The 54,231-nt window shown below is 67.0% G+C and carries 58 protein-coding genes (1 of these 58 cut by a window edge); 30 read left to right on the top strand and 28 right to left on the bottom strand.

Annotation, left to right across the window (positions count from 1 at the left end):
- Positions 1-298 precede the first annotated feature (298 nt).
- The 3 genes from ACFPOB_RS17440 (at position 299) to ACFPOB_RS17450 (ending at position 2,193) form a co-directional block, all read left to right on the top strand.
- Positions 299-1,123 carry a zinc-ribbon domain-containing protein gene (locus ACFPOB_RS17440; RefSeq protein WP_377799676.1) on the top strand — a complete coding sequence of 275 codons (825 nt, stop codon included), beginning with the start codon at positions 299-301 and terminating at the stop codon, positions 1,121-1,123.
- Between the two features lie 130 nt (positions 1,124-1,253).
- Positions 1,254-1,814, top strand: a complete 561-nt coding sequence (gene hpt, locus ACFPOB_RS17445; protein ID WP_377799677.1) for a hypoxanthine phosphoribosyltransferase — start codon at positions 1,254-1,256, stop codon at positions 1,812-1,814.
- A 4-nt stretch (positions 1,815-1,818) separates the two neighbouring features.
- A complete protein-coding gene (locus ACFPOB_RS17450) occupies positions 1,819-2,193 on the top strand; it encodes a response regulator (protein WP_091836358.1) in 375 nt (124 codons plus the stop codon).
- A 12-nt stretch (positions 2,194-2,205) separates the two neighbouring features.
- Here the strand turns inward: ACFPOB_RS17450 and ACFPOB_RS17455 are convergent, their stop codons facing one another.
- On the bottom strand, positions 2,206-2,715 hold the full coding sequence (locus tag ACFPOB_RS17455; protein ID WP_377799678.1) for a TspO/MBR family protein: 510 nt from the start codon (positions 2,713-2,715) through the stop codon (positions 2,206-2,208).
- Positions 2,716-2,819: 104 nt separating this feature from the next.
- Here ACFPOB_RS17455 and ACFPOB_RS17460 point away from each other — a divergent pair, with 104 nt between their 5' ends.
- Both ACFPOB_RS17460 and acs read left to right on the top strand, forming a co-directional pair.
- Positions 2,820-3,974, top strand: a complete 1,155-nt coding sequence (locus ACFPOB_RS17460; protein WP_377799679.1) for a trans-sulfuration enzyme family protein — start codon at positions 2,820-2,822, stop codon at positions 3,972-3,974.
- 273 nt (positions 3,975-4,247) lie between these two features.
- A complete protein-coding gene (gene acs, locus ACFPOB_RS17465) occupies positions 4,248-6,200 on the top strand; it encodes an acetate--CoA ligase (protein WP_377799680.1) in 1,953 nt (650 codons plus the stop codon).
- Between the two features lie 13 nt (positions 6,201-6,213).
- Here the strand turns inward: acs and ACFPOB_RS17470 are convergent, their stop codons facing one another.
- Both ACFPOB_RS17470 and ACFPOB_RS17475 read right to left on the bottom strand, forming a co-directional pair.
- Positions 6,214-8,013, bottom strand: coding sequence for a GGDEF domain-containing protein (locus ACFPOB_RS17470; protein WP_377799681.1), 1,800 nt, complete (start codon positions 8,011-8,013; stop codon positions 6,214-6,216).
- A 96-nt stretch (positions 8,014-8,109) separates the two neighbouring features.
- A complete protein-coding gene (locus ACFPOB_RS17475; protein WP_091836320.1) occupies positions 8,110-8,565 on the bottom strand; it encodes a Fur family transcriptional regulator in 456 nt (151 codons plus the stop codon).
- A gap of 130 nt (positions 8,566-8,695) precedes the next feature.
- Between ACFPOB_RS17475 and ACFPOB_RS17480 the strand changes: the two genes are divergently transcribed.
- From ACFPOB_RS17480 to ACFPOB_RS17500, 5 genes are all read left to right on the top strand, one after another.
- Positions 8,696-9,616, top strand: a complete 921-nt coding sequence (locus ACFPOB_RS17480) for a metal ABC transporter substrate-binding protein (RefSeq protein ID WP_377799682.1) — start codon at positions 8,696-8,698, stop codon at positions 9,614-9,616.
- Positions 9,613-10,521, top strand: a complete 909-nt coding sequence (locus tag ACFPOB_RS17485) for a manganese/iron ABC transporter ATP-binding protein (protein ID WP_377799683.1) — start codon at positions 9,613-9,615, stop codon at positions 10,519-10,521. Before ACFPOB_RS17480 ends, ACFPOB_RS17485 begins: the two co-directional genes overlap by 4 nt.
- Positions 10,521-11,372: a metal ABC transporter permease gene (locus tag ACFPOB_RS17490; protein ID WP_377799684.1), complete on the top strand. Its 852-nt coding sequence runs from the start codon at positions 10,521-10,523 to the stop codon at positions 11,370-11,372. Before ACFPOB_RS17485 ends, ACFPOB_RS17490 begins: the two co-directional genes overlap by 1 nt.
- Entirely contained in the window at positions 11,369-12,217 is an 849-nt protein-coding gene (locus tag ACFPOB_RS17495) for a metal ABC transporter permease (protein ID WP_377799685.1), read from the top strand. Before ACFPOB_RS17490 ends, ACFPOB_RS17495 begins: the two co-directional genes overlap by 4 nt.
- A gap of 115 nt (positions 12,218-12,332) precedes the next feature.
- Positions 12,333-12,584 (top strand): hypothetical protein, encoded by a 252-nt coding sequence (locus tag ACFPOB_RS17500; RefSeq protein ID WP_377799686.1) that lies wholly within the window; start codon positions 12,333-12,335, stop codon positions 12,582-12,584.
- A gap of 22 nt (positions 12,585-12,606) precedes the next feature.
- Here the strand turns inward: ACFPOB_RS17500 and ACFPOB_RS17505 are convergent, their stop codons facing one another.
- Together ACFPOB_RS17505 and ACFPOB_RS17510 are read right to left on the bottom strand one after the other, a co-directional pair.
- Positions 12,607-13,413 carry a transglutaminase-like domain-containing protein gene (locus tag ACFPOB_RS17505; protein ID WP_377799687.1) on the bottom strand — a complete coding sequence of 269 codons (807 nt, stop codon included), beginning with the start codon at positions 13,411-13,413 and terminating at the stop codon, positions 12,607-12,609.
- Between the two features lie 88 nt (positions 13,414-13,501).
- On the bottom strand, positions 13,502-14,254 hold the full coding sequence (locus ACFPOB_RS17510) for an enoyl-CoA hydratase-related protein (protein ID WP_377799688.1): 753 nt from the start codon (positions 14,252-14,254) through the stop codon (positions 13,502-13,504).
- 174 nt (positions 14,255-14,428) lie between these two features.
- Here ACFPOB_RS17510 and ACFPOB_RS17515 point away from each other — a divergent pair, with 174 nt between their 5' ends.
- Both ACFPOB_RS17515 and ACFPOB_RS17520 read left to right on the top strand, forming a co-directional pair.
- Complete coding sequence (locus ACFPOB_RS17515; RefSeq protein ID WP_377799689.1) at positions 14,429-16,504, top strand: 3-hydroxyacyl-CoA dehydrogenase NAD-binding domain-containing protein; 2,076 nt, start codon at positions 14,429-14,431, stop codon at positions 16,502-16,504.
- 54 nt (positions 16,505-16,558) lie between these two features.
- Entirely contained in the window at positions 16,559-17,743 is a 1,185-nt protein-coding gene (locus ACFPOB_RS17520) for an acetyl-CoA C-acyltransferase (protein ID WP_377799690.1), read from the top strand.
- A gap of 109 nt (positions 17,744-17,852) precedes the next feature.
- On the opposite strand, the gene ACFPOB_RS17525 is transcribed toward ACFPOB_RS17520, so the two are convergent.
- Entirely contained in the window at positions 17,853-18,329 is a 477-nt protein-coding gene (locus ACFPOB_RS17525; protein ID WP_377799691.1) for an Lrp/AsnC family transcriptional regulator, read from the bottom strand.
- A gap of 186 nt (positions 18,330-18,515) precedes the next feature.
- Here ACFPOB_RS17525 and ACFPOB_RS17530 point away from each other — a divergent pair, with 186 nt between their 5' ends.
- Positions 18,516-19,037: a cysteine dioxygenase gene (locus tag ACFPOB_RS17530; RefSeq protein ID WP_377799692.1), complete on the top strand. Its 522-nt coding sequence runs from the start codon at positions 18,516-18,518 to the stop codon at positions 19,035-19,037.
- A 12-nt stretch (positions 19,038-19,049) separates the two neighbouring features.
- Here ACFPOB_RS17530 and ACFPOB_RS17535 read toward each other — a convergent pair whose 3' ends face one another.
- Together ACFPOB_RS17535 and ACFPOB_RS17540 are read right to left on the bottom strand one after the other, a co-directional pair.
- Positions 19,050-19,733, bottom strand: coding sequence for a nitroreductase (locus ACFPOB_RS17535; protein ID WP_377799693.1), 684 nt, complete (start codon positions 19,731-19,733; stop codon positions 19,050-19,052).
- Complete coding sequence (locus ACFPOB_RS17540; RefSeq protein ID WP_377799694.1) at positions 19,730-21,445, bottom strand: lysine--tRNA ligase; 1,716 nt, start codon at positions 21,443-21,445, stop codon at positions 19,730-19,732. Before ACFPOB_RS17540 ends, ACFPOB_RS17535 begins: the two co-directional genes overlap by 4 nt.
- A 225-nt stretch (positions 21,446-21,670) precedes the next feature.
- Between ACFPOB_RS17540 and ACFPOB_RS17545 the strand changes: the two genes are divergently transcribed.
- The 5 genes from ACFPOB_RS17545 to ACFPOB_RS17565 all read left to right on the top strand — a co-directional run bounded on the left by ACFPOB_RS17545 (position 21,671) and on the right by ACFPOB_RS17565 (position 26,614).
- Positions 21,671-22,726: an ABC transporter substrate-binding protein gene (locus ACFPOB_RS17545; protein WP_377799695.1), complete on the top strand. Its 1,056-nt coding sequence runs from the start codon at positions 21,671-21,673 to the stop codon at positions 22,724-22,726.
- A 99-nt stretch (positions 22,727-22,825) separates the two neighbouring features.
- A complete protein-coding gene (locus ACFPOB_RS17550) occupies positions 22,826-23,626 on the top strand; it encodes an ABC transporter ATP-binding protein (protein ID WP_377799696.1) in 801 nt (266 codons plus the stop codon).
- A 24-nt stretch (positions 23,627-23,650) separates the two neighbouring features.
- Positions 23,651-24,427, top strand: a complete 777-nt coding sequence (locus ACFPOB_RS17555; protein WP_092162754.1) for an ABC transporter permease — start codon at positions 23,651-23,653, stop codon at positions 24,425-24,427.
- Between the two features lie 202 nt (positions 24,428-24,629).
- A complete protein-coding gene (locus ACFPOB_RS17560; protein WP_377799697.1) occupies positions 24,630-26,027 on the top strand; it encodes an aminotransferase-like domain-containing protein in 1,398 nt (465 codons plus the stop codon).
- Between the two features lie 143 nt (positions 26,028-26,170).
- Positions 26,171-26,614 carry a DUF983 domain-containing protein gene (locus tag ACFPOB_RS17565; protein WP_377799698.1) on the top strand — a complete coding sequence of 148 codons (444 nt, stop codon included), beginning with the start codon at positions 26,171-26,173 and terminating at the stop codon, positions 26,612-26,614.
- On the opposite strand, the gene ACFPOB_RS17570 is transcribed toward ACFPOB_RS17565, so the two are convergent.
- From ACFPOB_RS17570 to uxaC, 9 genes are all read right to left on the bottom strand, one after another.
- Positions 26,569-27,429 (bottom strand): transporter substrate-binding domain-containing protein, encoded by an 861-nt coding sequence (locus ACFPOB_RS17570; RefSeq protein ID WP_377799699.1) that lies wholly within the window; start codon positions 27,427-27,429, stop codon positions 26,569-26,571. The two genes, ACFPOB_RS17565 and ACFPOB_RS17570, sit on opposite strands and share 46 nt — an antisense overlap.
- A 190-nt stretch (positions 27,430-27,619) precedes the next feature.
- Complete coding sequence (locus ACFPOB_RS17575; RefSeq protein WP_377799700.1) at positions 27,620-29,089, bottom strand: mannitol dehydrogenase family protein; 1,470 nt, start codon at positions 29,087-29,089, stop codon at positions 27,620-27,622.
- Positions 29,086-30,366 carry a TRAP transporter large permease gene (locus ACFPOB_RS17580; protein ID WP_377799701.1) on the bottom strand — a complete coding sequence of 427 codons (1,281 nt, stop codon included), beginning with the start codon at positions 30,364-30,366 and terminating at the stop codon, positions 29,086-29,088. Before ACFPOB_RS17580 ends, ACFPOB_RS17575 begins: the two co-directional genes overlap by 4 nt.
- A gap of 2 nt (positions 30,367-30,368) precedes the next feature.
- Positions 30,369-30,902: a TRAP transporter small permease gene (locus ACFPOB_RS17585; RefSeq protein WP_377799702.1), complete on the bottom strand. Its 534-nt coding sequence runs from the start codon at positions 30,900-30,902 to the stop codon at positions 30,369-30,371.
- A 173-nt stretch (positions 30,903-31,075) separates the two neighbouring features.
- Entirely contained in the window at positions 31,076-32,059 is a 984-nt protein-coding gene (locus tag ACFPOB_RS17590) for a TRAP transporter substrate-binding protein (protein WP_377799703.1), read from the bottom strand.
- Between the two features lie 95 nt (positions 32,060-32,154).
- Positions 32,155-32,496 (bottom strand): cupin domain-containing protein, encoded by a 342-nt coding sequence (locus ACFPOB_RS17595; protein WP_377799704.1) that lies wholly within the window; start codon positions 32,494-32,496, stop codon positions 32,155-32,157.
- Positions 32,493-33,257, bottom strand: a complete 765-nt coding sequence (gene kduD, locus ACFPOB_RS17600) for a 2-dehydro-3-deoxy-D-gluconate 5-dehydrogenase KduD (protein ID WP_377799705.1) — start codon at positions 33,255-33,257, stop codon at positions 32,493-32,495. The genes ACFPOB_RS17595 and kduD overlap by 4 nt, the downstream gene beginning before the upstream one ends.
- On the bottom strand, positions 33,257-34,108 hold the full coding sequence (gene kduI, locus ACFPOB_RS17605) for a 5-dehydro-4-deoxy-D-glucuronate isomerase (RefSeq protein WP_377799706.1): 852 nt from the start codon (positions 34,106-34,108) through the stop codon (positions 33,257-33,259). The genes kduD and kduI overlap by 1 nt, the downstream gene beginning before the upstream one ends.
- Positions 34,105-35,508, bottom strand: a complete 1,404-nt coding sequence (gene uxaC / locus ACFPOB_RS17610; protein WP_377799707.1) for a glucuronate isomerase — start codon at positions 35,506-35,508, stop codon at positions 34,105-34,107. Before uxaC ends, kduI begins: the two co-directional genes overlap by 4 nt.
- Before the next feature lie 159 nt (positions 35,509-35,667).
- On the opposite strand from uxaC, the gene ACFPOB_RS17615 reads away from it, so the two are divergent.
- The 5 genes from ACFPOB_RS17615 (at position 35,668) to ACFPOB_RS17635 (ending at position 41,466) form a co-directional block, all read left to right on the top strand.
- Positions 35,668-36,405 (top strand): GntR family transcriptional regulator, encoded by a 738-nt coding sequence (locus ACFPOB_RS17615; protein WP_377799708.1) that lies wholly within the window; start codon positions 35,668-35,670, stop codon positions 36,403-36,405.
- A 204-nt stretch (positions 36,406-36,609) separates the two neighbouring features.
- On the top strand, positions 36,610-38,100 hold the full coding sequence (locus ACFPOB_RS17620) for an ABC transporter substrate-binding protein (protein WP_377799709.1): 1,491 nt from the start codon (positions 36,610-36,612) through the stop codon (positions 38,098-38,100).
- 142 nt (positions 38,101-38,242) lie between these two features.
- Positions 38,243-39,190, top strand: a complete 948-nt coding sequence (locus ACFPOB_RS17625) for an ABC transporter permease (protein WP_377799710.1) — start codon at positions 38,243-38,245, stop codon at positions 39,188-39,190.
- A complete protein-coding gene (locus tag ACFPOB_RS17630) occupies positions 39,187-40,044 on the top strand; it encodes an ABC transporter permease (RefSeq protein ID WP_377799711.1) in 858 nt (285 codons plus the stop codon). The genes ACFPOB_RS17625 and ACFPOB_RS17630 overlap by 4 nt, the downstream gene beginning before the upstream one ends.
- Before the next feature lie 27 nt (positions 40,045-40,071).
- Entirely contained in the window at positions 40,072-41,466 is a 1,395-nt protein-coding gene (locus tag ACFPOB_RS17635) for an amidase (protein WP_377799712.1), read from the top strand.
- Between the two features lie 146 nt (positions 41,467-41,612).
- Here ACFPOB_RS17635 and ACFPOB_RS17640 read toward each other — a convergent pair whose 3' ends face one another.
- Genes ACFPOB_RS17640 through ACFPOB_RS17655 form a run of 4 tightly spaced genes read right to left on the bottom strand, consistent with a single transcriptional unit; the run spans position 41,613 to position 43,265 of the window.
- Entirely contained in the window at positions 41,613-42,026 is a 414-nt protein-coding gene (locus tag ACFPOB_RS17640; protein ID WP_377799713.1) for a DUF1801 domain-containing protein, read from the bottom strand.
- A 22-nt stretch (positions 42,027-42,048) separates the two neighbouring features.
- Positions 42,049-42,501 (bottom strand): DUF1801 domain-containing protein, encoded by a 453-nt coding sequence (locus ACFPOB_RS17645; protein WP_377799714.1) that lies wholly within the window; start codon positions 42,499-42,501, stop codon positions 42,049-42,051.
- Positions 42,502-42,516: 15 nt separating this feature from the next.
- Positions 42,517-42,945, bottom strand: coding sequence for an SRPBCC family protein (locus ACFPOB_RS17650; protein ID WP_377799715.1), 429 nt, complete (start codon positions 42,943-42,945; stop codon positions 42,517-42,519).
- The gene (locus tag ACFPOB_RS17655; protein ID WP_377799716.1) at positions 42,942-43,265 is read right to left on the bottom strand and encodes an ArsR/SmtB family transcription factor; all 324 of its coding nucleotides are present in this window, start codon (positions 43,263-43,265) and stop codon (positions 42,942-42,944) included. The genes ACFPOB_RS17650 and ACFPOB_RS17655 overlap by 4 nt, the downstream gene beginning before the upstream one ends.
- Before the next feature lie 200 nt (positions 43,266-43,465).
- Here ACFPOB_RS17655 and ACFPOB_RS17660 point away from each other — a divergent pair, with 200 nt between their 5' ends.
- Positions 43,466-44,266 (top strand): SDR family NAD(P)-dependent oxidoreductase, encoded by an 801-nt coding sequence (locus ACFPOB_RS17660; protein ID WP_377799717.1) that lies wholly within the window; start codon positions 43,466-43,468, stop codon positions 44,264-44,266.
- 20 nt (positions 44,267-44,286) lie between these two features.
- Here ACFPOB_RS17660 and ACFPOB_RS17665 read toward each other — a convergent pair whose 3' ends face one another.
- Together ACFPOB_RS17665 and ACFPOB_RS17670 are read right to left on the bottom strand one after the other, a co-directional pair.
- The gene (locus ACFPOB_RS17665) at positions 44,287-44,868 is read right to left on the bottom strand and encodes a DUF4337 domain-containing protein (RefSeq protein WP_377799718.1); all 582 of its coding nucleotides are present in this window, start codon (positions 44,866-44,868) and stop codon (positions 44,287-44,289) included.
- A gap of 80 nt (positions 44,869-44,948) precedes the next feature.
- Positions 44,949-45,875 carry a tyrosine recombinase XerC gene (locus tag ACFPOB_RS17670; protein WP_377799719.1) on the bottom strand — a complete coding sequence of 309 codons (927 nt, stop codon included), beginning with the start codon at positions 45,873-45,875 and terminating at the stop codon, positions 44,949-44,951.
- A 95-nt stretch (positions 45,876-45,970) separates the two neighbouring features.
- On the opposite strand from ACFPOB_RS17670, the gene ACFPOB_RS17675 reads away from it, so the two are divergent.
- A complete protein-coding gene (locus ACFPOB_RS17675; RefSeq protein ID WP_377799720.1) occupies positions 45,971-47,017 on the top strand; it encodes an MBL fold metallo-hydrolase in 1,047 nt (348 codons plus the stop codon).
- 50 nt (positions 47,018-47,067) lie between these two features.
- On the opposite strand, the gene rnk is transcribed toward ACFPOB_RS17675, so the two are convergent.
- On the bottom strand, positions 47,068-47,487 hold the full coding sequence (rnk, locus tag ACFPOB_RS17680) for a nucleoside diphosphate kinase regulator (protein WP_377799721.1): 420 nt from the start codon (positions 47,485-47,487) through the stop codon (positions 47,068-47,070).
- 477 nt (positions 47,488-47,964) lie between these two features.
- Complete coding sequence (locus ACFPOB_RS17685) at positions 47,965-48,111, bottom strand: hypothetical protein (RefSeq protein ID WP_377799722.1); 147 nt, start codon at positions 48,109-48,111, stop codon at positions 47,965-47,967.
- 242 nt (positions 48,112-48,353) lie between these two features.
- On the opposite strand from ACFPOB_RS17685, the gene ACFPOB_RS17690 reads away from it, so the two are divergent.
- Both ACFPOB_RS17690 and cynS read left to right on the top strand, forming a co-directional pair.
- Entirely contained in the window at positions 48,354-49,295 is a 942-nt protein-coding gene (locus ACFPOB_RS17690) for a pentapeptide repeat-containing protein (RefSeq protein WP_377799723.1), read from the top strand.
- Between the two features lie 99 nt (positions 49,296-49,394).
- A complete protein-coding gene (gene cynS, locus ACFPOB_RS17695) occupies positions 49,395-49,883 on the top strand; it encodes a cyanase (protein ID WP_377799724.1) in 489 nt (162 codons plus the stop codon).
- Between the two features lie 6 nt (positions 49,884-49,889).
- On the opposite strand, the gene ACFPOB_RS17700 is transcribed toward cynS, so the two are convergent.
- Both ACFPOB_RS17700 and ACFPOB_RS17705 read right to left on the bottom strand, forming a co-directional pair.
- Positions 49,890-50,507, bottom strand: a complete 618-nt coding sequence (locus ACFPOB_RS17700) for a glutathione S-transferase family protein (RefSeq protein ID WP_377799725.1) — start codon at positions 50,505-50,507, stop codon at positions 49,890-49,892.
- A gap of 151 nt (positions 50,508-50,658) precedes the next feature.
- Positions 50,659-51,294 (bottom strand): class I SAM-dependent methyltransferase, encoded by a 636-nt coding sequence (locus tag ACFPOB_RS17705; RefSeq protein WP_377799726.1) that lies wholly within the window; start codon positions 51,292-51,294, stop codon positions 50,659-50,661.
- A 134-nt stretch (positions 51,295-51,428) separates the two neighbouring features.
- On the opposite strand from ACFPOB_RS17705, the gene ACFPOB_RS17710 reads away from it, so the two are divergent.
- On the top strand, positions 51,429-51,983 hold the full coding sequence (locus ACFPOB_RS17710; protein ID WP_377799727.1) for a L,D-transpeptidase: 555 nt from the start codon (positions 51,429-51,431) through the stop codon (positions 51,981-51,983).
- A 9-nt stretch (positions 51,984-51,992) separates the two neighbouring features.
- Here ACFPOB_RS17710 and ACFPOB_RS17715 read toward each other — a convergent pair whose 3' ends face one another.
- A complete protein-coding gene (locus tag ACFPOB_RS17715) occupies positions 51,993-53,288 on the bottom strand; it encodes a DUF3422 family protein (protein WP_377799728.1) in 1,296 nt (431 codons plus the stop codon).
- A 147-nt stretch (positions 53,289-53,435) separates the two neighbouring features.
- Here ACFPOB_RS17715 and ACFPOB_RS17720 point away from each other — a divergent pair, with 147 nt between their 5' ends.
- The gene (locus ACFPOB_RS17720) at positions 53,436-54,062 is read left to right on the top strand and encodes a hypothetical protein (protein WP_377799729.1); all 627 of its coding nucleotides are present in this window, start codon (positions 53,436-53,438) and stop codon (positions 54,060-54,062) included.
- A gap of 111 nt (positions 54,063-54,173) precedes the next feature.
- A protein-coding gene (locus ACFPOB_RS17725) for a hypothetical protein (protein ID WP_377799730.1) crosses the window boundary here: on the top strand, positions 54,174-54,231 show its start. It continues 443 nt past the right edge of the window; the window shows 58 of its 501 coding nt (coding positions 1-58); its start codon is at positions 54,174-54,176; its stop codon lies off the right edge, out of view.

The following is a 54,231-nucleotide window of genomic DNA, read 5'->3' on the forward strand; positions in this document are numbered from 1 at the left end:
CAAGCCGACATTCTCGAACCGAACCAACGCTGTTCCTCTCGCTGAACTTTCCGAATCGTAGCGGACGGGCGCCGAGCCGACACGACCTTACACCGAGACCAAGCCCCGGCAGGAAGGGCCGGCAGGTTTTCCTCAGCCCTGCTCGGTTCAGGCTTTACGTGACGTTAACCATAAATCGACCCTATGGGAGGCGGAGCAGCTGACCGCACCCGCTTGCGCTTGCGCGCAGCGGTGGGAGGATCAGGCTCCGGACCGACATCCTGCGGGGATGCAGCGCGGAGCGAGCATTTTTAAGGCCATGCAGATCGTCTGCCCCAACTGCGCCAGCCGGTATGAGATCGCCGAGGCCAAGATCGGGGCCGGCGGTCGCAAGGTGCGCTGCGCCAGCTGCCAGACCACCTGGCAGATTCAGGCGCCGCGAGAGGTGCAGCCGACCGAAGAGGTCCTGCAATCCGATCTCGATGCCGCGATGCCGGATCTTCCTGGCGCTCCCAGCCCCGAGGAGACCGCCGCGGAGTTGGCCGAAGAGCTGCGCCGAGCCGCCGAGATCGACGCCGACATCTCGGCGCTCGCATCGGAGCGGGCCGAGCCGGCGCAGCTGGATGCAACGCCGCCATCACGGCTTTCGAAGCGGAAGCGCAACTGGCCGGGCGTCGGCAAGCCGGCTGGGAGCCTGCGATCCGCGGCTGCCGGCCTCTTCGTCGTCGCCGGGCTCGCCGCGCTCGGGCTTGGGCTCTGGCAGCGCGAGCGCGTCGTTCGGGTGATGCCGCAATTCGCCGGCCTCTTTGCGAGCATCGGCTTGCCGGTGAATGTGCGCGGACTCGCCTTCAGTGCCGTCGAGAGCGAGCTGGTCCAGGATCCGCAGGGGCGTTTCCTTGTGGTTTCCGGCGACGTCACCAACATCGCCAAGAGCACGACGAAGGTGCCGCCGATTACCGTGATGGTGCAAGGCGAGGACGGCAAGGTGCTCTACAGCTGGACGACGGAGCCGCCGCGCCCGTCGCTTGAGCCTGCGGAGCTGGTGCATTTCCGCGCTCGCCTCGCTTCGCCGCCGCAGGATGGCCGCTCGGTCCAGTTGCGTTTCGGCGGGGGCAGCCCCGACGGCATAGCCAGCCTCTACTGATTTCCCACACCCCTGAAGGCCGGCCGCTTCAATTGTCGGCACATGAACGCTATGATTCAGGCCTGAAGAGTTTAGCCCGCGATCACGGGGCTGCGCGGGCACGGGCCCGCGCCGAAAGGAACGGTCGTCGATGTCCCAGCCCCAGCGTATCCGCGTTCTCTACGACGAGGCGGCGATCGCCACGCGCAATGCCGAAATGGCCGCCGAGATCGCCACCACCGCCGGCGAAAACCTGCTCGTCGTCGCGGTGCTGAAGGGTAGCTTCATGTTCGTCGCCGACCTGATCCGCGCCATGCATCGCGCCGGCATGTCCCCGCAGGTCGAATTTGTCCATCTCTCGAGCTATCGCGCCGCCACTGTGTCCTCCGGCCAGGTCGAGATCCTGCGGGACGTGCAGAGCGACGTCCATGGCCGGCACGTCCTGCTCGTCGACGACATCCTCGAATCCGGCCGTACGCTCGCCTTCGCCAAGGACCTGCTGGCCGCGCGTGGCGCCGCCCGCGTCTCCACCGCCGTGTTGCTGGAGAAACCGGGCAAGCGCGCCGTCAACATCAAGGCCGATTATGTCGGCTTCGAATGCCCGGACTTCTTCGTCGTCGGTTACGGCATGGACGTCGCCCATTCCTATCGCCAACTGCCCTATGTCGGCGTGATCGAGACCGCCGACCAGGCCGGTCTGCCGGGGATCTGAGGATATGTCGCGCATTCTCGTGGTCGATGACGAGGAAAGCCTGCGCTCGCTGGTCGCGCGCGGCCTCGCCATGGACGGGCATGACTGCCTGACAGCCGGCGACGGCGCTGAGGCGCTCGACATCCTGATGGCCGAGCAGGGCCATTTCGACCTGCTGCTCACCGATATCCGCATGCCCTTGATGGACGGGATTGCATTGGCGCTCGCGGCCAAGCAGCACTTCCCCGACCTCACCATCATGCTGATGACCGGCTATGCCGAGCAGCGCGAACGGGCCAAGAGCCTGGAGACGATCGTCTCGGAGGTGATGACCAAGCCCTTCACCATCGCTGAATTGCGCGAGACGGTGCTGCGGGTGATCGAGCGCTCGATCGGCTGAGCGATCGCGAGGCTAGCGATTCAGCCACCAGATCGAAGCGTTGAGCAGGCTCGCGAACGAGACCCAGGCGAGATAGGGCACGAACAGTGCCACGGACAGCCTGTCACCGAGCGTTGCAAAGCGCCGCATCGTCCAGATCATCGCCGCCAGCAGCAGCGCGATCACGGCGAGCCCGCCTGCCGGGCTGTTCAGGCCGAAGAACACGCAGGACCAGAGCATGTTGAGCGCGAGCTGGACGTGATAGACGAGCAGCGTTTGCGCTCTGCCTGCGGTTCCGGTCGGCAGCCGCCAGATGCGGAAGGCGGCCAGCGCCATCAGCGCAAACAGCGTCGTCCAGACCGGCGCGAACAGCCAGTTCGGCGGGTTGAAGGGCGGCTTGGCGAGGCCGGCATACCAGCCTGGAATCTGCGGCACGGTCACGGCACTGCCGATCAGCGATGCCGCCACCACCGGCAGGATTGCGAGGGCCGCAGCAAGCCACACATTCGGCTGACGGCCGGTGCTGTCTGTCGCTATGCTCATGCGGCGAGGATGGAGCTTCCCTGCGCGCCACACAAGACGCGCCTCTTGCAGCGCAGCAATTCAGGTGAGATGAATCGTCTCACATAGTAGAAATCGGATCGACCATGACCAAGCGCCCACTGCACCCTCGTTCGCTCGCCGCCCAGGCAATGGGCAAGATCGACCCGCTGACCAAGGCGGTGGTGCCGCCGATCCACGTCTCCACCACCTATATCCGCGACGAGGACAACGCCTATTCCTCCGGCTTCATCTATGGCCGCCCGGACAATGAGACGGTGCACGAGGCGCAGGCCGTGCTCGCCATGCTGGAGGAGGCCAAGGCCGGCGCCCTGCTGTTCGGCTCCGGCATGGCTGCGGCGACCGCCGTGTTCCAGGCGCTCTCGCCGGGCGATCATGTCGTCGCCTCCAAGGTGATGTATTGGGCGCTGCGCGCCTGGCTGCTGACCGAGGCGACGCGCTGGGGCCTGAAGATCGACTTCGTCGAGACCGACGACCTCGCCAAGCTGAAGGAAGCGGTAAAGCCCGGCGTCACCAAGCTGGTTTGGGCCGAGACGCCGTCCAACCCGCTCTGGACCATCACCGATATCGCCGCCGCTGCCGAGATCGCTCATGTGGCCGGCGCGAAGCTCGCGGTCGATTCGACCTGCGCCTCGCCGGTGCACACGCGCCCGCTGACGCTGGGCGCCGACATCGTCATGCATGCCGCGACCAAGGTGCTGAACGGCCATTCCGACGTCGTCGCCGGGGCGCTCTGCGCCCGCGAGGACGATGAGTTCTGGAACTGGGTCAAGACCATTCGCAAGGGACAGGGCGGTATCCTCGGCCCGTTCGAGGCCTATCTCCTGATGCGCGGCATGCGCACGCTCCATGTCCGGCAGGAGCGCCAGTCGGCCTCGGCCATGGCGCTGGCGCAAAAGCTGTCGTCCCATCCGCTGGTCTCGCGCGTGCTCTATCCCGGCCTGCCGCAACATCCCGGCCATGACATCGCCGCCAGGCAGATGGAGGGCGGCTTCGGCTTCATGCTCTCGATTCAGGTCACTGGCGGCGAGGCTGCGGCGGTTGCGACAGCAGCTCATGTCGAGCTGTACAAGAGGGCCACCTCGCTCGGCGGCGTCGAAAGCCTGATCGAGCACCGCGCCTCGATCGAGGGCGCCGGCTCGCCTTGCCCGCCCGACCTGCTGCGCCTCTCGACCGGCATCGAGGATATCGAGGACCTCTACGCCGATCTTGATCTGGCGCTGAAGGCCGGGCATCGCTGAGACCAAGGCACGAGGCTATCCCCGCGCTGCCATTCCGGCCTCCCGTTTCGCCGTGGCGGGATGGATCGCCGGCCTGTCATGGGCCGCTGCGATCATCGCCATCCTCGCCAAAAGTCTGTGACACCAAAGTGCGAGCCCGCGGCGCTTGTCGGGCCGGGCTTGCTGCCTATGATGCGACGAACTCGAACAAGGCCGGTCGGATCGTCGTGGCGCGTTGCCGCGAGCCGACAGAACCGGTCCCGACGACGGCCCAAGTCTGGGGAGACGCCTGTTATGACCGAGATGATCTACGACGTGCCAGCGTCCTGGGCCAAGAAGGCCTGGCTGAACGACGCCAAGTACAAGAAGATGTATTCGGCCTCGATCAAGGACCCGGACAAGTTCTGGGGCGAGCACGGCAAGCGGATCGATTGGTTCAAGCCCTACAGCAAAGTCCGGAACGTCAGCTACAAGCCGGGCAAGGTCTCGATCAAATGGTTCGAGGACGGCACCACCAATGTCGCTTTCAACTGCATCGACCGGCACCTTGCGACGCGGGCCAAGCAGACGGCGATCATCTGGGAGGGCGATGATCCCAGCGAGTCGAAGAAGATCAGCTACGGCCAGCTCTATACCGAGGTCTGCAAGTTCGCGAACGTGCTGAAGGCCAAGGGCGTCAAGAAGGGCGACCGGGTCACGATCTACCTGCCGATGATCCCGGAAGCGGCCTATGCGATGCTGGCCTGCGCCCGGATCGGGGCGATGCATTCGGTCGTGTTCGGCGGCTTCTCGCCGGATTCGCTGGCGAGCCGCATCGAGGATTCCGACTCAAAGGTCGTGATCACCGCCGATGAAAGCCTGCGCGGCGGCCGCTCCGTGCCGCTCAAGAAGAATGTCGATGCCGCCGACGACAAGGTGAAGGGCGGCATCGGCACGGTGATCGTGGTCAAGCGCACCGGCGGCAACGTCACCATGCAGGATGGCCGTGACGTCTGGTACCATGACGAGGCCGCGAAGGTCTCGGGGCATTGCCCACCGGTCGAGGTCAAGGCCGAGGATCCGCTGTTCCTGCTCTACACCTCGGGCTCGACCGGCAAGCCGAAAGGCGTGCTGCACACCAGCGGCGGCTATCTCGTCTACGCGGCGATGACGCATCAATACGTCTTCGACTACCATGACGGCGACATCTACTGGTGCACCGCCGATGTCGGCTGGGTCACCGGCCACAGCTACATCCTCTACGGGCCGCTCGCCAACGGCGCCACGACGCTGATGTTCGAGGGTATCCCGACCTATCCGACGATCTCGCGCTTCTGGGACGTGGTCGACAAGCACAAGGTCAACATCTTCTATACCGCCCCGACCGCGATCCGCTCGCTGATGGGCGCCGGCGAGGAGCCGGTGAAGAAGACCAAGCGCAAATCGCTGCGCCTGCTCGGCTCGGTCGGCGAGCCGATCAACCCGGAAGCCTGGGAATGGTATCACCGCGTCGTCGGCGAGCGCCGCTGCCCGATCGTCGACACCTGGTGGCAGACCGAGACCGGCGGCATCCTGATCACGCCGCTGCCGGGCGCGACGAAGCTCAAGCCCGGCTCGGCGACACGGCCCTTCTTCGGCGTCAAGCCCGAGCTGGTCGATGCCGAAGGCAAGGTGTTGGAGGGCGCGGCCGAGGGCAACCTCGTCATCGCCGAGAGCTGGCCCGGCCAGATGCGCACGGTCTATGGCGACCACAAGCGCTTCGAGGAGACCTATTTCGCCACCTATCCGAACAAGTACTTCACCGGCGACGGCTGCCGGCGCGACGCCGACGGCTATTACTGGATCACCGGCCGCGTCGACGACGTGATCAACGTCTCCGGCCACCGGATGGGCACAGCCGAGGTCGAATCGGCGCTGGTGGCGCATCCCAAGGTCTCGGAAGCGGCCGTGGTCGGCTACCCCCACGACATCAAGGGGCAGGGCATCTACGCCTATGTCACGCTGATGGCCGGCGAGAAGCCCTCGGCCGACCTGAAGAAGGAGCTGGTCTCCTATGTCCGCAACGAGATCGGCCCGATCGCCTCTCCGGACCTGATCCAGTTCGCGCCCGGCCTGCCCAAGACCCGCTCCGGCAAGATCATGCGCCGCATCCTGCGCAAGATCGCCGAGGACGAGTATGGCGCGCTCGGCGATACCTCGACGCTCGCCGATCCGGCCGTCGTCGACGATCTGATCGCCAACCGACAGAACAAGCGAAAGGCGGGCTGAGGCTCGCGCGGCCTCAGGCTGCCCTGACCCGATCGGCCACGACCTGACCGGCGAGCCTGTGCTCGCCGGCGACGCCGACCCGGTTCCGGCCCTCGGCCTTGGCCATGTAGAGCGCCTGATCGGCTGCTTCGATCAATGTCTTCCAGCCAGGGCCATCGCGTCGGCCGGTCGCGACGCCGAAGCTGGCAGTGACGAGCACTTCGGTGCCGTCGTCGAGCGCGATCGCCTGCTCGGCGATCGCCGCGCGCAGCGTTTCCGCGATCCGCGCCAGCGTGCGCAGGGAGGTGCTCGGCAGGACAATGGCGAACTCCTCGCCGCCATAGCGCATGACGAGGTCGTTCTTGCGAACCATTTCCACCACCAGCCCCGCCGTGGCCCGCAGGACCTGATCGCCGGCGATGTGGCCATAGGTGTCGTTGATCAGCTTGAAGCGATCGATATCCATCAGGATCAGGCCGGTTTCGACGGGCAGGTCGGCGAAGCCGGAGTCGTCCTGGCCGAGACGATCGAACGTGCGGCGGTTCAGCAGGCCGGTCAGCGCATCGGTTTCGGCCTGCACCTTTAGGCGCTCGGTGAGGCGCAGGCGCTCGCGCAGCTTGAGGCGCAGCGATTCAAGGGCCGCGAACAGCTCATGAATCTCGCCGCCATGCCTGCTGACGCGCGTCGGCTGGTCGAGATTGCGTTCCTCGGCGAGTGCCACGATGTGGTTGCGGGCCTGCAGCAGCGGGCGGAAGATGCGCCGGCGCGCCAGCACGAGCAGCAGCAGATTGGTGAGGACGATCAGAACGGTGAAGGCCACGACGAGCTGAAGCCAATGGACGCTGTTCGCCCGGGTGGCCCGTGCATGCGCCAGCATATCGTCGAGGAAGCCGTCACGCAGGCGTTCCAGCGGTGCCATCGTCGGAACGTACTGCAATGTCATCTGTTCGGTGGTGACAGAATAGTGGCCCGTCTTTCCCTCGGCGCTCAGCCGCGCGATGAGATCGAGCCCGTCGCGGAAGTAGCGGATTCTCGCCTCGCCGACGGCGGCGACCAGCTCGGGCGCGTCGGCGTGCAGGGCAAGCTGGTGTTCCAGCGATTGCCAGATCTGCAGGACGCGCCCATGGGTCAGGATGAGCTCGTCGTAAGCCGTCGCGGAGAGCGGCTGGCGCGCAGCGATCGAGGGGGCGAGGAAGGAGCCCATCCGGCCGGCATATTCGCGCAGGTCGCCGAGCATCTGCCCGGCCAAAGCGTGCCCGGCGAGTGTGCGGTCGTGCTCGATCAGCTCGGCCATGGCGCCGGTCACCACCGGCCGCATCGTCTCGACAACGTCGAACATGCCGGTGATGACGCTGCGGATCTCGGTGGTGTCGCGCTCGGCCAGTGGCCGTGCGCTCAGCTGATCCGCTGCGCGTCTTGCGGCGGCGAGGCTGGCGCGGACGTTGTCTAGCTTGTCGCGATCGACGAGACGCCGGGTGATCTCATCACCGTCATCGGGTGTAATCTCGGCCAGGGCCTGATCGCTCACTGTGCGGAATTCGGCGAGCTTGCGCGCGGCAGGGCCGTCCGCCGCCGACTCCTCGCCGAGCACGCTGTTCATCGGGCCGCGCTCGGCGGAGAGCCGGTTCGCTGCTGTCAACACTTTCCTGTAGAGCGTCAGCGCCTCGAGATTGCGGCTGGCACGGGCATAATCGCTGCCGAGAATGGTGATCAGGCCGAGCGCCAGTGCAAGCGAGAGCGCGAGCAGGACCATGCAACCCAGAACAAGCTTGGTATCGAGGCTGGCGCCCGAGTGCGGGCGAATGGCGGCTGGCAATTCGAAACGATTACTCAAAGCTAATGCACGCTTCCGACAGGCAAGTTGCCGTTGCGTGAGCTATCGAAGCTGGCGATTGAGATTCAGTTAACTCATTGCCGCCAAAAGCCGGCTTCAGCCTTCGCCGGGTTTGCGGCGACCCTTCCGGCCGAGCTTCCTGCCATAGAGTTCGAGCTTGTGGCGGACGATCTCGTAGCCAAGTTCGGCCGCGATCTTCGCCTGGAGCGCCTCGATTTCGGGCGAGGAGAATTCGACGACCTGGCCGGTCTCGACATCGATCAGATGGTCATGGTGCTGCTGGTCGGCGTGCTCGTAGCGCGAGACGCCGTCCTCGAAGGCATGGCGCTCAATCGCGCCCTGTGTCTCCAGCAGTTTCATCGTGCGATAGACGGTCGAAAGCGACAGCGTCGGGTCGTGCAAGAAGGCGCGCGTGAAGATGCCCTTCGCATCGGGATGGTCATCGGCCTCGGCCAGGACCCGCAGGATCAGCCGGCGCTGCTGCGTCATCCGCAGGCCCGCCTTGCGGAGCTGGTGCTCGAATTCCGTTACGCGCTGGTCGATTCCTTTCATGCACGAGAGTTAGCAACCCTGAGAGGCATTTGCAAAAATGGCTTGTCGCAATTCGTTTGCAATTGCGTTGACAAATGCAAGTAGGTTGCAATAGCGTTCCATTGTTCCCAGTCCTGCTATCGGAGAGACCATGTTCACGCGCCGCCGTTTCCTTGGCTTTGCCGCCGCCACGACGCTCGCGTTCGGCCTCGCCGCGTCCGCTGGGGGGGCTCTGGCACAGGCTGCGCCGGGCAAGCCGCTGCGTGTCGTCACCACCTTCACGGTGATACAGGACATCGCCCAGAACGTCGCCGGCACAGCCGCGATCGTCGAGTCGATCACCAAGCCGGGCGCTGAGATCCACGATTACCAGCCGACGCCGCTCGATGTGGTGAAGGCGCAATCGGCCGATCTCGTGCTCTGGAACGGCATGAACCTCGAGCGCTGGTTCGAGAAGTTCTTCGACAATGTGAAGAACGTCCGAAGCGCGGTGGTGACGGACGGCATCGCGCCGATGGGCATCAAGGACGGACCCTATGAGGGCAAGCCCAACCCGCATGCCTGGATGTCCACGGCAAGCGCGCTGATCTATGTCGAGAACATCCGCAAGGCGCTGGCCGAGGCCGATCCGGCCAATGCCGCGACCTATGCCAAGAACGCTGCCGACTATTCCGCGCAGATCAAAGCGATAGACGCGCCCCTGCGCGCCCGCCTCGACAAGGTGCCGGCCGAGAAGCGCTGGCTCGTTTCCAGCGAGGGCGCCTTCAGCTACCTCGCCCGCGACTATGGCTGGCGCGAAGCCTATCTCTGGCCGATCAACGCCGACGAACAGGGCACGCCGCAGCAGGTGCGCCGCCTGATCGACCTCGTCCGCAAGAACAAGATCCCGGCCGTATTCAGCGAGAGCACGATCTCGGACAAGGCCGCCAAGCAGGTCGCGCGCGAGACCGGGGCAAAGTACGGCGGCGTGCTCTATGTCGACTCGCTCTCCGATGCGCGCGGCGTGGTGCCGACCTATCTCAAGCTGCTGGAAGTCACCGTCGACACGATCGCGAAAGGGTTCGGCCAGTGAACCGACAGGCCGCAGACATACGCCCGAGGCAGGGGCCGACGCCGTCGATCGTGGTCAGCGGCGTCACCGTCCGCTACGCCAATGGCGTCACCGCGGTCAACAATGCCTCCTTCGCGCTCGGCCCCGGCACGATTTGTGCGCTGGTCGGCGTCAACGGCTCCGGCAAGTCGACGATCTTCAAGACGCTGATGGGCTTCCTGAAACCGGCGCAGGGGCTGGTCAGCATCGCCGGCATGGAGGTGCGCCAGGCGCTGAAGCGCGGGCTCGTCGCCTATGTGCCGCAGGCGGAGGAAGTCGACTGGACCTTCCCGGTGCTGGTCGACGACGTCGTGATGATGGGGCGCTATGGCCATATGGGCTTCATGCGCCTGCCGCGAAAGGCGGATCGCGAGGCGGCCGAGCAGGCGCTCGAACGCGTCAACATGCTGGAGTTCCGCCGCCGCCAGATCGGCGAGCTCTCCGGCGGCCAGCGCAAACGCGTTTTCCTCGCCCGCGCCCTGGCGCAGGGCGGGCAGGTGATCCTGCTCGACGAGCCCTTCACCGGCGTCGACGTCAAGACCGAGGACCAGATCGTCCAGCTGATGCGGGAGCTGCGGGCCGAAGGCCGGCTGATGCTGGTCTCGACCCATAATCTCGGCTCGATCCCGGATTTCTGCGACCAGGTCGTGATCGTCAACAAGACCGTGCTCGCCGCCGGACCGACAGAGACGACCTTCACCCAGGACAATCTGCAGCGGGCCTTCGGCGGCGCGCTCCGGCATTTCCGCCTGGAGGGCGCGAGCCTGCATGCCGACGCCGACCAGCGCCGCGTCACCGTGATCACCGACGACGAGCGCCCGCTGGTCTTCTATGGCGACCGCGACCAGGAGAAGCCCGCCGCCGGCAGGAAGGACGGGCAACCGTGATGGAACTCTTGCTCGAACCCTTCGGCTATCAGTACATGGTCAAGGCGATCTGGGTCTCGGCTCTGGTCGGCGGCGTCTGTGCCTTCCTGTCCTGTTATCTGATGCTGAAGGGCTGGTCGCTGATGGGCGACGCGCTGGCGCATGCGATCGTGCCCGGCGTCGCGCTCGCCTATCTCCTCAAGGTTCCCTATGCCGCCGGCGCCTTTTTCTCCGGCCTGCTGGCGGCCCTCGCCATGGCGCTGGTCAGGGTGCGCACGCAATTGCGCGAGGATGCCGTGATCGGCATCGTCTTCACCACATTCTTTGCCGTCGGGCTGATGATCGTCTCGATCAACCCGACCTCGGTCAACGTCCAGTCGATCGTGCTCGGCAACATCCTCGGCATTTCCGACGAGGACGTGATCCAGGTCGCGATCATCGCGTTTGTGTCGCTCGCCATCCTGTTGCTGCGCTGGAAGGATCTGATGCTGGTCTTCTTCGACGAGAACCAGGCGCGCGCCGTCGGCCTCTCGCCGACGCGGCTGAAGATCCTCTTCTTCGTGTTGCTCTCGGCCTGCACCGTCGCGGCGCTGCAGACGGTCGGCGCCTGCCTCGTCATCGCCATGGTGGTGACCCCCGGCGCGACGGCCTATCTCCTGACCGACCGTTTCGGCCGGCTGATCGCAATCGCGGTGACGATGGGCGTCGTGACCTCGGCGGTTGGCGCCTATGCCAGCTACTTCCTCGACGGCTCGACCGGCGGCCTCATCGTCGTGTTCCAGACGCTCCTCTTCCTCGCCGCCTTCCTGTTCGCGCCCAAGCATGGCCGCCTCGGGGCGCGCCGCGCCGCCAGCGTCGGAGGCCCGGCATGAGCCTGATCCAACCCTGGCTGCTCGCGCCCTTCGCGCACGAGTTCATGCTGCGCGGCCTTGCGGTCGCGGTGATGGTCGGGCTTGTCTGCGCCGTGCTGTCCTGTTTCCTCGTGCTGAAGGGCTGGTCGCTGATGGGCGATGCGGTCTCGCATGCGGTGCTGCCCGGCATCGTGCTGGCCCATATCGCTAGCCTGCCGCTCGCCATCGGTGCCTTCGCGGCGGGCCTCGCCTGCGCCTTCGGCATCGGCTACCTCAAGGAGAACAGCCGGGTGAAGGAGGACACGGTGATGGGCATCGTCTTCTCCGGCATGTTCGCACTCGGCCTCGTGCTGTTCGTCAAGGTCGACAGCGACCAGCACCTCATGCACATCCTGTTCGGCAACATGCTCGGCGTGACCTGGGGCGACATCGCCGAGACGGCGCTGATCGCTTTGCCGGTCGCCGGCTTCATGCTCGTCAAACGACGCGACTTCCTGCTGCACGCCTTCGATCCGGCGCATGCGCGGGCGATCGGCCTGCCGGTGAGGGCGCTGCATTTCGGCCTGCTCGCCATGCTGGCGCTGACCATCGTCGCCGCGCTGAAGGCGGTCGGCATCATCCTCGTCGTGGCGATGCTGATAGCGCCCGGTGCGATCGGCTACCTGACCACGCGCCGCTTTGACCTGATGCTGCTGGCTGCGGTTGCGGCGGCGGTGACGTCGAGCGTTCTTGGCACGATCGTGAGCTTCCATCTCGATGTCGCGACTGGGCCCTGCATCGTCGTGGTGCAGGCGATGCTCTTCCTGGCCGCGCTGACGCGCAGCCTCCTGAGGACGCGGAGGCTGTCCGCGGTGCGGCCAGCCTGAGCCCTGCCGCGAAAAATCGGACCTGTTGGGAATAAGGCCCCTCGCCACGCGTTCTTGCCAAATCCGCCAAACTGTCCCGCTGCGATGGGACATGGCCGATATGGAGGAGATGAGGATGAGCGAGACCGACCAGAAGCGACGAACGCTGCTGCGGCTGGCGCTGTTCGCCTTGCCGATGGCGATCGCCGGCTCGGCTCTGACCGCGACCGCGGCGCGGGCCGACGACGATGACGACGACGATGATCGCCGGCGCCGTCACCGGTATCGCCGCCGCTACTATGATGATGGCTATCGGCGGCGGTGGCGCGATGACGACTACCATTCCCGGCGTCGCAGGCGCCGGCGCGACGACGATGACGACGATTGATCGTCGCGGCTGAGCCGTCAGCTCAAGCCGCCCGAACCGGCTCGCTGTCCTCGCTGCGGCTGACCTCGACCCATTGGTTGAGGCACTGGCACAGGCTGCCGCTGGTCAGGAAGGCGATGTCGGCGGCGTCGCGCCCGGCCGCGATGCGGACCATGCCCTCGATCGGCGCCAGCCGGGTCGGGTCGACCAGCCACCAACGCCCGTCGAGGAAGACCTCGAACACGGCGTGGAAATCCGGCGGATCTAGATCGGCGGCATAGGCGCTGACAGCCCGCGCCGGCAGGTTCAGGGCTCGGCAAAGCGCGATGCCGAGATGGCTGAAGTCACGGCAGACGCCGGCTCGGTCGATGAAGGTCTGCTCGGCCGTGGTCTGCGCATTGCTGACGCCGTGCACGTAGTCGACATGCTCCTGCAGCCAGTCGACGACAGCGAGAACCTTGGCGCCGCCGGCCTCGATGTCACTGAACTCGCGCTGGGCGAAGCGCATCAGATTGTCGGAGGGGCAGAAGCGGCTCGGCAGCAGATAAGGCAGTACTTCGGCCGGCAACTCGGCCCAGGCATGCTGGCGGGCATCGGCATGAAGCTGGCGGCGCGCGCCGTTGTCGATCGTGCCCTGATACTGGATCGAGACCTGGCCCGACAACGACGCCCGAAAGCGGCGCATGCCGGTCTCGGAATCCAGGTCTCGGATCAGCTCGGCGGGTTGGTCGATCAGCAACTGCTCCGAGAGGATGGTCTGATCCGGGGACCGTGCCGGCTCGATCGCGACGATCACCGGCGTTTCATGGTCGAAGCGATAGACGAGGGTGGCGACGACCTTCAGCTTCACATCCAGCTCCTTGCGGGCGTTGACGCGCGTCAACGTGGTGGGGTGCAGAATGTTCCGCGATTCCCGCGACAGCAGCGCGACGGTGTCGTCAGCGCTTGGTCAGGAACGCCATGAAAGCGGCCTGTGCCTCCGCCGATTTCAGTCGTTCGCCGAAATGGCGCGCCTCGGTCCCGATTGTCTCGGCCACGGCGGCGGCGCTGCCGCGCTTGAGCAGGGACTTGGTCAGCGCGACCGATTGCGGCGGCAGGGCCGCCAGCGCCTTGGCCTTGTCGAGCGCCGCAGCGAGCGCGCCACCTTCCTCGGTGACGGCGTTGATCAGACCGGCCTCCTGCGCGATCTCGGGTCCGAAAGGCTCGCCCAGCATCAGCAATTCGGCAGCGCGCTTGCTACCGGCGATCAGCGGCAGGAGATAGCTCGACCCGCCTTCCGGGCAGAGGCCGAGGCTGACGAAGGGCATGCGGAAGCTGGCGCCGCGCCCGGCAAAAGCGAGATCGCAGTGTAGCAGCATGGTGGTGCCGATGCCGACGGCGAAGCCTTCTGCCGCCGCGATGAGCGGCTTCTTCGCCGTCGAGATCGCGGTCAGGAAGTCGATGGCGATCTCGGCGCCGACGCCTGTGGCCGCGGCCGCTGCGAAGTCCTTGATGTCGTTGCCGCTGGTGAAGCAGCCGCCGGCGCCGGTGAGCACGACGGCGCGCACCGAGGCGTCGGCGTCAGCGGCGGCAAGCGCGTCGATCAGACCCTGATAGGTGGCGCGATCGAGCGCGTTGCGCCGATCGGGCCGGTTCATGGTGATCTGCCTGACGCCCTCGGCCGGGGTCTCGCTCAGAACGGTCTTCGTCATGCAAACCTTCTCATCGTCTCTCCCGCTCGAGGCGGCGGGAGACGATGGGGGAGGGGATTGCGCCGGTCAAGGAAGCCCGGCAGGTTCTGCGTCGTTGCAGTGCAACCGGCATTATTTTAAGTTTCAAATAATCAGGGCGTGATGGCCGCGCCGAGAAGACAGGGTGGAGACCGCATGCCTACAGTCGCATTGACCCGTCACGGAGATGTGGCGGTCGCGAGCCTCGACAATCCGCCGGTCAACGCCCTGAGCGCCGCGCTGCGTGCCGACCTGTTGCAGGCGCTCGCTCAGGCTATGGCCGATGCCGATGTCGTTGCGCTGGTCATTGCCGCCAAGGGCAGGGCCTTCATCGCCGGCGCCGACATCAGCGAATTCGGCAAGCCTCCGGCGCCGCCGATCCTGCCCGACCTGCTGGCCGCGATCGAGAACGCGCCCAAACCGGTCGTCGCGGCGATCGAGGGCGTCGCACTCGGCGGCGGGCTCGAGGTCGCGCTCGCGTGTCATGGCCGCGTCGCCAGCCAGGCCGCGAAGCTCGGCCTGCCGGAGATCAAGCTCGGGCTGATCCCGGGCGCCGGCGGCACGCAGCGCCTGCCGCGCCTGATCGGGGCCGCCGCCGCCTTCCCGATGATGCTCTCGGGCGAGCCGATCCCGGCGCAGAAGGCCCTGGCGCTCGGGCTGGTCGATAAGCTCGTCGAGAGCGATGCCGTCGGGGCAGCGATCGCACTGGCGCAGGAGCTGGCGGGCAAGGGCGCGCCCACGAGGACCGGCGAGCGCAGCGACAAGCTGACGCCGGCCGAGCAAGAGGCTTTCGAGGCGCTTGCCAAGGATGCGCTGGCGAAGTCGGGCGAGATGCCGAATGTCGCAGCCCTGGTCGAGGCGGTGCGCGCGGCGCTGACGTTGCCGCTGGCGGAGGGGCTTGCGACCGAGCGGGCGCTGTTCGTGAAGCTCCTCGGCGACGAGCGCTCCAAGGCGCTGCGCTATGTCTTCTTCGCCGAGCGCGAGGCGGCGAAGGTTCCCGGCATCGACGAAAGCGTCAAGCCGCGTCCGATCGCGCGCGCCGCCGTGATCGGCGCCGGCACCATGGGCGGCGGCATCGCGATGTGCTTCGCCAATGCCGGCATCCCGGTGACGCTGATCGAGACCACGCAGGAGCAGATCGACAAGGGCCATGCCCGGGTGCGCGACACCTATGGCTTCTCGGTCAAGCGCGGCTCGATGACCGAGGCGGTGCGCGAGCAGCGCATGGCGCTGATCACGCCTGCGGTCGGATTAGCAGCCGCTGCGGAAGCGGACATCGTGATCGAGGCTGCCTTCGAGGAGATGGGCGTCAAGCGCGAGATATTCGGGGCGCTCGACACAATCGCCAAGCCGGGTGCGATCCTCGCCAGCAACACCTCCTATCTCGACGTCACCGAGATCGCTGCCGTGACGAGCCGGCCGGCGGACGTGCTCGGCCTGCATTTCTTCAGCCCGGCCAATGTGATGAAGCTGCTGGAGATCGTTCGTCCGGCTGGCGTGGCTGAGGATGTGGTCGCGACCGCTATCGGCCTCGGGCGCAAGCTCGGCAAGGTGCCGGTCGTGGTCGGCAACTGCTTCGGCTTCGTCGGCAACCGCATGCTTGAGGCGCGCACCCGCGCCGCCGAGCGCCTGCTCGTCGCCGGCGCCCTGCCGCACGAGGTCGATGCGGCGCTGACCGGCTTCGGCTTCAAGATGGGGCCGTTCGCCATGTCCGACCTTGCCGGCAACGACATCAGCTGGCGCAGCCGCAAGGCACGCGGCAAGAGCGCGGCAGTGGCCGATGCGATCTGCGAGCGCGGCTGGTTCGGCCAGAAGACCGGGCGCGGCTATTACCGTTATCCAGAGGGCGCGCGCGCCGGCGAGCGCGATCCGGAGGTCGAGGCGCTGATCGCCGAGGTCTCGGCGAGCAAGGGCGTGACGCGGCGCAGCTTCACGGCTGAGGAGATCCTGGCGCGGCTGCTCGATCCGATGGTCAACGAGGGCGCGCGCATCCTCGACGAGGGCATCGCGACCCGCGCCGGCGACATCGATACGGTCTGGCTCAACGGCTACAACTGGCCGGCCTGGCGCGGTGGGCCGATGCATTGGGCTGAAAGCGTCGGGCTCGGCACGATCGTCAAACGACTGGAGCAGCAGGCGGCAGAGAGCGGCGACGTCTCCCTCGAACCGGCGCCGCTGCTCCGCAAGCTCGCTGCCGAGGGCAAAGGCTTTTCTGCAACGAAAGCCACCTGAGAGCGACTATTCCAACCAGCTACCCAAGTACTGCCTGACAGGATGTGAAACGCCATGACCGAAGCCGTCATCGTCTCGACTGCCCGCACGCCGATCGGCAAGGCGCATCGCGGCGCCTTCAACCAGGTTCGCGGCGCCGACATGGCCGCCCATGCGATCAGGCACGCCATGGCGCGGGCCAAGCTCGAGCCGGAGGCAGTCGAGGAAGTGGTGATGGGCTGCGGCTATCCGGAAGCCGCGACCGGCGGCAATGTCGCCCGCCATGGCGCGCTCGTCGCCGGCATACCGGTGCAGTCGGCCGGCGTCACCGTCAGCCGCTTTTGCGCCTCGGGGCTGGAGGCGATCGCACATGCGGCGCGGCGGGTGGTGCTGGACGGGGTGCCGGTCGCGATCGGCGGCGGAGTCGAATCGATCTCGTTGGTGGCGCCGGTGGTGCGGCGCGACCTGACCGAGAACGACTGGCTCAAGGCCAACAAGCCGACGATCTATACGAGCATGATCGAGACGGCCGACATCGTCGCCGAGCGCTACGGCATCTCGCGCCAGGCCCAGGACGCGTTCTCGGTCGAGAGCCAGCGCCGCACCGCCGCGGCCCAGCAGCGCCAGCTCTTCGATAACGAGATCGTGCCGATGAGCGCGGTGATGGCCGTCACCGACAAGGCGACCGGCGAGACCCGTCAGGAAGAGGTCACGCTCAGCAAAGATGAGGGCAACCGGCCCGAAACGACGCTGGAGGGCCTCGCCAAGCTGAAACCCGTGCGCGGCGAAGACAAGTTCGTCACCGCGGGCAATGCCAGCCAGCTTTCCGACGGCGCCTCGGCCAGCGTGGTGATGTCGGCTGAGGAGGCCAGGCGCCGCGGTCTTACGCCGCTCGGCATCTTCCGCGGCTTCGCCTCGGCCGGCTGCGAGCCCGACGAGATGGGCATCGGCCCGGTCTTCGCGGTGCCGCGCCTGCTGGAGCGCAACGGTCTCATGGTCTCCGACATCGATCTGTGGGAGCTGAACGAGGCCTTCGCCTCGCAGTCGCTCTATTGCCGCGACAGGCTCGGCATCGATCCCGACAAGGTCAACGTCAATGGCGGCGCGATCGCGATCGGCCATCCCTTCGGCATGAGCGGGGCGCGGCTCGTCGGCCATGCCCTGCTGGAAGGGCGCCGACGCAAGGCGCGCTATGCCGTGGTCACCATGTGCGTCGCCGGCGGCATGGGCTGCGCCGGCCTCTTCGAGATCAATGGGTGAGCCTTCTCGTCATGGTCGGGCTTGTCCCGACCATCCGCGTCTTCCCCGAGGCAATGCGGTGTTCAAGACGTGGATGCTCGCCACGAGTGTGAGCACGACGGTGAGGTGATCAGCCCTCGGCGGCGAAGCCGAGCGGGATCGCCGTGGTCGATTTCAGCTCCTCCATGGCGAACATGGAGGTGACATCGCTGAGCTCGATCCGGGCGATCAGCTTCTTGTAGAGCGCGTCATAAGCGGCGATGTCGCAGACATAGGCCTTGAGCAGATAGTCGATGTCGCCGCTCATCCGGTAGAAGTCGACGATCTCCGGCAAATCGTGCACGGCGGCGTGGAAGCGCTCCAGCCACTCCATCGAATGGCGCGCCGTCTTCACCGCGATGAAGACGGTGACGCCGGCCCGGAGCTTGTCGCGGTCGAGCAGCGCGACGCGTTGCTTGATGTAGCCTGCTGCTTCCAGCTTCTGGATGCGCCGCCAGCACGGCGTCGTGGACAGCCCGACCGCATCGGCGATCTCGGCCAGCGGCTTGCTGGCATCCTCCTGCAACAGCGCGAGGATGCGCAGGTCGAAGGCGTCGAGTTTGAGCACGTGAGTCTTTCCGATCGGAATGGAATGTCACCCGCTATGCGTAAGTCGAATTTATCTTCTCACAATATGACATCGATTGGTATCAGTTTCTAAGTTTGTCTTTCCTTGAGTGGAGGATTGCAAACCATTGCCACTGTGCCCGGCCTATCATTCGCCTGTCATCAGATGCGATGGGAGATGAGTGACATGCAGGGCTTTCTCGGCGAGGAGCGGAGCGGCGCAGTGCTGAACGCCCTGCGCACCCATGAGGGCACCTGCTCGCGCGATTATCTCGCTGCGGCTCGCGCCGTCCTCAACGAGCTCGTCGCGATCCCCGACCTGATTCAGGCTCTGCCGCTGCAGCGCAAGGCGGGCGGCTATGCCCGCAACCTGCTGGCTGGCAATGATGCCGTCAGCGTCTGGGCGATGGTCTGGGGCGAAGGCTCGACCACCTGCATCCACGACCATCACTGCTCTTGCTGCTTCGGCATGGTTACCGGCGCCCTGACGGAAACCTGGTATCGCGCCATCGACGCCAGCCGCGCGGTGGCGACGCAGGAGTATGAGCGCCAGGCCGGCTATGTCGCCTGCATGCTGCCGACCGGGCCGAACATCCACCGCATGCAGAATCGCGGCGTTGGCGACGCGATCTCGATCCACATCTACGGCTACGACCACCATCTCCACGATTCCTCGGTCGAGACCGAGTATACCGCCGTGGCGGGCTGAAGGCCGCAGCGGCTAATCCAGCCAGCTGGTGAAGCCCTCGACCGGCTCGCGCTCGGGCACGAGCCGGTTCGCCGGCGCCTCTGGATCGGCCTTGCCGAGCGCGATGCCGCAGACCACGACCTCGCTCTGCGGGATGGCAAGCTCGCGTCGCACGACCCCGTGGAAGCTGGCGAAGATCGCCTGCGGGCAGGAATCGAGATCGTGGCCTTGCGCCGCGATCAGCAGAGTCTGGATGAAGCCGCCGAGATCGAGCCAGGAGCCGATCTCGAGATCGCGGTCGACCGTCAGCATCAGCGCGACCGGCGCACCGAAGAAGCGCAGGTTCGCCTCGGTTTGGCGGCGCATGCCGGCATGGTCGCCCTTGGCGACGCCGAGCAGGCCGTAGAGGTCCCAGCCGACTTTGCGACGACGCGAGAGATAGGGCTCGCGGAGGGTCGCAGGATAGTAGCGGTATTCCTCCTCGCGCGGGGAGGGATCGTCGAGCGCGGCGACCAGTGCCGTCTCCAGCCTGGCGCGCACCTTGGGCCCAAGCACCCGTAGCCGCCAGGGCTGCATGTTGGTGCCGCTCGGCGCCTGCGCCGCCAGCTCGATCAAGCGACGCACCAGCGCAGGATCGACCGGATCGGGCAGGAAGGCGCGCACGGCGCGGCGGCTGGCGATGGCCTTCTCGACCGCCTCAGCCGCCGCTGCGCTCATGCGCTGAGCGGCTGGCGCGCCGCCAGGAAGGCCTCATGCTCGCGGATCAGCCCGCCATCGAGCGCCTTGGCGATCAGCTTGCGGGTGTTGTCGAGGCCGTAGATCGCTGCGAAGGAGCCGAAGCGCGGGCCCTGGTCCTCGCCGAACATCACCTGGTAGATCGCCTTCCACCAGTCGCCAGAGACGCCCGGCCGTTCCGGCGTCGCGTTCTTGGCGCCGAGGTTCTGATAGCGCGGGATGGCCCGCGCCACGTCGAGCGCCGCATCCTGAACCGCTTCGGCGCTCGCTCCGGCCGGCAATGCGGCGAGCGCGGCGTCCAGCGCGGTGAAGGCGGCGCGCTCGGTCTCGTCGGCCGGGCGGTAATGCTTCGCCGGCTTCACGAAGTCTCTGAAGTAGGCGAGCGCGTAGCCGACGAGCGCATCGAGCCGCGGATGGCTCTCAGGCGAAATGCCGGGCGCATAGCGTTGCAGGAAGCCCCAGAGCACGGCCTTGTCCTCGGAATTCGCGACGGCGACGAGGTTCATCAGCAGCGAGAATGAGATCTGGGTGCGCACCGCATTGTCGCCCTCGCCGGTGGCGATCACCTCCGGCTGCGGCGGCGTGCCGGCATGGATATGCCAGACCGGGTTGCCGAGCCGGTTCTTCCAGTCCTGCCGGTCATAGCCGCCGAGGAACTGCAGATAGTCGTCGACGGCGCGCGGGATCACGTCGAAATGCAGCTTCTTGGCCTCGCGCGGGCGCGAGTACATGAACAGCGCCAGCGATTCCGGCGGGCCATAGCTCAGCCACTCCTCGATGGTCAGGCCGTTGCCCTTCGACTTCGAGATCTTCTGGCCCTGCTCGTCCAGGAAGAGCTCGTAGTTGAAGCCTTCCGGCGGCACACCGTCGATGGCGCGGGCGATCTGCGAGGAGACCTTGACGGAGTCGATCAGGTCCTTGCCGGCCATCTCGTAGTCGACGCCGAGCGCGACCCAGCGCATCGCCCAGTCCGGCTTCCATTGCAGCTTGGCATGGCCGCCGGTCACCGGCGTGGTGAAGCGCTCGCCGCTCTGCGGGTCGGTCCAGGTGATGGTGCCGGCCTCGACATCGCGCGCCTCGATCGGCACCTGCATGACGACCCGCGTCTTCGGATGGATCGGCAGGAAGGGCGAATAGGTCGCGGCGCGCTCCTCGCGCAGGGTCGCAAGCATGATCGACATGATCTTGTCGAAGCGGGCCAGCATCCTGAGCAGGGTCGCGTCGAACTCGCCGGCGCGATAGGCGTCGGTCGAGGACTTGAACTCGTAGTCGAAGCCGAACTGGTCGAGGAAGGCGCAGAGCCGGGCATTGTTGTGCCGGCCGAAGGAGTCATGCGTGCCGAACGGGTCCGGCACCTCGGTCAGCGGCTTGCCGAGATGCTGCGCCAGCAGCTCCTTGTTCGGGACATTGTCCGGCACCTTGCGCAGGCCGTCCATATCGTCCGAGAAAGCGATCAGCCGGGTCGGGACAGCGCCGTCGGTCAGCACCTGAAAGGCATGGCGCACCATCGAGGTGCGCGCGACCTCGCCGAAAGTGCCGATATGCGGCAGGCCCGACGGGCCATAGCCGGTCTCGAACACCACCTCCTGCTTGCCCGATTTCTGCAGCCGCGCGACGAGCTTCTTAGCTTCCTCGAACGGCCAGGCGGCCGAGACGCGGGCGGCTTCGATCAGCGCGGGTTCGAAAGCGGGCATTTTGGCGTCAGGTCTCGCAGGATAGGATAGGGAAGGGCGCGGTTTCGCAGATATGCGCGTGCGGCGCAACAACCGCGGCGCCATCTGCCGGCAAGATGGAAAACGCCTGCCTGAAAAAGCGGCAGACAACCCCGGTCGGTCGATTGACTCCGGATCGGGCCCCGCTAGCGTCGTCTTACAACATAAGCAGGGGTCGGCTCGATGGTTCGTAATGTGAAGTGGGGGATGTCCGGCTTGCAGCGGGCCGGCAAGGGTTTGGCGTGGGCGCTCAGCCACCGCGTCGCGCTCGCCGGCGCGGCTGCTTTGGCCCTGGGGGCAATGTCACCGGCGCAGGCGCAGACCGCGGTGAAGTTCACGCTCGACTGGGTCTTCCAGGGGCCGACCTCGCCATTCCTGGTGGCGCTGGAGAAGGGCTACTACAAGGCCGAAGGGCTCGACGTGACCATGGATCCGGGCCAGGGCTCGGCCGGCGCGGTCCAGCGCGTCGCCACCGGCGCCTATGATATCGGCTTCGCCGATGTGAACTCGCTGATCGAGTACAACGCCAAGAATGCCGGCAAGGAAATCCTCTGCGTCTTCATGGCCTATGACTTCCCGCCCTTCGGCGTGCACACGCTGAAGAAGACCGGGATCACCAAGCCGGCCGATCTCGCCGGTAAGAAGCTCGGCGCGCCGGTGTTCGACGCCTCGTTCCGGCTCTTTCCGGCCTTCGCCAAGAAGGTCGGCATCGACGCCAAGACTGTCAATCACGTCAACCTGACGCCGCAGCTGCGCGAGCAGTCGATGGTGCAGGGCACGGTCGACTTCATCAGCGGCCATTACTTCTCGTCGGTGCTCGACCTGAAGGCGCGCGGCGTGAAGCAGGAGGACATCGTCTCCTTCAACTACTCCGACTACAAGATGGACGTGTATGGGAACGGCATTATCGTTTCGCCGGCCTTCGCCGAGAAGCCGGAGGTGGTGAAGGGCTTCCTGCGCGCCACCGCCAAGGCCTGGAAGGAAGTCGCTGCCAATCCGGCCGTCGGCCTCGCCGCGGTGAAGAAGCGCGACCCGCTGATCGACGAGAAGCTGGAGGCCGAGCGCCTCGACCTGTCGCTGAAGATGAACGTGCTGACGCCGTTCGTGAAGGAGAACGGCATGGGCGATGTCGACCCGGCGCGCTTCGCTCGCTCGGTCACCGACGTCGCCGACGCCTTCGGCCTGCCGGCTGCCCCGGCGCCCGACAAGGTGTTCACCAACAAGTTCCTGCCGCCCAAGGCGGAGCGCATGGTCGCGCCGTGAGGCGTTGATCTCAGCCGTCATGGTCGGGCTTGACCCGACCATCTCCTGGAGATTCCTGGTCCTGAGATTTTCGGGACAAGCCCGAGAATGACGCCCTCCATGCCGGCTTCCACCGACACGCCTCTCGTCGAACTGCGCAAGGTCAGCCTCGCCTATGGCAGCGGGCCCTCGCGCATGCTGGCGCTGGAGGATGCGACGCTCGACATCGCTAAGGGCGAGTTTATCGCCGTGGTCGGCCCCTCCGGCTGCGGTAAGTCCACGCTGATGAAGCTGGTCACCGGGCTGCTGCCGCCGAGCGGTGGCGAGGTCCGCGTCCACGGCCAGCCGGTCAAGGGCCCGATCCGCGGCGTCGGCATGGCCTTCCAGGCGCCGACGCTGATGCCTTGGCGCACGACCCGCGACAACATCCTCCTGCCGCTCGAAGTGGTGGAGCCGCACAAGCGCCGCTTCCGGGCGAACAAGGGCGAATACGTCGAACGGGTGGAAAAGCTGCTCGCCTCGGTCGGCCTCGGCGGCTTCGGCGACAAGTTTCCCTGGCAGCTCTCGGGCGGCATGCAGCAGCGCTCGAGCCTGTGCCGGGCGCTGGTGCACGAGCCCGAGATCCTGATGCTCGACGAGCCCTTCGGCGCGCTCGACGCCTTCACCCGCGAGGAGCTCTGGGGCGTGATGCAGGCGCTCTGGCTGGAGAGGCGCTTCACTGCCGTTTTAGTGACGCACGACCTGCGCGAGGCGGTCTATCTCGCCGACACCGTCTATGTGATGAGCCGCCGGCCCGGACGGATCGTCAAGATCAGCAAGATCGAGCTGCCGCGCCCGCGCACGCTGGAGACGACCTTCACCGCCGAGTTCGTCGATATCGTCCACGACCTGCGCGAGCGCATCCATATGGAGCATGCCTGATGCGGCCCCGGCAGGACCACGACAATGAGTGATCGTCAGCGCGCTCTGCTGCTCGTCGCCATGCCCTGGCTCGCCATGGCAGGCCTGCTGCTGCTCTGGGAGATCGCCTGCATCGTCTTCGACGTGCCGGAGATCCTGGCGCCGCGGCCGACACGGATCTTCGAGGTGATGGTCCAGCGCTGGGACATCCTCTTGCGATACTGCCTGGAGACCTTGTGGACGACCGCGGTCGGCTTCGTGCTGGCGATCGGCTTCGGCGTGCTGCTCGGCCTTGCCGTCGGCGCCTCGCCCTTCGTCTATTCCGGGCTCTACCCGCTGCTGATCGCCTTCAACGCGGTGCCTAAGGTTGCGATCGTGCCGATCCTGATGATCTGGCTCGGCGTTGGCGCCTTGCCGGCGATCATCACCGCCTTCGTCATTTCCTTCTTCCCGATCGTGGTGAATGTCGCGACCGGCCTCGCCACGATCGAGCCTGAGATGCGCGACGTGATGCGTTCGCTCGGCGCCAGCCAGTGGGAGATCCTGACCAAGGTCGGCGTGCCCCGCGCCATGCCCTATCTCTTCGCCAGCCTGAAGGTCGCGGTGACGCTGGCCTTCATTGGCTCGGTGATCTCCGAGACGGTCGGCGGCAATCGCGGCATCGGCTTCCTGATGCTCTCGGCCGGCGCGCGCAACGACTCGGCCACGACCTTCGCCGGCCTCTTCGCCATCGCGATCATGGGCGTGCTGATGTACGCAGCCTGTGCCTTGGTGGAGAGGCGCATGACGCGCTGGGCGTTCAGGGGCGAGATCGTCAGCTGACAGGCGGTCAACCTCTCCCGTTATTGCGAGGAGCGAAAGCGACGCAGCAATCCGGGGGCCACAGAGCTCTACGCCTTTCTGGATTGCTTCGCTTTGCTCGCAATGACGATCGAAGTCGGAGCGCCCTCGCTAGTGACAGCGCGTCTGCGCAACAATATACAGTCAATCCATTCAGTGCTTCGCCACTCGACGGATCGCATCGATGGATTGGCTCCCCGACCTGACCCAGAGCAACAAGCCGCGCTATCTCGCCATCGCCGACCGCATCGCCGCCGACATCGCCGCGGGAGCGCTGTCGGCGGGGCACAGGCTGCCGCCGCAGCGTCGGCTGGCCGAGGCGCTTGCCGTCGACTTCACCACCGTGGCGCGCGGCTATGTCGAGGCGCAGCGGCGCGGTCTGGTCGAGTCGCGGGTTGGGCAGGGGACCTTCGTCAAGGCGATGCCGCCGAAAGCCGTGGCGTCGGGCCAAGCCTCCATCCCACGAGCGCCCGCGCCGGAGCTGGTCGACCTTTCGATGACCTTGCCGCCGGAGCCCGATGATCCGGCGCTGTTCGCTCGGTTGCGCCAAGGCCTGGCCGAGGTCGGCGAGCGGCTGGTCAGCCTGTTGCGCTATCAGCCGCTTGGCGGGGCGCCTGAAGACAAGGCTGCCGCCGGCTCGTGGCTCGGAAGGCGCGGCCTGACGCCGGCGCCCGAGCAGCTTTTCGTCGTGCCGGGCGCGAATGCGGCGCTGCTGGCGATCCTGAGCAGCCTGGCCAAGCCGGGCGATAGCGTGCTGTGCGAGGCGCTGACCTATCCCGGTATCCGCTCGATCTGTGCGCAGCTCGGCTTGTCCTTGACCGGCCTCGCGATGGATGGCGACGGCCTCGATCCCGCAGCCTTCGCCGAGGCCTGCCGGCGTCTGAAGCCGAAGGCGCTCTATCTCAATCCTGTCCTGCAGAACCCGACGACGATCACCATGCCGGAGCAGCGGCGCGAAGAGATCGTGGGCATCGCCCGCCGCCATGGCGTCGCGATCATCGAGGACGATGCCTATGGCTTCGTGCCGCCCGATGCGCCCGCGCCCTTCGCCGCGCTCGCGCCGGAGCTGACCTGGCACATTGCCGGGCTGTCGAAATGCCTCGGGGCCGGCCTGCGGCTCGCCTATGTGGTGGTGCCGGATCTCCGGTCCGGCTGGCCGTTCGCTGCGGCCTTGCGCGCCAGCAGCGTCATGGCCTCGCCGCTGACCTCAGCCCTTGCGACGCATTGGATCGAGGATGGTAGCGCCGATGCGCTGCTTGCCTTCGTCAGGGCGGAGACGGCGGCGCGGCAGAAGCTCGCGGCCGAGGTCCTGCCGGCGGGCTTGAGCCGCACTGATCCGCTCAGCTTCAATCTCTGGCTGGAGCTGCCACCGCCCTGGACCCGTGCCGCCTTCGTCGGTCAGATGCAGGCGACCGGGATCGGTATCGTCGCCAGCGATGCCTTCGCCGCGAAGGGGCCGGCGCCGGAAGCGGCCCGCATCTGCCTGGGCGGGCCGATCGGCCGCAAGGCGCTCGGCGACGCGCTCGCCTTCATGGCGCACGCACTGGAGCAGGCGCCAGAGGTGAGTGCTCGCGCGCTCTAGTTGGGGCAGAGCCGTTCCGGGTGCATAGCCTGCGACAGTGTTGCACGTCCGCCAATATTGACTGCAATCAATATCGACTTTATATAGCGGTCAATCTCCGGTGAATGCAGTCAATCACGATGCGTCACCGTCAGGAGGACGACATGGCACATCAGCATTGGCCGGCGCTGTCTCCGCTCAAGACCGGCCTGCGTGGCCGCTGCCCGCGCTGCGGTGAAGGCCAGCTCTTCGACGGCTTCCTGACGCTGAAGCCGCGCTGTGAGGCGTGCGGGCTGGATTACTCCTTCGCCGATCCGGCGGATGGCCCGGCCTTCTTCGTGATGATGTTCGTCTGCGTGCCGGCGGTCGCCTTCCCGCTCTGGCTGGAGCTGAGCTACAGCCCGCCGACCTGGGTGCATCTGGTCACGACGCTGCCGCTGGTGCTGCTGACCTGCATCCCACCCCTGCGGCCGCTCAAGGGCTGGCTCGTCGCTTCGCAGTTCTTCTACAAGGCCGAGGAGGGGCGGCTGGCGAAGCCGAGCCAGCCTGCCAAGGATGAGGCTCAGAACGGGCTGACCGGGAAGAACCGGATGAACAGCCTGGCATAGGTGCCGTCGTCCCAGAGGCCCTGCAGCGCGTAGTCGATCGCCCGCTTCAGCGCGAGATCGTCCTTGCGCAGCAGGAAGCCGACGCCCTCGCCGAAATAGCGGGCTTCGAGATAGGGCCCTCCGGCAAAGGCGAATTCGCTGCCGCCGCGCCCGGCGATGGTCAGCGCCAGCGCGACCCCATCTCCAAAGACATATTCGGCGTCGCCGCTGCGCAGCAGCGCCAGCGCCGCCTGCAGGTCTGGCGCGGCACGGCGCTGGATGAAGGGCGCGAGGCGTTCGAGGAAGGCCTCGTGCGCCGTGCCCGCGATCACGGCGACGCGCGTGCCGCGCAGGCCGACCAGTTCGATATCGGCGCGGGCATTGCCGCGCGTCGTCAGCAGCCGGGCTGGCGAGCGATGGTAGATCTGGCTCGCGGCGAAACGTGAGCGCAGCTCGCTGGTGACAGGAATCGCGGCGGCGAGCACGTCGCCGCGCCCCTCGGCGAGGGAATCCAGCAAGGTGTCGAAGCGGCGCGCCTGGATGGTGCAGCTCAGCACCAGCTTTTCGCAGACGGCGCGGGCGAGCTCGACGGAAAAGCCGGTGACGCCGCCTTCCGGCGTGGCGAAATGCATTGGCGGGAAATCGTCGTCGGTCAGGAAGCGGATCACCCGCGGCGGACCGGGATCGGGCCGCTCGACCCGGACGTTCGGATCCCAGTAGTTCGGCACGACGTAAGGTGAGGCCGGCTGCGCCTGGGCCTTCGCAGCGCCTGAGGGCAGGAGCAGCAGCGCGGCGAGGGCGCTCGTGGCCAGGGCGTTGGCGAAGCGGGCGAACATCGCCTGTATCTGGCGTCAGGGTGGGGTAGGGATCAAGGGGGTAAGCCCCAAACGCGGGTCGTCCCGGGCGACCGAAGGGAGACCCGGGACCCATGCCTGAACCTCAATCGGATAGGCTCAGGCATAGGTCCCGGATCAGCGCGGCTTTGCCGCTTGTCCGGGACGACTTCGCAGGACGAGGAGGCGGTTATTACCCCAGCGCCGCAGCCGTCGCCTTGGCGCCCTTCTGGAACAGGTTGTCGAGATGCCCCGCCACGGCCTGCGTGAAGCGTTGCTCGCGCGGCAGGTCCTCGCCGAAGATCGCGCCGATGCCGAACAGGGCGGTGCTCAGCGCCACCGCGTCGCGGCCGAGCGCCTTGGCGCGCAACGCGAATTCACCGGCGAGCGGATCGCGCACGTCGATTTCAGCGCCCGTCTCGTCGATGCCGGTGACATAGGACATCCAGGCGGCGACGCCGAGGGCAAGGTGATCGATCGGCGCGCCGGCCTTCAGCCGCTCGCGGATGGTGCCGAGCAGGCGCTGCGGCAGCTTCTGGGAGCCGTCCATGGCGATCTGCCAGGTGCGATGCCTGATCGCCGGGTTCTGGAAGCGGGCGAGCAGGTCGCCGGCATAGGTCTTGAGATCGACGCCCTGCGGGGCCGGAACGGTCGGAATGATCTCGGTCCAGAGCCCCTGCAGGAAGCGGGCGAAGACCGGATCGCCGCTCGCCGCCGCCACCGTCTCATGGCCGGCGAGATAGCCGAGATAGGCCAGGCTCGAATGCGCGCCGTTGAGCATGCGCAGCTTCATGAACTCGAAGGGCGCGACCTCGGAAACCATCTGCGCACCGACCGCATCCCAGCGCGGCCGGCCGGCTGCGAAGACGTCCTCCACCGCCCATTGCCGGAACGGCTCGCCGATCACCGGGGCGGCGTCGTCGAGGCCGAGCAGGCCAGCGACCTCGGCGATGTCGGCCTCGGTCGTCGCCGGCACGATCCGGTCGACCATGGTCGAGGGGAAGGCGCCGTTGGCTTCGATCCAGGCGGCGAGCTTGTCGTCGCGCAGAGCGGCGAAGTCCCTGATGAGACCGGCCAGGACATGGCCGTTGGACGGGAGGTTGTCGCAGCAGAGCGCAGTGAACGGGCCAAGGCCCGATGCCTTGCGGGCGGCGAGACCTGCGACGATCAGGCCGACAGCCGAGCGCGGCGCAGCGAGATTGGCGAGGTCGTGGACGATGTCGGGGTGGTTGGCCTTGAGCTTGCCGGTCGCCGGGTCGTGGCAATAGCCCTTCTCGGTGACCGTGAGCGAGACGATCTTCGTCTCGGGCCCGGCGAGCTTCGCGACGAGCGCCTGCGGGTTCTCGGGCGCGACCAGCACATCGAGTACCGAACCGATCACGCGCAATTCCGGGCCGGCCGGGGCGCGCTTCAGGAAGGTGTAGAGCCCGTCCTGCGGTTTCAGCCGGTCGCGCTGATCGGGCCGCTGCAGGCTGGCGCCGATAATGCCCCAGGCGCCGAACTCCCGCTCCAGCGCGTCGTCGGTGAACTCGCACATATGGGCGCGGGTGAAGGCGCCGAGGCCGAGATGGACGATGCCGGGCTGGAGCTTGCTGCGGTCATAGCCCGGCCGCCTTACGGCGGCTGGGAGGTTGGCGAGCGTGGCGGAGGACAGACGGGTCAATGGAACAGCCTCGGCAGCCAGAGGGAGATGCCGGGGACATAGGTCACGAGCAGGAGCACGGCAACCGAGGCACCGTAGAACGGCCAGATCGTGCGCATGGACTCGCCGATCGAGATGCGCCCGATGGCGCAGGCGACGAACTGCACCGAGCCGACCGGCGGGGTGTTGAGGCCGATGCCGGCATTGAGGATCAGGATCACGCCGAAATGGATCGGGTCGACGCCGAAGGCCTTGACCACCGGCAGGAAGATCGGCGTGCAGATGATGATCATCGGCGCCATGTCCATGAAGGTGCCGAGCACCAGCAGGATGATGTTGATCATCAGCAGGATGACGAGCGGGCTGTCGGACACCGCCTTCATCGCCGCGATCGTCGCCTGCGGCACCTGCAGGAAGGCCATCAGCCAGCCGAAGGAGCCGGCGGCGCCGATCACCAGCAGCACCATGGCGGTGGTGCGGACCGCGCCGAGCGTCGCCTCGACGAAGGCCGTCCAGGTGAGCTGGCGATAGACCAGGATGGTGACGAGGATGGCGTAGACGACGGCGACGCAGGAGGATTCGGTCGCGGTGAAGACGCCCGAGCGCACGCCGCCGAAAATGATGCCGATCAAGAGGATGCCGGGCAAAGCGAGCACGACATAGCGGCCGACCGCGGCGAAGCCCGGAAAGGCCTCGCGCGGATAGCCGCGCCTTACCGCGACCGCCCAGGCGGCAACCATCAAGGCGGCGCAGAGCAGCAGGCCGGGCACGACGCCGGCGGTGAAGAGATCGGCGATCGAGAGATTGCCGCCCGCCGAGAGCGAATAGATGATCATGTTGTGCGAGGGCGGGATCAGGAGCGCGATGATCGCCGCGTTCGCGGTGACGTTGACGGCGTAGTCGGCGTCGTAGCCGCGCTTCTTCATCTGCGGGATCATCAAGCCGCCAACGGCGGAGGCGTCGGCGACGGCCGAGCCGGAGATGCCGCCGAAGAGCGTGCAGGTGACGACATTGACCTGACCGAGGCCGCCGCGCAGATGGCCGACCAGGCTCGCCGCCATCTGGATCAGGCGCTCGGCGATGCCGCCGCGGATCATCAAATCGCCGGCATAGATGAAGAACGGGATCGCCATCATGGCGAAGGCGTTCATGCCGGAGTTCATCTGCTGGAAGACGACGACCGGCGGCAGGCCCATATAGATCACGGTCGCGACCGAGGCGATGCCGAGGCAGAAGGCAACGGGCACGCCGATCAGCAGAAGCAGCGAGAAGGTGCCGAAGAGAACCCAGAGTTCCACGATCAGACCTCCTGCTCGGAGCCGAAATGGCCGAAGCCGAGCGGGGCCTGTTTCTCGCCGGTGACGAAGAGCAGCATCTTCTCGAGCGCAAACAGGGCGATCAGCGCGCCGCCGGCGGCGATCGGGACATAGTCCCAGCCACGCGAGATGCCGATGATCGGCATGCGGTCGCTCCAGGTCCCGGCGGCGAGCTGTGTGCCATAGACCAGCATGGCGAGGCCGAAGGCGCAGACCAGGCCTTCTCCGATCAGGATCAGCGCGGCACGCACCGGCGGCGGCGACATGGCGAGGCCGACCTCGAAGCCGAGATGGTCGCTCTCGCGCACGCCGACGGCGGCGCCGAGCAGGATGAACCAGGACATCAGGAAGAGAGAGCCGGCCTCGACCCAGATCGGCGTGTCGTTGAGGACATAGCGGCCGAACACCCCCCAGGCGACCATCACCGTCATCAGCACGAGGCCGGCGCCGGCGGCGAACAGGGCGTAGAGGCTGAGCTTGGCGCCGAGGCGCGTTAGAAGCGCGGTAAAGGCGTGCATGGGTTCTGTCCCGGCGCTGTCGATATGTGCGGGTCATCCCGGGCGGAGCGAAGCGAAGACCCGGGACCCATGCCGGAACGGTTCAGGCATGGGTCCCGGATCGGCGCCGCTTCGCGGCTTGTCCGGGATGACAAAGTGGGAGAGGCGGCGAGGGAGCCGCCTCACTCATTGGCTCACTTCACCGCCTGGATGGCGGCGACCATTTCCTTCAGCTTGGGATCGGTGACGAACTTGTCGTAGACCGGCTTCATCGCGTCGATGAAGGGCTGCTTCTCGACCGTGTTGATCTGCGCGCCGCCGGCCTTGACCTTGGCTTCCGAGGCCTTTTCGCGGGCGTCCCAGAGCTCGCGCATCTTGGCGACCGACTCCTTGGCGGCGGCCTTGATCAGCGCCTGGTCGGCGGCGTTGAACTTGTCGAAGGAGCGCTTCGACATCACCAGCACCTCCGGCGAGAGCGAGTGCTCGGTCTGCGAATAGAATTTCGAGACCTCGAAATGCCGGGTCGATTCATAGGACGGCCAGTTGTTCTCGGCACCGTCGATGACGCCGGTCTGCAGCGCCGAATAGACCTCGCCGAACGGCATCGGCGTCGCGTTGGCGCCGAGCGCCGAGACCAGCGCGACGAACATGTCGGATTGCTGGACGCGGATCTTCATGCCCTTCATGTCGGCGGGCGTGTTGATGGCGCGCTTGGAATTATAGAACGAGCGCGAGCCGGAATCGTAGAAGGCGAGGCCGATCAGGTCGTGCTTTTCGAAATCCTTGAGCAGGTTGTCGCCGATCGGCCCGTCCATGACCTTCCGCATATGGTCGACCGAGCGGAAGATGAAGGGCAGCGAGGGCACGTTGGTCGCCGGGATCAGGTTGTTGAACGGCGCCATGTTGATGCGATTCATGTCGATCACGCCGAAGCGCGTCTGGTCGATCGTGTCCTTCTCCTGGCCGAGCTGGGCCGAGTGGAAGACGTTGATCTTGATCCGCCCCTGGGTGCGCTCCTCAAGCAGCTTGCCCATATGGCGCACGGCCTCGACCGTCGGATAATCGGTCGGGTGGATGTCGGTCGAGCGCAAGGTGACGTTCTGCGCCTGCGCCGAGGTCGCGAGCAGCGCGGCGAAGGCGACGCCGGCGAGCGCGGAGAAACTCCGTCGATTGAGCATGGTCTTGTCCTCTCCCCAAAATGATCGCCGGCTTATTCCGGTCGTTCTTGTCCCCTGGCGGGAGCTGCGCCGGCACGGCCGGGCGCAGCGGTCTTTCACAAAAATTCCGTCCGCATCGGTGTGAAGGAATCGATGAGTTGCCCGGCCTCGATGTTGACGACGCCGTGGACGAGGTTCTCGGGCACGAAGAAGGTGTCGCCGGCGGAGAGCCGGCTGGTCCTGCCGTCGATGGTGACGTCGAAGACGCCGCTCTCGACATAGGATGCCTGGCGGTGCGGGTGCTGGTGCGCCTTGCCGATCGCGCCGGCCTCGAAGGCGACGCGCACCACCATCAGGTCCGGGCCATAGGCCATGACCTTGCGCTTCACACCGGGCTCGGTCGGCTCCCAGGCGATGTCAGCGTCGTGCTGGAAGAAGGAATTGAGACGGTTCGTCATCGCGCCAGCCAGCCTCCGTCGACGGGAAGGATCGCGCCATGGATGTAGGCCGCCGCGTCGCTCGCCAGGAACACGGCCGCGCCGCCGATATCGGACGGTCTGCCCCAGCGTCCGGCCGGGATGCGGGCGAGGATTGCGGCGTTGCGGTCGGGATCGGCGCGCAGGGCCTCCGTGTTGTTGCTCTCGACATAGCCGGGAGCGATGGCGTTGACGTTGATGCCCTTGGCCGCCCATTCGCAGGCAAGCAGCCGCGTCAGACCGGCGAGCCCGCTCTTGCTCGCGGTGTAGGAGGCGACGCGGATGCCGCCCTGGAACGACAGCAGCGAGGCGATGTTGACGATGCGCCCGGTGCGTCCGGCCAAGAGCGCCGCCTTGGCGAAGGCCTGGGCCAGGAAGAAATTGGCCTTGAGGTTGAGGTTCATCACCTCGTCCCAATCGCTCTCGCTGAAATCGAGCGCGTCCGTCCGGCGGATGATGCCGGCATTGTTGACGAGGATGTCGAGCGGGCCGGCCAGTTCCGCGGCCTGCTCGATAACCCGTGCTGCAATGCCCTCCTGCTGGAGATCGACCTGGAGCGCGAAGCTGGTCCCACCTGCCTCCGCGATCAGCTTCTCCGTCTCGGCCATGCTCGAGCGCCCGGCTGCGACAACCTTGGCGCCGGCCTCAGCCAACGCCAGCGCGATGCCCTGGCCGATGCCGGTATTGGCGCCGGTGACCAGCGCCGTGCGGCCGTCCAGCGAGAAGGGCGAGGCCGTCGCCATCAGCGCAGCGTCTCCACCGGGGCGGCGTCCATGTCGGTGAACTCGACATTGTCGCCGGCCATGGCCCAGACGAACGAGTAGTTCGAGGTGCCGCAGCCGCAATGGATCGACCAGTTCGGCGAGATCACGGCCTGCTCGTTGGCGACAAGCAGATGCCGGGTCTGCTGCGGCTCGCCCATGAAGTGGAAGACGCGGTGGGCCGGGTCGAGGTTGAAGTAGAGATACGCCTCCATCCGCCGCGTATGGGTGTGGCAGGGCATGGAGTTCCAGACCGAGCCCGGCTCCAGCGCCGTCATGCCCATCACCAGCTGGTTGGTGCCGGTCGAGTTCGGCATGATGTATTGCCGGATGGTGCGCTTGTTCGAGGTCTCGGCCGAGCCGAGATGGATGGTGTTGGCGTCGTCCTTGCGGATGAGCTGGTGCTTGGCCTCGCGATGCGCCGGGGCGCTGGTCAAATAGAACTTGGCCGGATCGGCCGGATCGGCGCTGGCGAAGGACACGTCCTTCGCGCCGAGCCCGACATAGAGCGCGTCGAGACTGGGAAGGTCGAAGCGCTCGCCGTCGACGCTGACCGAGCCGGCGCCACCGAGATTGATCACGCCGAGCTCGCGGCGCGCCAGGAAGAAGGGCGTGCCGGTCGGCGGGAACGGATCGAGCGTCAGCGGCTTGGCCGCCGGCATCGCGCCGCCGACGATCATGCGGTCGTAATGGCTGTAGGTCAGCGCGACCTCGCCCGGCACGAAGATGCGCTCGATCAGGAAATCCTGGCGCAGCGCCTGCGTGTCATAGCCGCGCACATCGCGCGGATGGGCGGCCTGGCGTTCGTCGATGGTCTTGGTGGCGCTGGTCACAGCCGGTAGGCCTCCTTGGCCAGGCGATAGGCGAGATCGTGAGCGACTTCGGCTGCCTCGTCCTCGTCGAGACGGTGCTCGGCGACGAGCCTGGCGAGGTAGTGGCAGTCCATCCGGCGGGCGACGTCGTGGCGTGCCGGGATCGAGAGATAGGCGCGGGTGTCGTCGTTGAAGCCGACGGTGTTGTAGAAGCCGGCGGTCTCGGTGGTGAGCTCGCGGAAGCGCAGCATCGCCTCGGGCGCATCGAGGAACCACCAGCCCGGCCCGAGCTTCAGCGCCGGATAATGGCCGGCGAGCGGGGCGAGCTCGCGCGAATAGCTGGTCTCGTCGAGGGTGAAGGCGATGACGGTGAGGCTGGGCTCGTTGCCGACCGCGTCGAGCAAGGGCTTCAGCGCCGAGACATAGTCCATGCCGCGCGGGATGTCGGCGCCCATGTCGCGGCCGAACTGCTCGAACAGGTATGGGTTGTGGTTGCGATAGGAACCGGGGTGGATCTGCAGGACGAGCCCGTCATCGAGGCTCATCTTCGCCATCTCGGTCAGCATCTGGCCGCGGAAGAGATCGGCGTCCTCGGCCGAGAACTTGCCTTTCAGGATCTTGGCGAAGAGCTTTTCGCACTCGGCCGTTGTCAGGTTGGCGGTGCGGGCCGTGGCGTGGCCGTGATCGGAAGAGGTCGCCCCGCGCGCGATGAAATAGCCGCGGCGCTTGCGATGGGCTTCGAGATAGCCGTTCCAGCTGGTGGCGTCCTCGCCGGTCAGCTCGCCGAACTGGTCGAGATTGTCCCTGAAGTCCTCGAACTCGGGGTCGACGACGCTGTCGGGACGATAGGCGGTGACGACCTTGCCGCCCCAGCCGGACTCGCGGATCATGTCGTGCCATTTCAGCGGATCGAGCGCCCCCTCGGTCGTGGCGATCGCCTCGATCTTGAAGCGCTCGAACAGCGCGCGCGGACGCATCGCGTCCTGCTCCAGCTGTTCGGCGATGCGGTCGTAGACGCGATCGGCGCTCTCGGCCGAGAGGCGCTCGGTGATGCCGAAGATCGAGAAGGCGGCATGCTCGAACCAGAGCCGCGTCGGCGTGCCGCGGAACAGATGCCAGTTGCTGGCGAAGAGCTTCCAGATCTTGCGCGGGTCGCCCTCGATCTCGCCGCCATCCTTGCGGGCAATGCCGAGCTGTTCGAGCTTGATGCCCTGCGAATAGAGCATTCGGAAGATGTAGTGGTCCGGCTTGACGAACAGCGTCGCCGGATCGGGGAACGGCTTGTCCTCGGCGAACCAGCGCGGGTCGGTATGGCCGTGCGGCGAGATGATCGGCAGGTCGCGGACGCCGGCATAGAGGCGGCGCGCAATGCCGCGCGTCACCGGTTCGGCAGGCAAAAGACGATCGTCGTGCAGCAGCATCGCTGGCGTTTCCTCTATCGGGCCGGACCATAGGCCCGGCGCTGGTGATGTCAATATACTAATATACTAGTATGCGCAGCTTGGCCGTGTTAGGCCCTGATTGGCCGCGGAGCGCGCATCGTGGTCCAATAAGGAGGCGATCATGGCCGGGATAGGACGATGTCGGAGGCATTAGGGATAGGCGAGACTGGAGGCTCGCGCCGTGAGCGCAAGCCGCAGCGCCTGGCCGGAGCCTCCGCAGGCCGCGCTACGGCCGCCTCGGTGGTGCAGGACGAGCTTCGCCGCGAGATCCTCGACATGGTGCTCCGGCCCGGTGTGCCGCTGTCCGAGAAGGACCTGACCGCCCGCTTCGGCATGAGCCGCACGCCGGTGCGCGAGGCGCTGATCCGGCTGAAGGAGGAGGGGCTGGTCGAGATATTCCCGCAGGCCGGCACCTTCGTAGCCCGCATCCCGACCGGCGCGATCCCCGAGGCGGTGTTCATCCGCCAGGCGCTGGAATGCGCCACGGTCGAGGTGCTGGCGCGCACGGCCACCGCCGAGGACATCGCCCGGCTCGATGCGACGATCGCCGTGCTGCACGAATCGCATGAGGCCGATGACCAGGAGCGCTTCCACCTCGCCGACGAGGATTTCCACGAGGCGCTCGCCGAGATCGCCGGCTATCCCGGCGTCTGGAAGCTCGCTCAGGCGGCAAAGAGCCAGATCGACCGCTGCCGGCGGATGACGTTGCCGGTGCCGGGGCGGATGGCGATGGTGATCCGCGAGCATCTCGCCATCGTCGACGAGATCAGGCGGCACGATGCCTCGGCCGCGGTCGGCGCGATGCGCCAGCATCTCGGCACGCTGCTGCCGGACCTGGTGCACCTCAAGGCGAGCTATCCGGATTATTTCGTCTAGGGCAGTCTTCGTGAGCCCTCGTCCTGAGAAGCCGCGTAGCGGCGTCTCGAAGGATGCTCCAGATGGTTCAGGAGCCTCCTGGATCATCCTTCGAGACGCAGCCTAACGGCTGCTCCTCAGGATGAGGGCTGGTGGGCATGCCCGCTCTTGCCTCCCGCTTCATTTCCGCGCCATCCTGCGCCGCAATGACGATGGAGGCGGACGATGACGACGCGGCGCGATCTTCTGGCGGGAGCGGGCCTTGCCGCGCTTGCAACCCAGCTTCCGCTCGCCGCGCTGGCGCAGGCGAAGGACGGCGTCACCATCGGCATGACGCTGGAGCCGCCGACGCTCGACCCGACCTCGGGTGCGGCGCAGGCGATCCGCGAGGTCGTGCTGCAGAACATCTTCGAGGGGCTGGTGGCGATGGACCGCACCGGCAAGCTGGTGCCGGCGCTGGCCGAGAGCTGGACGCTGGCGCCCGACAACCTCACCTACACGTTCAAGCTCAGGGCGAATGCGCGCTTCCATGATGGCACGCCATTGTCCGCGCGCGATGTGAAGTTCTCGTTCGAGCGCGCCGTCGCGCCCGATTCGACCAATGCGCAGCGCTGGATCTTCACGCCGATCGAGAGCATCGAGGCGCCCGACCCGGTCACGCTCACCATCAAGCTCAAGCAGCCGACGGCGAACTTCGTCTACGGGCTGTCCTGGGGCGATGCGATCATCGTCTCGCCGGCGACAGCGGCGAACAACAAGACCAATCCGGTCGGCACCGGCCCGTTCAAGTTCGCGCGCTGGAATCGCGGCGACCGGCTCGAGCTGATGCGCAACGACGAGTACTGGGGCGCGAAGCCCGCCCTCGCCAAGGCGACCTTCCGCTTCATCTCCGATCCGCAGGCGCAGGTCGCGGCACTCAGGGCCGGCGACATCGACGTCTTCACCAATCTCTCGGCGCCGGAGGCGATCCCGCAGCTCAAGGCCGATCCGAAGCTCAAGGTCACGCTCGGCAAGACCGAGGGCGAGACCATCCTCGCGATCAACAACGCCAAGGCGCCGTTCAGTGATGTCCGGGTGCGCCAGGCGATCTCGCATGTGCTCGACCGCAAGACGATCGCGCTCGGCATTTACGGCTTCGATCTCGACTATATTGGCAGCCATTTCTCGCCGCTGCACCCAGCCTATATCGACCTGACCGGCACCTACCCGGTCGATCTCGCCAAGGCGAAGGCCTTGCTGGCGGCGGCCGGCTTCCCGAGGGGCTTCGAATGCACATTGCGCCTGCCGCCGCCGGCCTATGCCAGGCGCGGCGGCGAGATCGTCGCAGCGCTGCTGGCGCAGATCGGCATCACCGCCAAGATCGAGCCGCTCGAATTCCCGCAATGGCTGGAGCGGGTATTCAAGAACAGGGATTTCGACCTGACGATCATCTCTCACACCGAGCCGCTCGACATCGCCAACTATGCCCGCGACGACTACTACTTCCAGTACAGGAATCCCGAGTTCAAGGCGCTGATCGAGACAATCGACCGCACGGTCGACGAGGGCGAGCGCAACAGGCTCTATGGCGACGCCCAGCGCATGCTGGCGCGCGATGCCGTCAACGGCTTCCTATTCATCCTGCCGAAGATCACCGTAACCAGGGCCGATCTGGAGGGCATGTGGACCGACTGGCCGTTGCCGCTGACGCCGCTGGCGGAGGTGCGCTGGCGGTAACGGTTGTGACAGCTTCGCCGTCATTGCGAGCGCAGCGAAGCAATCTAGGGAGGCGTAGAGCGCTGCCGCCCCTGGATTGCTTCGTCGCTGCGCTCCTCGCAATGACGCTGGTCGCTTGCGACGACGGCGTGGTTTGCGTCCCATGACCGCCTACCTGCTCCGCCGCCTGCTCGCCTTCGCCCTGACGCTGCTCGGCGCGGCGATCGTCATCTTCCTCGTGCTGGAGATCCTGCCGGGCGATCCGGCAGCGGTGACGCTCGGGCTCAATGCGGCGCCGGAGGCGCTTGCGGCATTGCGGGCGGAGATGGGGCTCGATCAGCCGGCGCTGCTGCGCTTCTTCAGTTGGATCGGCGGCCTCGTCACCGGCGATCTCGGCCTGAGCTACACCTACCGCGTGCCGGTGACGCAGCTGATCGGCGAGCGCATGGTGGTGACATTGCCGCTCGCCTCGATGGCGATCCTGCTCGCTTCCGCCATCGGCATCCCGCTAGGCGCGCTCGCCGCGGCCAATCACAACCGCGCCGGCGATGCGGCGGTGATGGTTTTCGCGCAGGCCGGGCTCGCCATCCCGAATTTCTGGTTCGGCCTCCTGCTCGTGCTGGTCTTCGCCGTCGGCGCCGGCTGGCTGCCGGCCGGCGGCTTTCCGGGCTGGCAGGCCGGGCTCGTACCGGCGCTGAAATCGCTGCTGCTGCCGGCGGTCGCGCTCGCTCTGCCGCAGGCGGCGATCCTCGCTCGCGTCACCCGCTCGGCGATGCTGGAGACGATGCAGGAGGACTATGTCCGCACCGCCCGGGCCAAGGGTGTCAGCCGGCGGCGCACTATGCTGCGGCATGTGCTGCGCAATGCGCTGATTCCGGTTGTCACCGTGCTGGGCCTGCAGTTCTCGGTGCTGCTGGCCGGCGCGATCATCATCGAGAACGTCTTCGCCCTGCCGGGGCTGGGGCGCCTCGTCTTCCAGTCGATCGCGCAGCATGACCTGATCGTGGTCAAGGACCTCGTCATGCTGTTCTCAGGCCTGGTCGTCTTCATCAACTTCGCGATCGAGCTGGTCTATGGGCTGATCGACCCGCGCCTGCGGCAGGCGTCATGAGCGCGGTCGCGCCACGCTCCCGCCCGCGGCGCTGGTGGGCCGGGCCGTCCTTCCTGGCCGGATTGCTGCTCGCCGGGCTCGTCGTCGCGATGGCGCTGATTTCTTACGTCTGGACGCCCTATGAGCCGACGCAGATGGCGATCCTGAAGCGCCTGCGGCCGCCCTCGGCGGAGCACTGGTTCGGCACCGACCAGTTCGGGCGGGACGTGTTCTCGATGATCATGGTCGGCGCGCGCAATTCGCTCGCGGTGGGCCTGGGCGCGGTCGGGCTCGGCCTGACCGTCGGCAGCGCGCTCGGGCTGATCGCCGCGATAAGGCGCGACGGGTGGCTCGACAATCTGATCATGCGCATGGCCGATTTCAGCCACGCCTTCCCGGCGGTGCTCTCGGCGATCATGATCAGCGCGGTCTGGGGCCCGGGCATGATGAACGCGGTGATCGCGATCGCGCTGTTCAGCCTGCCCTATTTCGCAAGGCTTGCGCGCGGAGCGGCGCTGCAGTGCTGGGCGCTCGACTATGTGCTGGCGGCGCGTGCTGCGGGGCTCACGGAGATGGCGATCACGCGCCAGCATGTCCTGCCCAACATCACCGGCGTGCTGGTGGTGCAGGCGACGATCCAGTTCGCGCTCGCCATCCTCGCCGAAGCCGGCCTGTCCTATCTCGGTCTCGGCACGCAGCCGCCTGCGCCGAGCTGGGGGCGGATGCTCAACGAGGCGCAGACCTTCATGGCGGCGCAGCCCTGGCTCGCGATCTTCCCGGGCGCCGCGATCGCGCTTTCGGTGCTGGCCTTCAATTTGCTGGGCGACGGCCTGCGCGACGCGGTCGATCCGCGCATGCGCCGGTCCCGGGACTGATATGACGATGCTTGCGGAGTTCCAGTCATGATCGAGTTCGCCGATCTCAGCGCCGTCGACATGCTCCGGGCCTTCCGCTCGCGCGAGCTTTCGCCGGTCGAGGTTACCGAAGCGGTGATCCAGCGCATCGCGCTCTGGGAGCCGTCGCTAAAGGCGCTCTACGCCTACGATCCGGACGGCGCCCGCGCCGCCGCCAAGGAAAGCGAGGGCCGCTGGCGCCGGGGCGAGGCGCTGCCGCTCGACGGCGTGCCCTGCACGATCAAGGAGAACATCGCGACCAAGGGCACGGCTGTGCCGCTGGGCACGGCGGCGACGGAGCTTGCCCCGGCCGTAGCCGACGCGCCGCCGGCGCAGCGCCTGCGCGAGGCCGGCTGCGTCATCCTCGCCAAGACGACGATGCCCGATTACGGCATGCTCTCCTCCGGCCTGTCGAGCTTCCACGAGCTGGCGCGCAACCCGTTCGATCTCAGCAAGAATCCGGGCGGCTCCTCGGCTGGCGCCGGGGCGGCCGGAGCGGCCGGCTACGGCCCCTTGCATGTCGGCACCGATATCGGCGGGTCGATCCGCCTGCCGGCCGGCTGGTGCGGGCTCGTGGGGCTGAAGCCGAGCTTCGGCCGCGTGCCGATCGACCCGACCTATTACGGGCGCGTCGCCGGGCCGATGACGCGCAGTGTCGCCGATGCCGCCTTGATGATGCGCGAGCTCTCGAAGCCGGACGAGCGCGACCCGATGAGCCTGCCGCCGCAGGAGATCGCCTGGGGCGAGCTCGAGCGCGAGCCGCGTGGGCTGAAGATTGGGCTTCAGCTGGAAGCTGGCATCGGCCTGCCAGTCGAGCCCGAGGTGAGGGCGGCGATCGCCAGGGCGGCCGACGCCTTCCGCAAGGCTGGCGCGATCGTCGAGATCGCGCCGCCCTTCCTGACGCAGGACATGCTCGACGGGCTCGACGATTTCTGGCGCCAGCGCGCCTGGGCCGAGATCGGCGCCTTGCCGCGCGAGCGGCAGGACAAGGTGCTGCCCTATATCTACGCCTGGGCCGAGCGCGGTCGCTCGCTCACCGGGGCGCAGGTGCATCGCGGCATGAGCCAGATGCTGGCGATCCGCCATGCGGCGCTGAAGGCGATCGCGCCGTTCGACTATGTGCTCTCGCCGGTCTCGCCGGTGCCGAGCTTTGCCGCCGAGCTGGCCTCGCCGATCCACGATCCGGAGCGGCCCTTCGAGCACATCGTCTTCACGGTGGCGGCCAACATGTCGGACCAGCCGGCGATCTCGGTGCATGCCGGCATGACCACGTCGGGCCTGCCGATCGGCCTGCAGATCACCGGCAAGCGCTTCGACGATCTCGGCGTGCTGCAGATGGCGCGGGCCTGGGAGAGGCTGCGGGGGCAGGGGCCGGACTGGCCGCGGGTGCCACGGCCTCTTTGAAGCGGTCTGGAACCACAGCCCTCATCCTGAGGAGCAGCCGAAGGATGCGTCTCGAAGGATGCTCCAGTTGCCGCCGGAGCCTCCTGGAGCATCCTTCGAGACGCCGCTGCGCGGCTCCTCAGGATGAGGGCTGTGGATGGGAGTCTTCAGGCTTTCTTCCGCTTCTTCCCTGCCGTGTTCAACGCTACCGCAGCACGGATCAACGCCGTCAGCGCCGCCTCGTCGATCGCGGCGCCCTCGTGGATGTCGATGGCGCGCCGCGTATTGCCGTCGAGGCTGGAGTTGAACAGGCCGGAAGGATCGGGCAGCGAAGCACCCTTTGCGAAGGTCAGCTTGACCGCGCTCTTGTAGGTCTCGCCGGTGCAGATGATGCCGGCATGCTCCCAGACCGGGACCCCGCGCCATTTCCAGGTTTCCTCGACCTCGGGATCGGCCTCCCGGATGACGGCGCGGACCCTCGCGAGCGTTGCGCCGCGCCAGTCGGTCAGTTCCGCGATCCGGGCGTCGATCTGCGCGGAGGCCGAGGCCGCGTCGCCGGTCTTCTTGTTCGCCTGCTTCATGTTGCAGGTGTCCTCGTCGTCGTCACATCTTCTCGCCCGGCAGCGCCGCGGCCTGCTTCACCCAGGCGCTGAACTGGGCCTCGTCGAGTTCGTCATCCTCGCGGATGTCGAGATAGCGTACCTCCTTCTGCTTGGAGGTGCCGGGCGGGACGGGATCGAGCGAGGCGCCGCGGAAGAAGGCGACCTTCACATATCTGGTGAAGACGTGAATGCCGAGGAACCAGTAATCGTCCTCCATGCCGTAGAGCGGAGAATTCCACTTTACCGCCTTCCTGACGCCGGGGACGGCCTCGCTGATCAATGTGTCGAGCCGGGCTCCGAGGGCGCTCTTCCAGCCCGGCATCGCGGCGATATAAGCCTGCACCGGTCCGTCGCCATAGCCCTTGGCGATCTGCGGGTTGCCGCCCGATAACAGGACGGGCTGCCCGCCTTCGGCTTTCGGCTTCGCTGCCGCCTTCGATGTCTTGCCAGCCATGGCTCCGCTCCGACCTCAGCTGCTCTTCGCCAGCAGCTCTTCCAGCTTGCCGAAGAACTCATGCCAGCCGGCCTTGGCGCCGCCAAAAGCCTGCTTCTGCTCGGGCCGGAAGCCGGCCTGCTCCACGCGCAGCAGCGTGCCCCTGGGCGTCGCGGTCAGGGTGAAGGTCACCGTGCTCTTCAGGTTGAAGGCCGGATCGTCATGGGCGAAGTCCCAGCTATAGGCCAGCATACGGTTCGGCTCGATGTCGAGGACCTCGCAATCGAGCACGCCGCCCCATTCGCCGCGCAGGTTGAAGCGATGGCCGACAACCGGGACGAAGTCGTTCTTCATCAGCCATTCCGCGATCAGATGCGGCTGCGTCAGGGCGCGCCAGAGCTTCTCCGGCGGATGGGCGATCTCGCGCTCGACGGTGACGGAGCGGGTCTGCGTGGCGGTGGTCATTGATCCATCCTTGCGAGCAAATTTTCGAGGTCGTCGAACCGCGCCTCCCAGAACCTGGCCATCTGGCTGGTCCAGTCGATCAGCGGGCTGAGCGCGCCGAGCTGGGCGCTGTAATGGGTCTGCCTGCCGGCCTGCCGGTCACGCACCAGCCCGGCCTGCTTGAGCACGCCGAGATGCTTCGAGACCGCCGGCTGCGAGACGCCGGCCTGCGCGGTCAGCGCGCCGACGGTCAGCTCGCCGTCGCGGCACAGGCGCTCGAAGATGGCGCGCCGCGTGGGGTCGGCGAGCGTCCTGAACAGCATGTCGTGAGCGTCTGGCATCTGAGATCGATAACCCGTTGGCTATGGGTTAACTCATAACCATGGAGATATGAGTTGGTCAAGCGCCTTCGCAGGCGAGGCAGGACAGGGGCGCAGCCGGCGCGCTGGACCGGGACGGATCGCTCGCGCAGGATGCTCGGCGAAACCGCAGGAAACGCCGCTGTCGGCGCCTCTGCGATCCTGCCTTCGAGGATTTCACCATGGATCTGATGCTGAACGGCAAGCGTGCTCTGGTCACAGGCGGCAGCAAGGGGATCGGCCGTGCCATCGCACGCCAACTGGCGCTGGAAGGCGTCGACGTCGTCATCGCTGCGCGCAACCAGGCGGAGCTCGACGCCGCCGCGGCGGAGCTGGCGCGGGAGACCGGCCGCAAGATCGTCGGCCTCACCGTCGACACGCAGGACGATGCCTCGGTCAAGGCTGTCGTCGCCGGCACCGTCGCGGCTTTGGGCGGGCTGGATATCCTGGTCAACGCAGCGGCCAAGCCCGGCGGTCAGGCGACGCCGCCCAAGCTCGCCGAGATCACCGACGCCCTGTTCTTCGACGACGTCAACGTCAAGGTGATGGGCTATCTCAGGATGGCCCGCGAGGCCGCGCCGGTGATGGCCGCAAATGGCTGGGGCCGCATCATCAACATCAGCGGGCTGGCGGCGCGCCTGACCGGCTCGACGGTCGGCTCGATTCGCAATGTCGCGGTGGCGGCGCTGACCAAGAACCTCGCCGACGAGCTTGGGCCGCAGGGCATCAACGTCACCGTGGTCCATCCCGGCACGACGCGGACCGAGAAGACGCCGGGTGTCATCGCCGCGCGGGTGGCGGCGTCGGGGCTGGCGCCTGAGGAGGTCGAGCGCCGCATGGCCGCAAACGTCACGATCGGCCGGCTGGTCGACATGGCCGAGGTCGCCGACATCGTCGCCTTCCTGGCCTCGCCGCGCAGCGTCGCGATCAATGGCGACGCCATCGCCTGCGGCGGCGGCTCGAAAGGCGCGATCCACTACTGAGGGCCGCGCCCTCGGCTTGATCAGAACAGCGCGGTCGGCGCGACCTCGGCGATGATCATCAGCGCGAGCCCGAGCGCGCCGAGGCCGACGCCGGTCCAGGCAAGCAGGGCGACGCCGGTGATGATCGCCGCGGACGAGACCACGATCGCGATCTGCAGCAGGCCCGAGACGATGTCGTATTTGTCGTCGCGAGCGCTGGAAATGTCGCGTTTGGCCTCGGCCGCCTTGGCGCGGACGATCAGCTCCTTGCGACCTTCATTGGTCTCGGGTTCGGACTCATAGCGGGCGATCGTCGCCTTCCAGCCGTCTATGCGCTTCTGCAGGCGCTCGCGCACGGCCGGGTCGGTCGCGCCGGCGAGCTCGACCTCCATCGCGTCGGCGGCGGTGCGCAGCGTCGTGCCGCGGATCGTCTTGGCCTGGAAGAAGGCCCAGAGATTGGAGGCTTCGATGTTTTTGGCGAGCGCGTCCTGCTCGGCATTCTTGCCGCCGATCTCGGAGAAGGCGAGCAAGAGCGCGAGAATGCCGATCAGGAGCGCGATGCGCTTGTTGGTCTTGCTGGTCGGCTGGTTGTCTTCGGTGACGTCTGGTGCGGCTGAGGCCATCAGTGATTCCCCCCGGAAAGGCCGGGCGTGATGGCCGGTCCCCGCGGCGGAATCAAGACGGTTTTACCGAAGGTAAGCGGTTATCCCCGAGCCCGCGGATGGGCGGAATCATAGGCCGCGAGCAGGCGGGCGGAATCGATGCGGGTGTAGATCTGCGTGGTCGAGAGCGAGGCGTGGCCGAGCAGCTCCTGGATCGCACGCAGGTCGCCGCCGCGGCCGAGCAGATGGGTGGCGAAGGAATGGCGCAGCGCATGCGGGGTCGCGCTGCCCGGCAGTCCGAGCGAGCCGCGCAGGCCTTCGACCGCGAGCTGGATGATGCGCGGCGAGAGCGGCCCGCCTTTCACACCGACGAAGAGCGGCCCCTCGGGCGCCAGCCGCCACGGGCACTGCGCGAGATAACCGGCGATCGATTCGACCACGACCGGCAGCACCGGCACCATCCGGGTCTTGCCGCCCTTGCCGAGCACGGTCAGCGCATCAGCTGTGCTGACCGGCGCCTGCAAACGCTTCAGGCCGAGCGCCTCGGAGATGCGCAGGCCGCTGCCATAGAGCAGGGAGAGCACAGCAGCGTCGCGCGCCAGCACCCAGTCGGGCCGCTCCTCGCCGGCGCGGCTGTCGGCCTTGGTCACCGCGGCGGCGGCCTTGGCGTCGAGCGGGCGCGGCAGGCCTTTGCCGAGGCGTGGCCCGCGCGTCGCGGCGAAGGCGGCAGCGGTCAGGCGGCCGCTGCGTTCGCCGAAGCGGGCGAGCGAGCGCAGCGCCGCAAGCTGGCGCATCAGTGTGCGGTTGCCGACACCGTCGCGGCGGCGATAGCCGAGAAAGGCGCGCAGGTCCGCCGGCTTCAGGGCGGCGACCGCCTTCAGCGTCGGCGGCGCATCGAGATGATGGGTGAGGAAGGTGGCGAACTGCTCGATGTCGCGACCATAGGCCTCGAGCGTCTTCGGAGAGAGCCGGCGCTCATGGCCGAGATGGGCGAGCCAGTCGCGCCGGAGGATGTCGAAATCGCTCATCGTCCCGATCATGCCGCGCGAGACTTAACAACCGTTGTCCGGCGCGATCACTGCCTGCTATGAACCCCCGCAGGCATTGTTCAGGGCTGACCAAATTGCACGCTCCCGATCCGCACGGCCTGATCTTCCCCTTTCCCGAACCGCCGGCCCCCGGCCAGCTGATCGAGGTTGCGCCCGGCATCTTCTGGGCCAGGATCGCGCTGCCGTTCCGGCTCGACCACGTCAACATCTACCTGATCGAGGATGGCGACGGCGTCGCGGTGATCGACACCGGCATCGGCGACGAGGCGACCAAGCAGGCCTGGCTCGCACTGATGGCCGGGCCGCTCGCCGGCAAGCGGCTGACCCGGCTCTTCGTCACGCATTTTCACCCCGACCATATCGGACTCGCCGGCTGGCTCTGCGAGCGCTTCGGTACGCCGCTTCTGACCAGCCAGACCGGCTATCTCGGCTGCCTCAACATCTCGCTCAGCCCGGGCGCGTCGGAGGCGCCGGTCTACAAGGACTTCTATCTGCGCCACGGCCTCTCGGCGGAGGTGACGCAGGTCGTCTCGACGCTGGGTCATGGCTATCTCCGACAGGTGACGCCGCTGCCGCCGACCTTCACCCGCGTCGTCGCCGGCGACGTCCTCAGGATCGGAGGGCGCGACTTCTTCGTGCTGGCGGGCGATGGCCATGCGCCGGAGCAATTGATGTTCCACTGCCCGGAGGCGAACGTCTTCCTGGCGGCCGACCAGATCCTCGCCAAGATCACGCCGAACATCAGCGTCTGGGCGGTGGATGCGGAAGGCAATCCGCTCGGTCTCTATCTGCGCTCGCTCAAGGCGCTGCCGCAGGCGATCCCGCCGGGGACGCTGGTCCTGCCCGGCCATCAATTGCCATTCTACGGGCTTGCCGAGCGCTGCGCCGCGCTCGCTGCTCATCACGCCGAGCGCTGCCGTCTGATCGCGGGCGCAGTCGCCACGGGGCCGCATTCGGTCGCCGAGCTGGTGCCGGTGATGTTCACGCGGCCGCTCGATCCGCACCAGCTCTCCTTCGCCTTCAGCGAGGTCTTCGCCCATGTGAATGCGATGCTGCGGCTCGGCGAATTGCGCTGGGCTGAGCCGCAAGGCGGGATCATGAAGGTAATGGCGGCCGGCTGAGCCCGGCGGCGGCGTCCCCTCGCGAACGAGGGGAGGGGCTGTTTGTCAGGTCAGGCCGCGGCCATGGCGGGCTGCTCGACCGCGGTCACCGTCAGAACATGCTTCTTGCCGTCGCGGGCGGTCCAAGCGATCGACTGGCCGGCGGCAAGGCCGATCAGCGCCGCCCCGATCGGGGTCAGCACCGAGATCCGGCCTTGCTCGATATCGGCCTCGCCAGGATAGACGAGCTGGACGCGGCGATGCTGGGCGCTATCCGAATCGAAGGTGACGAAGGAGCCCATGCGCACGACGTCGGCCGGCAGCTTGGCCGGCGCGACGACCTTGGCGCGGTCCATCTCGGCGAGCAATTCCTCGGCGACCTCCGGAATGCGCTCGAGTGCGGTGGTGGCGAGGCCGGTCAGGCGCTCATGGTCGATCTCGCCGACGATGATCTTCGGCTTGCGCTGGGTCTTCTGGTTCGGCTGGGTCATGGGTCTGGTGTCCTGCGATGACGCACGCGACGGCGGCGCCGGGGCGCGACCGGCAAGGTCTAAAAGGGTTTTGGCGGAGACGCCTTGAACAGTCGTGCTGCCATGACGGCGGACAGCATTTGACGGCACCCCAGGACTTGGGGCGCGCTCGGGCCGAGTCCGGGGCTAGAATTCCGCGATCGGGGCGACCCGAAATACGAGGCGATGCTTCGTCGTCATACCCATAGAGTTGGGGGCGTGCGCGTTGCTGTCAAGGCCGGGGAGGCCTGCCGCCGACCGATGACGGTTCGAGGCGAGATCAAGGCGAGCGAGCTTTCGACAACTCGCTCGATCGGGATCGGAGGCGTTTACCGCCAGCTCAGCCGCGGGCCATAGGCCGGCGCACCGGAACCGGGATCGGCTTGAGCTGCCGCTGGTCGGGGGCGAGGAGAGCGCCGAGGCGGAGAATGAAGCGGGCCAGCAGGTCCATAGCGTCCCTCAGTTCTGAGCAGCGGGGGTGGCGAGAATCAGTTCGCCACCATCGATCTTCACTGCATCTTTCCCAGCAATATGGTGCTTCGATGTCGACGGCGCCACTGCTTCGGTCGCAACCGTGAACAGATTCGACGATGGAAGCGTGTTCATCGGCGCTGGCATTCCGCGTGACTGACAAGGCTCAGGATCACCCTGAAAATACTTCAAATGCCTTACGCTACAGAGGCTTATCGACCCATAGGCTTAACGATGTGCTGCGCCGGGCAAAGAAACTCGCCAGCGCCGGCGCAGCGACGAGCGCGCTCGGACGCTTTGGCGAGCAAAGCAGCGATTGAACCGCGTCTGCGGCTCGCTTAAGGCTAATGAATCGTTAACCGGGGCGTCATCCGAATATGGCCAGCCTGTTCCGGCTCGTGCCCGATGCACGCGCCGAACTCCTGCAGCTGAATTCCTGGGCTCGGCCGCATCAGGCCGGCTTTGCCGCTGCGCAACGCGCCGCGCGCTATGGCGCGGCCGGGCCGGAGGCCTCAGCCTTCATGGCGGCGCGGCGCGAGGCGATTCTGGCGCGTCTTGGAGAAGGCCCAGCAGCCTGGAATGGCTGGGCGGGCGAGATGCTGCGTTTGCACGGCCGGATGGGTGCCGACGGCGCGCTGCGGGCGCTCTGGCGCCTCTTTGCCGATGTCGAGCTGATCGACGAGATCTTCGATGGCGATTTCAATGTCGCTGGCATCATCTTTCCAGCGGCTGCCCGCTTTTCCGGCAGCGCTTTCTGCGGCGACGCTTGGTTCACCGAAGCGCACTTCCATGGGCCGGCCAGCTTCCGCGATGCCAGCTTCCGTGCCGATGCCTTCTTCGACAAGGCGCATTTCGCCGGTGATGCCGATTTCGGCGCGGCGACCCTGCACGGCACCGCCGAGTTCCGCGACATGCGCTGCGAGGGCGTAGCCTGCTTCGTCGAGGCGGAGTTTGGCGGCGATGCCTGGTTCCGCGGCTCGCGCTTCGACGGCGTGACGCAGTTCCGCGGCGTGCGCCATGCTGGCGAGGCGGGTTTCGGCGATTGCCGCTTCGCCGGCGCGGCCGATTTCGGCGAGGCCGAGTTCGCCGGCAATGCCGGTTTCGAGGAGACGCAGTTCGGGCAGATGGCGAATTTTGCTGCCGCGCGCTTCGACCGCGGCGCCTGGTTCAGCAACGCCGCCTTCGACGGCCGCTCGAATTTCGAGCGTGCCCGGTTCCGCGGCCGCCGGCATTTCGAGGGGATCTCGCTGGCGGCGCAGGTTTCGCCCGTAGCGCAGCAGATCGCGGCGCTGGAGCAGTTCCGGCTCGGCCGGCGTTGAGCGAGCACCTGCAGCTTCTCATCTCCCGGCTGCCTTGGCCCGTGCCTTGCTAGCGTCCTGTCGCCCGCCGAACCGGCGGCGGCGACCGGCGAGGGCGAGATGAAGCGCGAAGAGCTCACCGAGAAGATTCTCGACATCAAGCGCGAGAAGGGCTGGAGCTGGAAACAGATCACCGACGAGATCGGCGGCATGTCCGAGGTGCTGGTGATCGGCGCCCTGCTCGGCCAGATGAAGCTGGTGAAGCCGCTTGCCGAGAAGGCGGCGGCGCTGTTCGGCCTCTCCGAGTCCGAGAAGCGTATGCTGAACGAAGTGCCCTATCGCGGCACCGGCACGCCGATGCCGCCGACCGATCCGCTGATCTACCGCTTCTACGAGATGGTGATGGTCAACGGCCCCGCCTGGAAGGCGCTGATCGAGGAGGAGTTCGGCGATGGCATCATGTCGGCGATCGACTTCAACATCGCCTTCGAACGCGAGCCCAATCCCAAAGGCGACCGGGTCAGGATCACCATGTCCGGCAAGTTCCTGCCGTATAAATATTACGGCAACGAGCAGGGCATTCCCGACTATGGCTTCAAGGAGGAATAGGCCACCTCAGGGCATCTGGCCGGGCTCCAGCGTGCCGTCCTTCTGCAGGGTCCGTTGCAGCCCCGGCCGCTCCATTATCCGGCCCATATAGGCCTCGAAGACCGGCAGGCGCGGCAGCACGCCGACGATGTTCATGCCGAAATGGATGCCGGCGCCGAGCTGGGTGTCGGCGGCGGTGAAGCGCTCGCCGGCGGCATAAGGATGTTCGCCGAGCTTCTTCGCGAGATTGGCGACCGTGTCGGCATGCGAGCCGAAGGAGAAGCCGCGTGCCTCGTACTGGAACTTGTGGACCGAGGTCGCGATGATCGGGTCGAGCACGGCGTCGGTATAGACGAGGGAGGTCAGGAAGGCCGGGCGGTCGGCATCGCCGACGGCCGGCGCTAGCCCGGCCTCGGGGAATTGCTCGGTGAGATAGAGGCAGATCGCGGCGCGCTCGGTCACGGTCGTGCCGTCATGGACGATCGCCGGCACCTTCTTGTGCGGCTGGATGGCGCGATAGCTTTCCGGCGGGCCGTCCTGCGCGCGGATGTCGACGATCTCCATCTCATAGGGCTGGCCGAGTTCCTCGAGCAGCCAGAGGATCGAGAAGGAGCGCGACTGCGGCGCGTGATAGAAGGTCAGCATGCGGTGCCCTTTCGGCGTTTCCTCGAATGATGGGCAGGCTGATAGGGGTGCCATCGGTCAGCAGTTGGCAGGATCGTTCCAGGCCTGGCCGACCATCTGGAACGAAACGCGAGACGCTGCGGATTGCTCCCTTTGGTATCTGCTGCCCGAGCTATGCCTTGCGCGCGACGATGAAGGGCCGGCTGTCCTTGCCCTTGCTCGCATGGCGTTCGGAGCCCAGGATCTCGAAGCCCGCGGCAGCGATGAGGCCGTCCAGCTCCTGCGCGTTGAAGACGCCGGCATAGGGCGCCCTTCCGATCATCTGCATCAGCGGCAGGGCCAATCGGATCAGCGGGTTCATGTCGCCGAGGCAGGGTGTCTTGGAGATAAACAGGCCTCCGGGTGCGAGCAGGGCATGGATGCTGCGCAGGGTACCGCTGAGATCGCGGACCAGATGGAGATAACTGAAGCCGAGCACCGCATCGAACCGCGCTGCCTCGGCGGCGAGAGCCTCGGCCGTCGCCGCGCGGAAGACGAGCCCCGCGACCGGGCTCGTGGCGAACTTCTCCTGCGCGATGGCGATCATGCCGGCGGAGAGGTCCGCTGCGAGATAGCTCCGGACTCCGCCGGCGAGCCGCAGCGCCGTCGTCCCGGTGCCGCAGCCGAGCTCCAACACGCTGCTATCCGGTTTCAGCAGGGCACTCGTCCGCTCCAGCGTGCGCTCGTAACCGGCCTGATCCGAGATCTGCGACTTGGCGTAGCTCTTCGAAGACCGGTCCCAGTAGCGGGCATCGCTCGCGGTGCTCATGCAAATCTCCTATTGCGATGCCGGCCTAGCACGGTCCTGCAACAGTTCGTTGCTGAACCGCGGGGCTGAGCCGGGGTTGACCCTGCTTTGCCTCTTCCGGTTAAATCCCGGCGGGGGGCGTTGCAGGGATCATCATGCTGCGCGCCATTGTCTTGACTGCCGCCACTCTCGCTTTCGCTACGCCTGCGTCGGCCTATTCCAACCCGATCAGCCGCGGCCTCGCCGACTTCCTCAACATCTTCAGCGAACAGCCGGTGCCGCGCCAGATCGTTGCGTGGAGCGGCAAGCAGACACCTGGCACGGTCGTGGTGTCGACCAGCCAGAGACGGCTCTACTACGTGCTCGGGCAGGGGCGGGCGATCCGTTATGGCGTCGGCGTCGGTCGGCAGGGCTTCAGCTGGTCCGGCACCAAGATCGTCTCGCGCAAGCGCGAATGGCCGGACTGGCGCCCGCCGGCGGCGATGCTGAAGCGCCGACCCGACCTGCCGCGCCATATGGAAGGCGGGATGGAGAATCCTCTCGGCGCGCGGGCGATCTATCTGGGCTCGAGCCTCTACCGCATCCACGGCTCGAACGAACCCGACACGATCGGGGCGGCAGTCTCGTCCGGCTGCATCCGGATGACCAATCGCGACGTGATGGATCTCTATGATCGCGTCAGGCTGGGCACCAAGGTGATCGTGCAGTGATAGTGGGAGCTAGCCGTCGCTATGGCCCCGCCGAATGCGGCGGACCATCAGCCAGACGCCGATGATCGCGACCGGCACGAACAATGCGGTCGCGATGCCGACATCGACAGGCAGGTAGCCGGCATCCTTGGCGCCCTTGGCGAGATAGCCGAACAGGCTGACGACATAGTAGCCGATCGCCGCGACCGAGAGCCCCTCGACCGTCTGCTGCAGGCGCAGCTGCAGCCGGGTGCGGTCGTTCATCGCCGCGAGCAGATCACGGTTCTGCTGTTCGAGCGCGACGTCGACGCGGGTGCGCAACAGGTTTGCGGCGCGGGCGAGCCGGCGCGACAGGTCGAGCTGGCGCTGCTGCAGCATCTGGCAGGTGCGCATCGCTGGCGCCATGCGCCGCGACAGGAAGGCGGCGATGGTCGGCCAGCCGCCATAGGGCGCTTCCCCGATCGCCACGAGTCGCTGCTGCACGATCTCGTTGTAGGCCCGGCTGGCGCCGAAGCGGAAATTGGACGCAGCGACCTCGGATTCCAGCGTCGCGGCGAGGGCGGTCATCTCGTCAAGCAGGGCGTTGTCGGCGGCGAGCCCGTCGGTCTGCATCATCGTCCCGGCGATGCGCACCAGCACCTCCTCGATATGGCGCACGGAGGGAGCGAGGCGGTGTGCCTCCGGCAGACCGAGCAGAGCAAGGACGCGATAGGTCTCGACCTCCAGCAGCCGTTGCGCCAACGCGCCGGCCTTGGCCGGGGTGAGCTGGCGATCGAGCACGAGGATGCGGACGAAGCCGTCTGCCCCAGCGCGGAAATCGGTCGCGGCGATAGCCGCCTCGCCATCGACCAGCGAGGCGGCGAGGCTGGCCGGGTCGAACAGGCTCTCCAGCTCCGGCGCCGCCCGTTCCGGCAGCAGATGCAGGTCGATCGCGACCAGATGCGGCCCCGGTTGCGGCAAAGCGAGCATGCCGTGGGGCAGGATGGTTGTCGCCGGCAGGAAAGGCAGCGTGCCGGGGGAGGGCAGTTCCCAGGTGTAGGTCGTGAATTCGCTGTGCTGCTCCCAGCGCAGGCTGGCTTCGCCGAGCCTGGTGCGATGGTGCTTGGCGCCCTCGGCCGGTGCCGGGACCCCGCGCTCGGCACAGAAGCGAGCAAGCGCCTCGCGGTCGGCTGCGGCCTGCGCCTGGTCGGTCATGAAGGCGAAATGCAAAAGGCGCTGCGGCGTCGCCAGGGGCGCGAAGGGGCGGGCATGAATCTCGCCGAGGATGGTGCCGCGCGAGGGATGCGCGACCAGCGGCGGCGCGCCGTTTTCGGTGGTCCGGTCCATGCTGCCTAGCCCCTTTGCGCGCGCCATTCGGCCTTCGCGCGCCTCGAAGCTTGCCGGAAAGCGCTATGCGCTGCGAGTCCGGCACGGTGTCGCAAGGGCAGCGCACTGGTGACATGATATGGCGTCGCCGCGCCCTAGGCTCACCCCATGCCGCTGCCCAACCGCGTCCGCCCCGATGGCTCGCTCTTCGCCGATCCGGCACGCGGGCTGCTGTTTGGCAATCGCGGCGGCAAGTTCCATGATCCTGCGACGAAGGCGCTGCCGACGCGGCTGTTCGCGACGAAGCAATGGATCTGCTGCGTGCTCTCCTTCAAGGGCCGGCAGCGCGACGTCTGGGGCCGCTATTACACCGAGCTGTTCTTCTGCGACGAGGTGACGGCGCTCGCAGCCGGACACCGGCCTTGCGTCGAATGCCGGCGGGCCGACGCCCATGCCTACCGAGCGGCGCTTGTCGCCGGGCTCGGTCTCGCCAAGGTGCCCCTGTTTCCTGTGATCGACGAGCGGCTCGATCGCGAGCGGCGCGACGGCCGTAGAAAACGACTGCACCGGCTGCCAGCGGAGAGCTTGCCGGATGGGGCGATGTTCGTCACGCCGGAGGGCGAGTTCCATGCCTTGCGAGACGGGCGGGCCCTGCTCTGGTCGCCGTCGGGTTATGTCGCGAGCCGGCCGCGGCCTACCGGTCCGGTCGCCGTTGTCACGCCACCGTCGTCCCTGGCCGCGCTTGTGAACGGCTATCAACTCCTCTGGCACCCGACCGCAGCCGAACCGGCCTGAAACGCGGCTTGCCTGCCTTGTCATCGCGGCGGGCTGTGACACACCCTCGGGCTCGGCGGATCGCGGCGCGCGCAGGGGCGCGCGGCTGGCCGATCCCGGGGGAGAATACTCATGTTGCGGAAGACCGTCTTCGCGCTGGCGCTTGCGTTCGCCGGCTTTGCCGGGCTGC

This window comes from Allobosea eneae, assembly GCF_042657265.1.
Lineage (GTDB): Bacteria > Pseudomonadota > Alphaproteobacteria > Rhizobiales > Beijerinckiaceae > Allobosea > Allobosea eneae.

Coding starts and splice junctions, on each gene's coding strand:
- ACFPOB_RS17440 (WP_377799676.1), top strand. CDS start 299: ATGCAGATCGTCTGCCCCAACTGCGCCAGCCGGTATGAGATCGCCGAG.
- hpt (WP_377799677.1), top strand. CDS start 1,254: ATGTCCCAGCCCCAGCGTATCCGCGTTCTCTACGACGAGGCGGCGATC.
- ACFPOB_RS17450 (WP_091836358.1), top strand. CDS start 1,819: ATGTCGCGCATTCTCGTGGTCGATGACGAGGAAAGCCTGCGCTCGCTG.
- ACFPOB_RS17455 (WP_377799678.1), bottom strand. CDS start 2,715: ATGAGCATAGCGACAGACAGCACCGGCCGTCAGCCGAATGTGTGGCTT.
- ACFPOB_RS17460 (WP_377799679.1), top strand. CDS start 2,820: ATGACCAAGCGCCCACTGCACCCTCGTTCGCTCGCCGCCCAGGCAATG.
- acs (WP_377799680.1), top strand. CDS start 4,248: ATGACCGAGATGATCTACGACGTGCCAGCGTCCTGGGCCAAGAAGGCC.
- ACFPOB_RS17475 (WP_091836320.1), bottom strand. CDS start 8,565: ATGAAAGGAATCGACCAGCGCGTAACGGAATTCGAGCACCAGCTCCGC.
- ACFPOB_RS17480 (WP_377799682.1), top strand. CDS start 8,696: ATGTTCACGCGCCGCCGTTTCCTTGGCTTTGCCGCCGCCACGACGCTC.
- ACFPOB_RS17490 (WP_377799684.1), top strand. CDS start 10,521: ATGGAACTCTTGCTCGAACCCTTCGGCTATCAGTACATGGTCAAGGCG.
- ACFPOB_RS17495 (WP_377799685.1), top strand. CDS start 11,369: ATGAGCCTGATCCAACCCTGGCTGCTCGCGCCCTTCGCGCACGAGTTC.
- ACFPOB_RS17500 (WP_377799686.1), top strand. CDS start 12,333: ATGAGCGAGACCGACCAGAAGCGACGAACGCTGCTGCGGCTGGCGCTG.
- ACFPOB_RS17510 (WP_377799688.1), bottom strand. CDS start 14,254: ATGACGAAGACCGTTCTGAGCGAGACCCCGGCCGAGGGCGTCAGGCAG.
- ACFPOB_RS17515 (WP_377799689.1), top strand. CDS start 14,429: ATGCCTACAGTCGCATTGACCCGTCACGGAGATGTGGCGGTCGCGAGC.
- ACFPOB_RS17520 (WP_377799690.1), top strand. CDS start 16,559: ATGACCGAAGCCGTCATCGTCTCGACTGCCCGCACGCCGATCGGCAAG.
- ACFPOB_RS17530 (WP_377799692.1), top strand. CDS start 18,516: ATGCAGGGCTTTCTCGGCGAGGAGCGGAGCGGCGCAGTGCTGAACGCC.
- ACFPOB_RS17535 (WP_377799693.1), bottom strand. CDS start 19,733: ATGAGCGCAGCGGCGGCTGAGGCGGTCGAGAAGGCCATCGCCAGCCGC.
- ACFPOB_RS17540 (WP_377799694.1), bottom strand. CDS start 21,445: ATGCCCGCTTTCGAACCCGCGCTGATCGAAGCCGCCCGCGTCTCGGCC.
- ACFPOB_RS17545 (WP_377799695.1), top strand. CDS start 21,671: ATGTCCGGCTTGCAGCGGGCCGGCAAGGGTTTGGCGTGGGCGCTCAGC.
- ACFPOB_RS17550 (WP_377799696.1), top strand. CDS start 22,826: ATGCCGGCTTCCACCGACACGCCTCTCGTCGAACTGCGCAAGGTCAGC.
- ACFPOB_RS17555 (WP_092162754.1), top strand. CDS start 23,651: ATGAGTGATCGTCAGCGCGCTCTGCTGCTCGTCGCCATGCCCTGGCTC.
- ACFPOB_RS17560 (WP_377799697.1), top strand. CDS start 24,630: ATGGATTGGCTCCCCGACCTGACCCAGAGCAACAAGCCGCGCTATCTC.
- ACFPOB_RS17565 (WP_377799698.1), top strand. CDS start 26,171: ATGGCACATCAGCATTGGCCGGCGCTGTCTCCGCTCAAGACCGGCCTG.
- ACFPOB_RS17570 (WP_377799699.1), bottom strand. CDS start 27,429: ATGTTCGCCCGCTTCGCCAACGCCCTGGCCACGAGCGCCCTCGCCGCG.
- ACFPOB_RS17585 (WP_377799702.1), bottom strand. CDS start 30,902: ATGCACGCCTTTACCGCGCTTCTAACGCGCCTCGGCGCCAAGCTCAGC.
- ACFPOB_RS17590 (WP_377799703.1), bottom strand. CDS start 32,059: ATGCTCAATCGACGGAGTTTCTCCGCGCTCGCCGGCGTCGCCTTCGCC.
- ACFPOB_RS17595 (WP_377799704.1), bottom strand. CDS start 32,496: ATGACGAACCGTCTCAATTCCTTCTTCCAGCACGACGCTGACATCGCC.
- kduD (WP_377799705.1), bottom strand. CDS start 33,257: ATGGCGACGGCCTCGCCCTTCTCGCTGGACGGCCGCACGGCGCTGGTC.
- uxaC (WP_377799707.1), bottom strand. CDS start 35,508: ATGCTGCTGCACGACGATCGTCTTTTGCCTGCCGAACCGGTGACGCGC.
- ACFPOB_RS17615 (WP_377799708.1), top strand. CDS start 35,668: ATGTCGGAGGCATTAGGGATAGGCGAGACTGGAGGCTCGCGCCGTGAG.
- ACFPOB_RS17620 (WP_377799709.1), top strand. CDS start 36,610: ATGACGACGCGGCGCGATCTTCTGGCGGGAGCGGGCCTTGCCGCGCTT.
- ACFPOB_RS17625 (WP_377799710.1), top strand. CDS start 38,243: ATGACCGCCTACCTGCTCCGCCGCCTGCTCGCCTTCGCCCTGACGCTG.
- ACFPOB_RS17630 (WP_377799711.1), top strand. CDS start 39,187: ATGAGCGCGGTCGCGCCACGCTCCCGCCCGCGGCGCTGGTGGGCCGGG.
- ACFPOB_RS17635 (WP_377799712.1), top strand. CDS start 40,072: ATGATCGAGTTCGCCGATCTCAGCGCCGTCGACATGCTCCGGGCCTTC.
- ACFPOB_RS17640 (WP_377799713.1), bottom strand. CDS start 42,026: ATGAAGCAGGCGAACAAGAAGACCGGCGACGCGGCCTCGGCCTCCGCG.
- ACFPOB_RS17645 (WP_377799714.1), bottom strand. CDS start 42,501: ATGGCTGGCAAGACATCGAAGGCGGCAGCGAAGCCGAAAGCCGAAGGC.
- ACFPOB_RS17650 (WP_377799715.1), bottom strand. CDS start 42,945: ATGACCACCGCCACGCAGACCCGCTCCGTCACCGTCGAGCGCGAGATC.
- ACFPOB_RS17655 (WP_377799716.1), bottom strand. CDS start 43,265: ATGCCAGACGCTCACGACATGCTGTTCAGGACGCTCGCCGACCCCACG.
- ACFPOB_RS17660 (WP_377799717.1), top strand. CDS start 43,466: ATGGATCTGATGCTGAACGGCAAGCGTGCTCTGGTCACAGGCGGCAGC.
- ACFPOB_RS17665 (WP_377799718.1), bottom strand. CDS start 44,868: ATGGCCTCAGCCGCACCAGACGTCACCGAAGACAACCAGCCGACCAGC.
- ACFPOB_RS17670 (WP_377799719.1), bottom strand. CDS start 45,875: ATGAGCGATTTCGACATCCTCCGGCGCGACTGGCTCGCCCATCTCGGC.
- rnk (WP_377799721.1), bottom strand. CDS start 47,487: ATGACCCAGCCGAACCAGAAGACCCAGCGCAAGCCGAAGATCATCGTC.
- ACFPOB_RS17685 (WP_377799722.1), bottom strand. CDS start 48,111: ATGAACACGCTTCCATCGTCGAATCTGTTCACGGTTGCGACCGAAGCA.
- ACFPOB_RS17690 (WP_377799723.1), top strand. CDS start 48,354: ATGGCCAGCCTGTTCCGGCTCGTGCCCGATGCACGCGCCGAACTCCTG.
- cynS (WP_377799724.1), top strand. CDS start 49,395: ATGAAGCGCGAAGAGCTCACCGAGAAGATTCTCGACATCAAGCGCGAG.
- ACFPOB_RS17700 (WP_377799725.1), bottom strand. CDS start 50,507: ATGCTGACCTTCTATCACGCGCCGCAGTCGCGCTCCTTCTCGATCCTC.
- ACFPOB_RS17705 (WP_377799726.1), bottom strand. CDS start 51,294: ATGAGCACCGCGAGCGATGCCCGCTACTGGGACCGGTCTTCGAAGAGC.
- ACFPOB_RS17710 (WP_377799727.1), top strand. CDS start 51,429: ATGCTGCGCGCCATTGTCTTGACTGCCGCCACTCTCGCTTTCGCTACG.
- ACFPOB_RS17715 (WP_377799728.1), bottom strand. CDS start 53,288: ATGGACCGGACCACCGAAAACGGCGCGCCGCCGCTGGTCGCGCATCCC.
- ACFPOB_RS17720 (WP_377799729.1), top strand. CDS start 53,436: ATGCCGCTGCCCAACCGCGTCCGCCCCGATGGCTCGCTCTTCGCCGAT.